This is a genomic window from Marinibacterium sp. SX1, from assembly GCF_050389775.1.
In the GTDB taxonomy this organism is placed as follows: Bacteria; Pseudomonadota; Alphaproteobacteria; order Rhodobacterales; family Rhodobacteraceae; genus Marinibacterium.
In genome coordinates, this window is sequence record NZ_CP177144.1 from 4,501,680 (window position 1) to 4,557,195 (window position 55,516).

General features: G+C 69.0%; 53 protein-coding genes and 1 pseudogene (1 of these 54 running past the window's edge). 20 read left to right on the forward strand and 34 right to left on the reverse strand.

The features are described from left to right. Nucleotides 1–8: 8 nt before the first annotated feature. Nucleotides 9–1,397: a dihydrolipoyl dehydrogenase gene (lpdA, locus tag ACK3BB_RS20325; RefSeq protein ID WP_428926463.1), complete on the forward strand. Its 1,389-nt coding sequence runs from the start codon at nt 9–11 to the stop codon at nt 1,395–1,397. A gap of 384 nt (nt 1,398–1,781) precedes the next feature. Here the strand turns inward: lpdA and ACK3BB_RS20330 are convergent, their stop codons facing one another. From ACK3BB_RS20330 to ACK3BB_RS20350, 5 genes are all read right to left on the reverse strand, one after another. Then, a complete protein-coding gene (locus tag ACK3BB_RS20330) occupies nt 1,782–2,969 on the reverse strand; it encodes an oxidoreductase (protein WP_428926464.1) in 1,188 nt (395 codons plus the stop codon). Between the two features lie 153 nt (nt 2,970–3,122). Then, the gene (locus ACK3BB_RS20335; RefSeq protein WP_428926465.1) at nt 3,123–3,728 is read right to left on the reverse strand and encodes a pyridoxamine 5'-phosphate oxidase family protein; all 606 of its coding nucleotides are present in this window, start codon (nt 3,726–3,728) and stop codon (nt 3,123–3,125) included. A gap of 141 nt (nt 3,729–3,869) precedes the next feature. After that, complete coding sequence (locus ACK3BB_RS20340) at nt 3,870–4,601, reverse strand: lysophospholipid acyltransferase family protein (protein ID WP_428926466.1); 732 nt, start codon at nt 4,599–4,601, stop codon at nt 3,870–3,872. Beyond that, complete coding sequence (locus tag ACK3BB_RS20345) at nt 4,598–5,506, reverse strand: cell division protein FtsX (RefSeq protein WP_428926467.1); 909 nt, start codon at nt 5,504–5,506, stop codon at nt 4,598–4,600. The genes ACK3BB_RS20340 and ACK3BB_RS20345 overlap by 4 nt, the downstream gene beginning before the upstream one ends. Then, the gene (locus tag ACK3BB_RS20350; protein WP_428926468.1) at nt 5,503–6,180 is read right to left on the reverse strand and encodes a cell division ATP-binding protein FtsE; all 678 of its coding nucleotides are present in this window, start codon (nt 6,178–6,180) and stop codon (nt 5,503–5,505) included. Before ACK3BB_RS20350 ends, ACK3BB_RS20345 begins: the two co-directional genes overlap by 4 nt. 186 nt (nt 6,181–6,366) lie before the next feature. On the opposite strand from ACK3BB_RS20350, the gene ACK3BB_RS20355 reads away from it, so the two are divergent. After that, nucleotides 6,367–7,179: a zinc-ribbon domain-containing protein gene (locus ACK3BB_RS20355; RefSeq protein WP_428926469.1), complete on the forward strand. Its 813-nt coding sequence runs from the start codon at nt 6,367–6,369 to the stop codon at nt 7,177–7,179. A 328-nt stretch (nt 7,180–7,507) separates the two neighbouring features. On the opposite strand, the gene ACK3BB_RS20360 is transcribed toward ACK3BB_RS20355, so the two are convergent. From ACK3BB_RS20360 to argH, 6 genes are all read right to left on the reverse strand, one after another. Next, on the reverse strand, nt 7,508–10,081 hold the full coding sequence (locus tag ACK3BB_RS20360) for a TIGR02302 family protein (RefSeq protein ID WP_428926470.1): 2,574 nt from the start codon (nt 10,079–10,081) through the stop codon (nt 7,508–7,510). A 33-nt stretch (nt 10,082–10,114) separates the two neighbouring features. After that, a complete protein-coding gene (gene lysA / locus ACK3BB_RS20365) occupies nt 10,115–11,380 on the reverse strand; it encodes a diaminopimelate decarboxylase (RefSeq protein ID WP_428926471.1) in 1,266 nt (421 codons plus the stop codon). Nucleotides 11,381–11,775: 395 nt separating this feature from the next. Further along, entirely contained in the window at nt 11,776–12,975 is a 1,200-nt protein-coding gene (locus ACK3BB_RS20370) for a sugar-transfer associated ATP-grasp domain-containing protein (RefSeq protein ID WP_428926472.1), read from the reverse strand. A gap of 162 nt (nt 12,976–13,137) precedes the next feature. Beyond that, nucleotides 13,138–13,455: a DUF2834 domain-containing protein gene (locus ACK3BB_RS20375; RefSeq protein ID WP_428926473.1), complete on the reverse strand. Its 318-nt coding sequence runs from the start codon at nt 13,453–13,455 to the stop codon at nt 13,138–13,140. 1 nt (nt 13,456) lies between these two features. Next, nucleotides 13,457–13,681 (reverse strand): argininosuccinate lyase, encoded by a 225-nt coding sequence (locus tag ACK3BB_RS20380; RefSeq protein ID WP_428926474.1) that lies wholly within the window; start codon nt 13,679–13,681, stop codon nt 13,457–13,459. After that, the gene (argH, locus tag ACK3BB_RS20385) at nt 13,678–15,069 is read right to left on the reverse strand and encodes an argininosuccinate lyase (RefSeq protein ID WP_428926475.1); all 1,392 of its coding nucleotides are present in this window, start codon (nt 15,067–15,069) and stop codon (nt 13,678–13,680) included. Before argH ends, ACK3BB_RS20380 begins: the two co-directional genes overlap by 4 nt. Nucleotides 15,070–15,091: 22 nt before the next feature. On the opposite strand from argH, the gene ACK3BB_RS20390 reads away from it, so the two are divergent. From ACK3BB_RS20390 to phbB, 5 genes are all read left to right on the forward strand, one after another. Further along, nucleotides 15,092–15,658, forward strand: coding sequence for a TlpA disulfide reductase family protein (locus ACK3BB_RS20390; RefSeq protein ID WP_428926476.1), 567 nt, complete (start codon nt 15,092–15,094; stop codon nt 15,656–15,658). A gap of 156 nt (nt 15,659–15,814) precedes the next feature. Further along, a complete protein-coding gene (locus ACK3BB_RS20395) occupies nt 15,815–16,237 on the forward strand; it encodes a hypothetical protein (RefSeq protein WP_428926477.1) in 423 nt (140 codons plus the stop codon). 112 nt (nt 16,238–16,349) lie between these two features. Further along, complete coding sequence (locus ACK3BB_RS20400; protein ID WP_428926478.1) at nt 16,350–17,198, forward strand: EAL domain-containing protein; 849 nt, start codon at nt 16,350–16,352, stop codon at nt 17,196–17,198. A 183-nt stretch (nt 17,199–17,381) separates the two neighbouring features. Then, nucleotides 17,382–18,557, forward strand: coding sequence for an acetyl-CoA C-acetyltransferase (locus ACK3BB_RS20405; RefSeq protein WP_428926479.1), 1,176 nt, complete (start codon nt 17,382–17,384; stop codon nt 18,555–18,557). Nucleotides 18,558–18,652: 95 nt separating this feature from the next. Next, on the forward strand, nt 18,653–19,375 hold the full coding sequence (gene phbB / locus ACK3BB_RS20410; protein ID WP_428926480.1) for an acetoacetyl-CoA reductase: 723 nt from the start codon (nt 18,653–18,655) through the stop codon (nt 19,373–19,375). 60 nt (nt 19,376–19,435) lie between these two features. On the opposite strand, the gene ACK3BB_RS20415 is transcribed toward phbB, so the two are convergent. Continuing rightward, nucleotides 19,436–19,597, reverse strand: coding sequence for a hypothetical protein (locus tag ACK3BB_RS20415; RefSeq protein ID WP_428926481.1), 162 nt, complete (start codon nt 19,595–19,597; stop codon nt 19,436–19,438). 113 nt (nt 19,598–19,710) lie between these two features. Between ACK3BB_RS20415 and gcvA the strand changes: the two genes are divergently transcribed. Further along, complete coding sequence (gcvA, locus tag ACK3BB_RS20420) at nt 19,711–20,658, forward strand: transcriptional regulator GcvA (RefSeq protein ID WP_428926482.1); 948 nt, start codon at nt 19,711–19,713, stop codon at nt 20,656–20,658. Between the two features lie 4 nt (nt 20,659–20,662). Beyond that, nucleotides 20,663–21,538 (forward strand): aromatic amino acid exporter YddG, encoded by an 876-nt coding sequence (gene yddG, locus ACK3BB_RS20425; protein WP_428926483.1) that lies wholly within the window; start codon nt 20,663–20,665, stop codon nt 21,536–21,538. On the opposite strand, the gene ACK3BB_RS20430 is transcribed toward yddG, so the two are convergent. The 3 genes from ACK3BB_RS20430 to ACK3BB_RS20440 all read right to left on the reverse strand — a co-directional run bounded on the left by ACK3BB_RS20430 (nt 21,535) and on the right by ACK3BB_RS20440 (nt 22,841). Next, nucleotides 21,535–21,699 (reverse strand): YdcH family protein, encoded by a 165-nt coding sequence (locus ACK3BB_RS20430; RefSeq protein WP_428926484.1) that lies wholly within the window; start codon nt 21,697–21,699, stop codon nt 21,535–21,537. The genes yddG and ACK3BB_RS20430 overlap by 4 nt on opposite strands. A 107-nt stretch (nt 21,700–21,806) precedes the next feature. Beyond that, entirely contained in the window at nt 21,807–22,574 is a 768-nt protein-coding gene (locus ACK3BB_RS20435; protein WP_428926485.1) for a tRNA1(Val) (adenine(37)-N6)-methyltransferase, read from the reverse strand. Between the two features lie 48 nt (nt 22,575–22,622). After that, nucleotides 22,623–22,841: a DUF2007 domain-containing protein gene (locus ACK3BB_RS20440; RefSeq protein WP_428926486.1), complete on the reverse strand. Its 219-nt coding sequence runs from the start codon at nt 22,839–22,841 to the stop codon at nt 22,623–22,625. Between the two features lie 56 nt (nt 22,842–22,897). Between ACK3BB_RS20440 and ACK3BB_RS20445 the strand changes: the two genes are divergently transcribed. Continuing rightward, complete coding sequence (locus tag ACK3BB_RS20445) at nt 22,898–23,896, forward strand: polyprenyl synthetase family protein (protein ID WP_428926487.1); 999 nt, start codon at nt 22,898–22,900, stop codon at nt 23,894–23,896. A 206-nt stretch (nt 23,897–24,102) separates the two neighbouring features. Here ACK3BB_RS20445 and ACK3BB_RS20450 read toward each other — a convergent pair whose 3' ends face one another. The 3 genes from ACK3BB_RS20450 to ACK3BB_RS20460 all read right to left on the reverse strand — a co-directional run bounded on the left by ACK3BB_RS20450 (nt 24,103) and on the right by ACK3BB_RS20460 (nt 28,657). Beyond that, nucleotides 24,103–24,975 carry a 4-(cytidine 5'-diphospho)-2-C-methyl-D-erythritol kinase gene (locus ACK3BB_RS20450; protein WP_428926488.1) on the reverse strand — a complete coding sequence of 291 codons (873 nt, stop codon included), beginning with the start codon at nt 24,973–24,975 and terminating at the stop codon, nt 24,103–24,105. Between the two features lie 100 nt (nt 24,976–25,075). Beyond that, nucleotides 25,076–26,791: a tetratricopeptide repeat protein gene (locus tag ACK3BB_RS20455; RefSeq protein ID WP_428928775.1), complete on the reverse strand. Its 1,716-nt coding sequence runs from the start codon at nt 26,789–26,791 to the stop codon at nt 25,076–25,078. 213 nt (nt 26,792–27,004) lie between these two features. Then, a complete protein-coding gene (locus ACK3BB_RS20460; RefSeq protein ID WP_428926489.1) occupies nt 27,005–28,657 on the reverse strand; it encodes an electron transfer flavoprotein-ubiquinone oxidoreductase in 1,653 nt (550 codons plus the stop codon). A gap of 340 nt (nt 28,658–28,997) precedes the next feature. Between ACK3BB_RS20460 and greA the strand changes: the two genes are divergently transcribed. Beyond that, the gene (gene greA / locus ACK3BB_RS20465) at nt 28,998–29,468 is read left to right on the forward strand and encodes a transcription elongation factor GreA (protein ID WP_428926490.1); all 471 of its coding nucleotides are present in this window, start codon (nt 28,998–29,000) and stop codon (nt 29,466–29,468) included. 52 nt (nt 29,469–29,520) lie between these two features. Then, nucleotides 29,521–30,564, forward strand: a complete 1,044-nt coding sequence (locus tag ACK3BB_RS20470) for a hypothetical protein (RefSeq protein WP_428926491.1) — start codon at nt 29,521–29,523, stop codon at nt 30,562–30,564. 295 nt (nt 30,565–30,859) lie between these two features. Here ACK3BB_RS20470 and ACK3BB_RS20475 read toward each other — a convergent pair whose 3' ends face one another. The 5 genes and pseudogenes from ACK3BB_RS20475 to ACK3BB_RS20495 all read right to left on the reverse strand — a co-directional run. Then, nucleotides 30,860–32,938, reverse strand: coding sequence for a molybdopterin-binding protein (locus tag ACK3BB_RS20475; protein ID WP_428928776.1), 2,079 nt, complete (start codon nt 32,936–32,938; stop codon nt 30,860–30,862). A 26-nt stretch (nt 32,939–32,964) separates the two neighbouring features. Further along, the gene (gene mobB, locus ACK3BB_RS20480) at nt 32,965–33,456 is read right to left on the reverse strand and encodes a molybdopterin-guanine dinucleotide biosynthesis protein B (RefSeq protein ID WP_428926492.1); all 492 of its coding nucleotides are present in this window, start codon (nt 33,454–33,456) and stop codon (nt 32,965–32,967) included. Continuing rightward, on the reverse strand, nt 33,453–34,073 hold the full coding sequence (gene mobA / locus ACK3BB_RS20485) for a molybdenum cofactor guanylyltransferase MobA (protein WP_428926493.1): 621 nt from the start codon (nt 34,071–34,073) through the stop codon (nt 33,453–33,455). Before mobA ends, mobB begins: the two co-directional genes overlap by 4 nt. Continuing rightward, on the reverse strand, nt 34,070–34,555 hold the full coding sequence (locus tag ACK3BB_RS20490) for a hypothetical protein (RefSeq protein WP_428926494.1): 486 nt from the start codon (nt 34,553–34,555) through the stop codon (nt 34,070–34,072). Before ACK3BB_RS20490 ends, mobA begins: the two co-directional genes overlap by 4 nt. Before the next feature lie 251 nt (nt 34,556–34,806). After that, a pseudogene (locus ACK3BB_RS20495) lies at nt 34,807–35,682 on the reverse strand (formate dehydrogenase accessory sulfurtransferase FdhD); the annotation flags it as partial. Nucleotides 35,683–35,737: 55 nt separating this feature from the next. Here ACK3BB_RS20495 and ACK3BB_RS20500 point away from each other — a divergent pair. Next, nucleotides 35,738–36,457 (forward strand): AzlC family ABC transporter permease, encoded by a 720-nt coding sequence (locus ACK3BB_RS20500; RefSeq protein WP_428926495.1) that lies wholly within the window; start codon nt 35,738–35,740, stop codon nt 36,455–36,457. Beyond that, nucleotides 36,454–36,792, forward strand: coding sequence for an AzlD domain-containing protein (locus ACK3BB_RS20505; protein ID WP_428926496.1), 339 nt, complete (start codon nt 36,454–36,456; stop codon nt 36,790–36,792). The genes ACK3BB_RS20500 and ACK3BB_RS20505 overlap by 4 nt, the downstream gene beginning before the upstream one ends. Here the strand turns inward: ACK3BB_RS20505 and ACK3BB_RS20510 are convergent. The 4 genes from ACK3BB_RS20510 to ACK3BB_RS20525 form a co-directional block, all read right to left on the reverse strand. Next, the gene (locus tag ACK3BB_RS20510) at nt 36,766–37,389 is read right to left on the reverse strand and encodes a hypothetical protein (RefSeq protein ID WP_428926497.1); all 624 of its coding nucleotides are present in this window, start codon (nt 37,387–37,389) and stop codon (nt 36,766–36,768) included. The genes ACK3BB_RS20505 and ACK3BB_RS20510 overlap by 27 nt on opposite strands. A gap of 14 nt (nt 37,390–37,403) precedes the next feature. Further along, entirely contained in the window at nt 37,404–37,538 is a 135-nt protein-coding gene (locus ACK3BB_RS20515) for an aa3-type cytochrome c oxidase subunit IV (RefSeq protein WP_428926498.1), read from the reverse strand. Nucleotides 37,539–37,987: 449 nt separating this feature from the next. After that, nucleotides 37,988–39,040: an MBL fold metallo-hydrolase gene (locus ACK3BB_RS20520; RefSeq protein ID WP_428926499.1), complete on the reverse strand. Its 1,053-nt coding sequence runs from the start codon at nt 39,038–39,040 to the stop codon at nt 37,988–37,990. A gap of 182 nt (nt 39,041–39,222) precedes the next feature. Continuing rightward, nucleotides 39,223–40,935, reverse strand: coding sequence for an acyl-CoA dehydrogenase (locus ACK3BB_RS20525; RefSeq protein WP_428926500.1), 1,713 nt, complete (start codon nt 40,933–40,935; stop codon nt 39,223–39,225). Nucleotides 40,936–41,055: 120 nt separating this feature from the next. Between ACK3BB_RS20525 and ACK3BB_RS20530 the strand changes: the two genes are divergently transcribed. After that, nucleotides 41,056–42,096 carry an L-threonylcarbamoyladenylate synthase gene (locus tag ACK3BB_RS20530; protein WP_428926501.1) on the forward strand — a complete coding sequence of 347 codons (1,041 nt, stop codon included), beginning with the start codon at nt 41,056–41,058 and terminating at the stop codon, nt 42,094–42,096. A gap of 248 nt (nt 42,097–42,344) precedes the next feature. On the opposite strand, the gene ACK3BB_RS20535 is transcribed toward ACK3BB_RS20530, so the two are convergent. Beyond that, complete coding sequence (locus ACK3BB_RS20535; protein WP_428926502.1) at nt 42,345–42,899, reverse strand: YqgE/AlgH family protein; 555 nt, start codon at nt 42,897–42,899, stop codon at nt 42,345–42,347. Between the two features lie 287 nt (nt 42,900–43,186). Here ACK3BB_RS20535 and ACK3BB_RS20540 point away from each other — a divergent pair, with 287 nt between their 5' ends. Continuing rightward, complete coding sequence (locus ACK3BB_RS20540; protein ID WP_428926503.1) at nt 43,187–44,053, forward strand: protein-disulfide reductase DsbD domain-containing protein; 867 nt, start codon at nt 43,187–43,189, stop codon at nt 44,051–44,053. A gap of 60 nt (nt 44,054–44,113) precedes the next feature. Then, nucleotides 44,114–44,578 carry an NUDIX hydrolase gene (locus ACK3BB_RS20545; protein WP_428926504.1) on the forward strand — a complete coding sequence of 155 codons (465 nt, stop codon included), beginning with the start codon at nt 44,114–44,116 and terminating at the stop codon, nt 44,576–44,578. A gap of 202 nt (nt 44,579–44,780) precedes the next feature. Here ACK3BB_RS20545 and ACK3BB_RS20550 read toward each other — a convergent pair whose 3' ends face one another. The 6 genes from ACK3BB_RS20550 to ACK3BB_RS20575 form a co-directional block, all read right to left on the reverse strand. Continuing rightward, nucleotides 44,781–48,176 carry an efflux RND transporter permease subunit gene (locus ACK3BB_RS20550; protein ID WP_428926505.1) on the reverse strand — a complete coding sequence of 1,132 codons (3,396 nt, stop codon included), beginning with the start codon at nt 48,174–48,176 and terminating at the stop codon, nt 44,781–44,783. Nucleotides 48,177–48,180: 4 nt separating this feature from the next. Beyond that, nucleotides 48,181–49,725 (reverse strand): efflux RND transporter periplasmic adaptor subunit, encoded by a 1,545-nt coding sequence (locus tag ACK3BB_RS20555; RefSeq protein ID WP_428926506.1) that lies wholly within the window; start codon nt 49,723–49,725, stop codon nt 48,181–48,183. Between the two features lie 139 nt (nt 49,726–49,864). Then, nucleotides 49,865–50,407 carry a molybdenum cofactor biosynthesis protein B gene (gene moaB / locus ACK3BB_RS20560; RefSeq protein WP_428926507.1) on the reverse strand — a complete coding sequence of 181 codons (543 nt, stop codon included), beginning with the start codon at nt 50,405–50,407 and terminating at the stop codon, nt 49,865–49,867. Beyond that, complete coding sequence (locus ACK3BB_RS20565) at nt 50,407–51,036, reverse strand: LysE family translocator (RefSeq protein WP_428926508.1); 630 nt, start codon at nt 51,034–51,036, stop codon at nt 50,407–50,409. The genes moaB and ACK3BB_RS20565 overlap by 1 nt, the downstream gene beginning before the upstream one ends. After that, nucleotides 51,033–51,647: a metallophosphoesterase family protein gene (locus ACK3BB_RS20570; protein ID WP_428928777.1), complete on the reverse strand. Its 615-nt coding sequence runs from the start codon at nt 51,645–51,647 to the stop codon at nt 51,033–51,035. The genes ACK3BB_RS20565 and ACK3BB_RS20570 overlap by 4 nt, the downstream gene beginning before the upstream one ends. Before the next feature lie 126 nt (nt 51,648–51,773). Then, nucleotides 51,774–52,544: a uracil-DNA glycosylase gene (locus tag ACK3BB_RS20575; protein ID WP_428926509.1), complete on the reverse strand. Its 771-nt coding sequence runs from the start codon at nt 52,542–52,544 to the stop codon at nt 51,774–51,776. Nucleotides 52,545–53,040: 496 nt separating this feature from the next. Here ACK3BB_RS20575 and ACK3BB_RS20580 point away from each other — a divergent pair, with 496 nt between their 5' ends. The 3 genes in view from ACK3BB_RS20580 to pyrC are tightly spaced (each overlapping or abutting the next) and all read left to right on the forward strand, a layout consistent with a single transcriptional unit that may run on beyond the window. Further along, entirely contained in the window at nt 53,041–53,979 is a 939-nt protein-coding gene (locus ACK3BB_RS20580; RefSeq protein ID WP_428926510.1) for an aspartate carbamoyltransferase catalytic subunit, read from the forward strand. Continuing rightward, nucleotides 53,976–54,506 (forward strand): hypothetical protein, encoded by a 531-nt coding sequence (locus tag ACK3BB_RS20585; RefSeq protein ID WP_428926511.1) that lies wholly within the window; start codon nt 53,976–53,978, stop codon nt 54,504–54,506. The genes ACK3BB_RS20580 and ACK3BB_RS20585 overlap by 4 nt, the downstream gene beginning before the upstream one ends. Then, nucleotides 54,506–55,516, forward strand: partial view of a dihydroorotase gene (gene pyrC / locus ACK3BB_RS20590; RefSeq protein WP_428926512.1) — the 5' portion only. Its footprint extends 270 nt past the window's final position; only the first 1,011 of its 1,281 coding nucleotides appear in the window; its start codon is at nt 54,506–54,508; its stop codon lies beyond the right edge, outside the window. The genes ACK3BB_RS20585 and pyrC overlap by 1 nt, the downstream gene beginning before the upstream one ends.

The window sequence follows — 55,516 nt, forward strand, 5'->3', positions numbered from 1 at the left end:
ACAAACACATGGCAGAATTCGACGTGATCGTCATCGGCGCCGGCCCCGGTGGCTATGTCTGCGCCATCCGCTGCGCCCAGCTGGGCCTGAAGACCGCCGTTGTCGAGGGCAGCGAAACCCTGGGCGGCACCTGCCTGAACGTCGGCTGCATCCCGTCCAAGGCGCTGCTGCACGCGACCCACGAGCTGCACGAGGCACAGCACAATTTCGGCACGATGGGCCTGAAAGTCGGCGAGCCCGAGGTCGATTGGGCACAGATGCAGGCTTACAAGCAGGACGTCGTCAACGGCAACACCGGCGGCATCGAATTCCTGTTCAAGAAGAACAAGATCACCTGGCTCAAGGGCTGGGGTTCGATCCCCGAGGCCGGCAAGGTCAAGGTGGGCGACGAGGTGCACGGGGCCAAGTCGATCATCATCGCCTCGGGCTCCGAACCGGCCAGCCTGCCGGGCGTCGAGGTCGATGAAGAGACCATCGTGACCTCGACCGGCGCGCTGTCGCTGAAGGATACGCCGAAATCCATGGTGGTGATCGGCGCGGGCGTGATCGGGCTCGAGCTTGGCTCGGTCTATGCGCGGCTGGGCGCAAAGGTGACGGTCGTCGAATTCCTCGACGTGGTGACCCCGGGCATGGATGGCGAGGTGCAGCGCCAGTTCCAGAAGATGCTCAAGAAACAGGGCCTCGATTTCATCATGGGCGCGGCCGTGCAGAAGGCCGAGGTCGTGGATGGCTCGGCCAAGGTGACCTACAAGCTGCGCAAGGACGACAGCGAGCACGAGCTGGCCGCCGATACCGTGCTGGTGGCCACCGGCCGCAAGCCCTTCACCGAGGGGCTGGGCCTGGACAATCTTGGCGTCAAGCTGTCGGCGCGCGGCCAGATCGAGGTCGACGGCCATTGGCAGACCTCGGTGCCGGGGATCTACGCCATCGGCGATTGCATCGCCGGGCCGATGCTGGCCCACAAGGCCGAGGATGAAGGCATGGCCGTGGCCGAAGTCTGCGCGGGCAAGCATGGCCACGTGAATTACGACGTGATCCCGGGCGTGATCTATACCCATCCCGAGGTGGCCAATGTCGGCGCGACCGAAGAGGCGCTCAAGGACGCCGGGCGCAAGTACAAGGTCGGCAAGTTTTCCTTCATGGGCAATGCCCGGGCCAAGGCGATCTTTGCCGCCGAGGGCTTCGTCAAGATCCTGGCCGATGCCGAGACCGACCGGATCCTGGGCGCGCATATCATCGGGCCGGCGGCCGGCGACCTGATCCACGAGGTCTGCGTGGCGATGGAATTCGGCGCCGCGGCCCAGGACCTGGCCCTGACCTGCCACGCCCACCCGACCTATTCGGAAGCGGTGCGCGAAGCGGCGCTGGCCTGTGGCGACGGGCCGATCCACAGCTGATCCGAGAGATCCGCAGGGAATGGGAAGAGCCGTCCGGGAGGGCGGCTCTTTTTTTCTTGGTCGGCGGGCGGTTTGGCGGAGCGTCGGCCGGATATTTAAGAGGAGAAAGAAGCAGGAGGGCAGGCGCTGTCCCGTGCATGGGGCATTGCGGGCAGGGCCATGGAGTGAAGCGTCGAAAGGCCGGCGGGGCGGGTCTGCCAATCGGTAATCGGTGACGGTGACGGTGACGGTGACGGTGACGGTGACGGTGACGGTGACGGTGACGGTGAGCTGTGGGCAAGGGCTTGGGCGCGGGCAAGCGGGGTGGGCCCGCGCTGAGCGGACCGCAAGTGTGCCGCCAGGGCGGGTGGGAGCTTGGCCGCGCGCAAGGCCGGGGGAGTAAGGTCAGTGTGGCCGGGCGGACCAGAGCGGACGCCGCGCGGCATCGCGGCGGGTATATTCGGCCAGCGCGGCATCGAGATCCTCAGGGGCAAGCGCCGCGTCACCGCGGGCCTGGCGCGTGATCTGCATCGTGTACCAGGCCGTGACCCCGCCTTCGGGTGGAGCATCGAACCGGGGAAACCGGGGCGCGGGGCGCTGGCCAGCCAGCCAAGAGGCGGGCAATTCGGGGTCGAGCACCAGTGCCCGGGCCAGCCCGACCATGTCGGCGGCCTTGCCGGCCACGGCGTCTTCGGCCTGGGCCAGGGTCTTGAACCCGCCGGTCACCATCAGGGGGATCGTCGTTCGGCCCCGGGCACGCGCGGCGAAATCGAGGAAATAGGGCCCGCCCCCGGCCCGGTCCGAAGACGAGGCCGCACCGGGGAAATAGGTGCCGCCGCTCAGATCGACCAGGTCGACCGCCCGTTCGTCGAGCGCCGCGATCACCTCCAGCGCCTCGTCTTCGGCCAGCCCCCCGTCGAGCTGATCGGTTGTGTTGATCTTGATCCCAACCGGGAATTGCGGCCCGACCGCCCGGCGCACGGCATCGATGCTCTCCATCAGCGGCCGCATGCGGTTGTGCAGCGCCCCGCCATAGGCATCGCTGCGCCGGTTGAAGAGCGGCGAGAGGAACTGGCTGAACAGGAATCCATGGGCCGCGTGGATTTCGACACCGCCAAAGCCCAGGCCCTGGGCCAGGCGGGCCGTACGGGCAAATTCGCCGGGCAGCGCCTCGATCTCGGCCGCCGTCAGCGCCTCGCAACGCAGGCCGGGCAGATCCAGCGCGCTTGGCCCCCGGGGCGTGCCGATCGCCGGATCGGCCATGGCCCCGGCATGGCCCAGCTGGGGCCAGAGCTGGGCGCCATCACCGGCGCCGACCCGGGCCAGGCGACCCAGCATCGCGCGATCCGAATGGCCGTCGATCACCAGGTTGCCGGGCTTTTCGGGATAATCCGGCCCGCCCTGCACCTCGCCGATGATCGACAGGGCCAGGCCGCCCCGTGCCCAGCGGTCATAGATCCGAACCTGGTCCTCTGTCGGATTGCCCGCGCCATCGCCAAGGGAATCGGACATGGCCGCCTTGGCGATCCGGTTCTTCAGCACGACACCGCAGCGCAGGGCGAGCGGCCGGGCAAGCGGGGAATGGGACGTCATGGGCAAGGGCGCGATCCTGGTTTTGACCGTGATACGCCGGGCCCGCCGCCCGGGCCAAGCCCGGCATCGGGCGCGAGGCCCGGCCGGGCGCAATCCTCCGCATCCTCGCGGAGGGTTGCCAATCGCTTCAGCAGGGGCGCCCCCTGCCCCCGGTCACCACATGCTCTTGGCTGCCCGCTCCGGCCAGGCCCGGTCATAGGCCGCGCCGCCTTCCTCGCCGGCGGTGGCCTCGGCCAGCAGGGCGCCGACACTGGGCAGATCGGCGCTTTCGTCGCCACTGGTCCAGGTGCGGGCGCGGATCAGGGCACGGGCGCATTGGCTGTAGATCTCGGCGATCTCGATGACGATGACCGTGGCCGGCTGGCGGCCCTGGCGGTCGAACCGCGCGCGCAAGCCGGCATCGGCGGTCAGCCGGGCCCGGCCGTTCACGCGCACGACATTGTTCGACCCGGGCACGAGGAACATCAGCGACACGCGCGGATCGCGGAGGATGTTGCGCAGGCTGTCCAGCCGGTTGTTGCCGCGCCAGTCCGGCAGGGCCAGGGTGCGCTCGTCCAGCTCCAGCGCCGCCGGGCCATCGTCGCCGCGCGGGCTGCAATCGGTGCCCTCGGGGCCGACGGTGGCCAGCATGCAAAGCCGCGAGGCCATGATCCAGCGCCGGTAGAGCGGGGTCAGCCGGTCGACCACCTTGCGCAGGGCCGGCTGGCCCGGGGTGCCGTAAAGCGCTTCGAGCGCGGCGATATCGTCGATGAAATCCATCTGTCACTTTCCGGGCGCCTGGCGCGCCCTGGCCGGTGGCCGTCACGGGAACATGCGGCCGGACGGCAGGGCCCGGCCCGCGAGCCCGGTGTAACGCGGGCCGGCGGGGCGATCAAACGGCGTGGTGACGCGGGCGGGCGATCAGCCCTGTGGGGGCAGCTGGAAACCGGCCTCGGCCATGAGCGCATCGCTGGCCGTTTCGATCCGCTCGGCCAGCTGGTCCATGAAGGCATGGTGCTCGACGCCCGGCGGAATGGTGTCGAGGATCTCGACAACCGCCAGGCCGGGATACTTGGCGATGCCCTTGCGCGGCCAGAACAGACCGACATTGGTGGCCGTCGGCACGCAGTCATGGCCGAACTGGGCATAAAGCGCGGCGGCGCCGGATTTGTAGCGGACATGGGCGCCGGGGGCGACGCGGGTGCCCTGGGGATAGATGACCAACTGGCCGGGATCGGCACGGCCGGCGGCTACATCGTCGATCATCTTGGCTATCGCCGCGCCCCGCTTGCCACGGTCGACGGGCACGCAGCCCAGGCGCTTGGCGTAGATGCCGATGATCGGGGTCCAGAGCAATTCGCGTTTCATGATGAACTTGGGCCGGGGCAAGGCATCGAACAGCATGAGGATGTCGAGGAAAGACTGGTGCTTGGCCGCGATCAGCACCTCGCCCTGGGGGACCTGGCCGCGGACCTCGGTGCGCAGGCCGATCATCCAGCGGGCCGACCAGAACACCCAGCGGCAATATAGCCCGCAGGCCGTGCGGGCGCCTTCGGGCGACACCAGGGCCCAGGGGGCAAAGACGATGCCCAGGACCAGCATGACGAAATAGATCTGGACGAGAAAGACGGCAGAGATCAGCCAGCGGATCATGCGAGCGACCTCAGCGTGCGGCGGGCGGCAAAGCCGGTGGCAAGAAAGGCCACGACGGCTGCCAGGACGGGAATGACAAGGGGCAGCAGCCAGCCCGGGCCGGTAAAGCCCAGGCCGGTGAGAAACCCGCCTTCGTCCGAGACCTGGGGCAGGAAGAGGATGCCCAGCAGGCCGCAACCCATGCCGACGGTGGCACCAAAGAGCCCGCGCAGGGTGAAGCGGCGGACAAAGGCTCCGGCGATATAGGCATCGCGGGCCCCGACAAGGCGCAGCACTTCGATGACCTGGCGGTTGGCGGCCAGGGCGGCATTGGCGGCCAGGGTGATCATGGCCGCCATGGCGCCGCCGATCAGCAGGATCGACACCCAGCCCAGCAGGCGCAGCCGGTCGGCGGCCACGACCAGCGGCCGGCGCCAGCGGGTATGGTCATCGAGCACGGCGCCGGGCACCTCGGCCTGCAGGCGCAGGCGCAGGCCGGTGGGGTCGAACCCGTCGGCCGTTTCGATGACCTCGATCAGCCGGGGCACGGGCAGGTCGTCGAGCGGCAGGTCGGGGCCGAACCAGGGCAGCAGCAGGGCGGCCTGTTCCTCGTCGGTAAAGGCCCGCACGCTGGCCACGCCCGGGGTCTGGCGCAACAGGCGCAGGGCGGCTTCGGTCTGGGCGGCCATCTGGTCGGCCGGGGCCGAGATGCGCACCGTGGCCGAACGGGCCAGCTCGTCGGCCCAGCGGGTGGCCAGCCGGCCCGAGGCCATCGACAGGGCCAGGGCAAAGACGGCGAGGAAGGCCATGGCCCCCGATGCAAAAAGCGTCAGCCGGGCGGTGAACCCCGTCGGCGGCACCACCCGGTCGGCCTGGGCATCACCCAGCAACAGGGTCCTGAGATCCTTGATGTCGCGCGTGCTCACAGGTCGGCCCCCGCTGTCTGCAACCGGCGGTTGGAAATGCGCAGCACACGGGTCTGCACCTGGGTCTTGGCCGCGCGGATCAGGGCCAGGTCATGGCTGGCCATTACGACGGTCTTGCCCATGCGGTTCAGCTCGACCAGCAGCTGCAACAGGCGCTGGGACATGTCCCAGTCGACATTGCCCGTGGGCTCGTCGGCGATGATGACATCGGGCGACATGATGATCGCCCGGGCCAGGGCCGCCCGCTGGCGTTCGCCGCCCGACAGTTCCGGCGGCAGGGCATCGGCCCGCGCCGACAGGCCGACCCAGGACATCAGCTCGCGCAGGTTGCCGGCCTCGGCGGTGGCATCGCGGCCCGACACGGTCAGCGGCAGGGCCAGGTTGTCGGCCAGCGGCAGGTGATCGAGGAACTGGCAATCCTGGTGCACGACGCCGATCCGCCGGCGCATCAGCGCCAGCCCGTCACGGTCCAGCCCGGCCAGGTCGGTGTCAAAGACCCGCACCCGCCCGGTGGTCGGCCGCAACGCGCCGTAGAGCAGGCGCAGAAGCGTGGTCTTGCCCGCGCCCGATGGCCCGGTCAGGAAGTGGAACGACCCCGGCGGCAATTGCAGCGAGACGTCGCCGAACAATTCGGCACCGCTGTAGGAATAGCCCACCTGCTCCAGCTCGATCACGTCTGCCCCCTTCGCTTTGGGAAACCTCATGCCCCAGCCGCAAAGCAGTTGCAATGGCGCGACTTTGGCGGACCGATGTGGGCAGGGCAATTGTCGGAGATTGCGAAATCGGCTACGGCCGGGACAGAATGACATGTCCCGGCGATGTACCGGGGCCGGCCAGAGGCGAGCGGAGACGGAGGCAGGATGCGGATCACATGCCCGAACTGCGGGGCTCAATACGAGGTTCCCGAAGAGGTCATCCCGCAGGACGGGCGTGACGTGCAATGTTCCAATTGCGGCGTGACCTGGTTCCAGGACCATCCCGATTTTCCGCAGGACGCGCCGGAAGCGCCGAGCGAAGCGGCGGATGGCCGCGCGGCGGACGACGATCCGGCCGGGGATATGTCGGACGAGGCGCCCGCAGGGCCCGAGGAGAACGACGACGACCGGACGGTCATCGCGCCGCCCCCCCGGCCTGCGCCCGCAGCCGCGCCGGAGGCGCCGGCGGACCGGCGCGAGATTGACCCGTCGGTGGCCGACATCCTGCGCGAAGAGGCCCAGCACGAAGCGCGCCTGCGCGCGACCGATGCGCCCGACCCGCTGGAAACCCAGCCCGAGCTGGGGCTGGAAACCTCGACCGTCGCCGCGCGGGCCCGCGACCGGGCCGAGCGCCTGCGCCGGGGAGCGGCCGAGGCCGAAGAGGTCCATTCGCGCCGCGACCTGCTGCCCGACATCGAGGAAATCAATTCGACCCTGCGCTCGGACGGCGGCAAGCAGCTGACCCGGCGGGCCGAGATGGACGAGCTGAACGAGGATGACGCGCCCACGGGCAACAGCTTTGCCCGGGGCTTCGCGACGATGGTCATCCTGGCCGTGCTGGTCGTGCTGCTCTATCTCAACGCGCCGATGCTGTCGCAGAAGGTGCCGGCGCTGGATGGCGCGCTGAACGGTCTGGTCAACCTCATCGACAAGGCCCGGTTCTGGCTGGATGCCCAGGTCAAGGGCCTGACCGGCTAGGCGACCGGTGGGCCAAAGGTCTGACCGGCCGAGCCACCCCACCGGTGGGCCAAGGCCCTGATCGATCAGGGCCGCCCCGACGGTGCGCCACGGGTCTGACTGGTTCGTGCCTCAAGGGTCTGACGGGCTCCTCAAGGGTCTGACGGGTAAGGGCCCAAGGCGGGCCAGGCGCCCGCCCGGACCGACATCCGTAGCCGCTGGCCCCGGGCCGTGGCCCCAAGTCGGCGCCCTTCAGCTTCCAAGCCGGTTTCCGGCTGCCTCCGGTCGGAGCCCTTCAGCCCCCACCCAGTCGGTTCCCGGAGATCCCTGCCCGGCGATCCCAGTCGGTTCAGAACCGTTCCAGCAGGCGGCGCAGGTAGTCCAGTTCGACATCCGGGCGTTCGCCCTCGCCCGAGCGGCGGCGGATCTCGTCCAGCAGTTCCTGCGCCCGGCGATAGACATCCTCGCCCTGCAACAGCGAATCGTCGGTGGCCAGCGAGCCGTTCGAGCCCTGGTCACGGCCCAGCGGGTCGCGGTTCTGGGCCTGGCGGTCGCCTTCGCTGTTGCCCTGACCCGGCTGGCCCTGCTGTTGCTGCTGGGCCATCTGGTCGCCCAGTTCGCGCATGCCCTCGCGCAGGGCATCCATGGCCTCGGCCTGGCGGTCGATCGCCCCGGCCAGGTCATCCTCGCGCAGCGCATCCTCGGCCTCGTCCATTGCCCGGCCGGCCCGGTCCAGCGACCGCTGCACGGCATCGCCTTCCGGCGTGCCGGCGCCCGGCAGGTTCTGCTGCTGGCGGCCCAGCTCGTCGCGCAGGGCCCGCTGGCGCTCGGCCAGCGCATCGGCATCGGGCTGGCCCTGGCCGGGCTGCTGGCCCTGCTGTCCCTGGCCCTGCCCCTGCTGGCCGTGGCGTTCGCCCTGCCCCTGGCCCTGGCCTTCGCTGCCCTGGTTCTGCTGGCTCTGGCCGGAATTGGCGCCCGGGTTGAATTGCTCCTGCAGGTCGCGGAAGGCCTCGTCGCTCAGGCCCTGCTGGTCGCGCAGGGTCTCGGCCAGCCCTTCCATGGCCTGCTGGCCCTCGGACTGCTGGCCCTGCCCCTGGCCCTGGGTCACGCGCATGTTTTCCATCATCTGCTGAAGCTCGCGCAGGGCCTGTTCGGCCTCGGCCATGCGGCCCTGTTCCATCAGCTCCTGGATGCGGTCCATCATGCGCTGCAGGTCGTCCTGCGACATCTGCATCGAATTCTCGGACATCTGCTGGCCCTGGTCGCCCTGCTGGCCATCCTGCTGGGCCTGGCGCGACAGCTGGCGCATGTAATCGTCGGTCGCCTCGCGCAGTTCCTGCATCAGCTCGGCGATCTCCTGGTCCGACGCGCCGTTCTTCATGGCCTCGGACAGGCGCTCCTGGGCCCGGCGCAGCCGTTCCAGCGCATCGCCCAGGTCGCCTTCTTCGAGGATGATGGCCAGGTCCCAGAGCGCCTGGGCGATCTCGGCCTGCTGGTCGTCGGTGATGCCGTATTCGTTGAACAATTCGAGCCGGCGCAGGATCACCCGCAGGCGCAGATAGGCCGTGTCCGACCGAAAGATCTCTTCGGGCCGGTAGGACACCGCGCGCAGGACCTGGGCGATGCGCGGGCCGTTGTCGCGGTTCCACAGCAGGTCGCGGCGCTGTTCGATGATCGCCCCGGCCAGCGGATCAAAGAACCGGCGGGCGGGCAGCACATGGGAAAAGGCCGCGGTTTCGCCGGTCTGGCCGGTCTCGTCCTCGACCATCAGGGTGAAGGTCACGGGCAGGTTGGCAAAGGGATGTTCGGAAAAGTCCTCGATCAGGCTTTCGGTGAACAGCCGGCGGTCGCCGGCGATGGGCATGGGCAGGGTGACCACGATCGGCTCGCGCGGTTCCGGGTCGATCTGCAGACCGTGGCGGCGTTCGATGGCCGGCAGATCCAGGGCGATGGTGGCCTGGCCGCCGATCACGCCGTAATCGTCGGAGGCCGTGAAGGGCAGGCTCATCTGGCCGGCGGCCTCGGCTTCGGGCGCGCCGGTGATGTCGACCTGGGGATCGGCGTCATCGACCAGGGCGACCTGCCAGGCCCGGCCGCCGGGGCCGTCGATGGCGATCCGGCCGGGCTGGGTAACGATGAAATCCTGGCTGGGAGCCGAGGCCGACGGCAGGTCTTCGGTGCGGCCCGACACGGTTTCCGACAGGGTCAGCGCGCCGACCTCGCCGTAGAACCGCAGGGTGATGCGCGCGCCTTCGGCAATGTCCAGCGTGTCGCCTTCGGTGTCAGCCAGGTAGATCGTCGGCAGGCCGGTATAGCGCGGCGGTTCGATCCAGCCTTCCCAGGACGGGCCGGCCGCGGCCTGGGCCGTGCCGCCCGGGGCCATGTCCGACACCGATTGCACGCGCAGGATCGAGCCGAAGATCAGGCCCATGGCCAGGGCCAGGGCGGCGACATAGCGCAGGGCAAAGGGATCGCGGGCGGCCAGGCGCAGGTCGGGCTGGGGCGCCCGGGCCTTTGACGCGCGGGCGGCCATGCGGGCCTGGTGGGCCTGCCAGACGGCAATCGAGGCCGGATCGTCATTGCCGATGGCCTGGTCGTCGATCAGCGCCTGGATCGGCCGGCCGGGCATGGTTTCATCCAGCCGGGCCAGGGCCTCGGCCCGGCTCGGCCAGCGGAACTGCATCGCCCCGCGGACCAGGGCCGCGCCCAGGCCCAGCACCGACAGCACCGCTGCGCCCCAGACGATCTCGACGGCCAGCAGGTCCTGCAGGCCCAGCATCAGCGCGGCCAGCACGACCATCAGCACCGACAGGACGGGCCAGAAGGCCCGCCAGAGCCGTTCGGCCACCAGACCCAGGCGGGTCAGGACCAGGGGACGGCGAAGATCACGCAGCGCTAGGGCGGAGCGGTCGGTTGATGGCATCGAGGTCTCCCGCTGCCCTGTCGCCGGATTGCGTCAGAGCCACCCGGGGATGCTATCGCGATTTATCATGTCGTCAAAGCTTGGCCTTGGGCGGATAACCGCGAATTGATCATCCTTAACCAGCACCTCGGGGATCATCAGCCGCGAATTGTACTCGCTGGACATCACCGCCCCATAGGCCCCGGCGCTGCGAAAGGCCACCAGGTCGCCGGCGGCCAGCGGGGGCATCATCCGCCCCTTGGCAAAGGTGTCGCCGCTTTCGCAGACCGGCCCGACGATGTCATAGGCCGCCTGTTCGACCCCCGGCGCGGGCTCGGCCACGGGGATGATGTCGTGGTGGGCGTCGTACATGGCCGGGCGGATCAGGTCGTTCATCGCCCCGTCCAGGATCAGGAAATCGCGGCCTTCGCCCGATTTCACATAGATCACCTTGCTGACCATGATCCCCGCGTTGCCGGCGATCAGCCGGCCCGGTTCGATCTCGATCTCGCAGCCCAGGTGGCCCAGCGTGTCCTTGATCAGCGCGCCGTATTCGACGGGCAGCGGCGGGGCCTCGTTGGACCGGGTATAGGGAATGCCCAGCCCCCCGCCCAGGTCGAGCCGGCGGATGTCATGGCCATCGGCGCGCAATTGCCCGGTCAGCTCGGCGACCTTTTTATAGGCAAGTCCGAAGGGCTCCAGCTCGGTCAGCTGGCTGCCGATATGCACGTCGATTCCCACGACCTGCAATCCCGGCAGGCTGGCGGCCAGGGCATAGACCTCGCGGGCCCGGGCGATCGGGATGCCGAACTTGTTCTCGGACTTGCCGGTGGCGATCTTGGCATGGGTCTTGGCATCCACGTCCGGGTTCACCCGGATGGTGATCGGCGCCACCTTGCCCAGCCGGCTGGCCACGCGGCTGATCACCGCCATCTCCGGCTCGCTCTCGACGTTGAACTGGCGGATGCCGCCTTCCAGCGCGCAGGTGATTTCCTCTTCGGTCTTGCCGACCCCGGAAAAGACGATCTTGTCGCCAGGCACGCCGGCAGCCTTTGCCCGCAGGTATTCACCCTGGCTGACCACGTCCATCCCGGCCCCGGCCCGGGCCAGGGTCGTCAGAATCGCCTGGTTCGATGCGGCCTTCATGGCATAGCAGACCAGGTGGTCCACCCCGTCGAGCGCCTCGTCGAACAGCCGGTAATGGCGCAGCAGCGTGGCCGTGGAATAGAGGTAGAACGGCGTGCCCACCGCGGCGGCAATCTCGGCCACGGGCACGTCCTCGGCGTAGAGCGCGCCGTCGCGATAGAGAAAATGATCCATGACGCGCGATTACGCAAAGCCGGCCCGCAAATCAACGCCCCTCGCCCTGCCTTTCGGCCCCCGGGCGCCCGGCCCGCCTGCTTCTTTCTCTTCCAAAATATCCGGCCCTGTCCCCGGCCAGGGGCGCCACCTTCAGTCAGGGGCTCCGCCTTCCGACAAAGACCCCGGCCACCCCGCCTGCCCTTCTCCGCCCTGCCCTCCGCTCACCGCATTCCACCCACTGCCCTCTGCTCCACCTTCCCCACCCCTCCGGCACGCATGGGCCGCGCCCGCCACCCAAACACGCCCGCCAAACACGCAACAGGCCGGGCACATGACCCGACCTGCTGCTTCTTTCTCTTCTCAAATATCCGGCCCTGCCCTCTCCGCCGCCGCGCGGCCCGGCAGGGGCGAGGTCAGTTCCGCTTGCGCTTGTCCTCGCGCCGCTTCCGCACTGCTTTCTTCTCGTCCATCATCACCTTGGACCGGGCGATTGTCCGCTCCAGGACCGGCCGCGTGTCGTCGTTCCAGATCCCCCGCCGGAACGCCATCTGGTAGAGCGTGTGGAACGGGTTGTCGTTGCATTCGATCAGCAAGGGCCCCTCTTCGGTAAAGGCCACGTCCCAGCCGATCACCCCGAATTCCGGGAACAACGCATGGGCCTCGGTCGCCATGCGCCGGGCCTCGTCCCAGAACGGCAGGGCAAAGCCCGCGAAGGCCCGCCCCGAGACCGGATGGCTGTCGATGCTGCGCGCGTCCAGCCCGGTGCCGATCCAGGCCTGCCCGACCTGGCCGGTCTCCATCTCGACCGGCGCGATCATCGAGCCGTCCTGCCAGAAATTGTCCGACATCGCCTTGGGCGACGGGATCTTCCACAGGGCGTAGAACGGCCGGGGCATCGCCCCGTCGCGGATGGTCACCAGCCGGATCGTGCCGATCGCCCGGCCGACCATCTCGGTCATCGCCCGGTTCTGCTCGATGGCGCTCTGCAACAGGTAGCCCTCGCCGTATTCGGCGATGATCTCGCGGCAGAAGGCATCCAGCCCCAGGCGCCGGTCATCGCCCAGCACGATCTCGTCGCCTTCCAGCCGGTCGATCAGGGCCGAGCCGAAGCTGCCCGAATAGTTCGACGGCTTGCCGAAAAGCGGGTAGCGCGCATCGTGGCGCAGGAAATGTTCGAGCGCCTCGGGCGTGTCCAGCGTCGGGATCGCGCCGAAGCGGCTGCGGGTCGAGACCACGGCCTGGGTCTCGGTGGTTCGAAAGCCCAGCCGGTCGATCAGCGAGGTGAACATGACCTTGTTGCCGACAAAGCCGCGCGCCCAGGGCAGGGTCTTGGGCGTCAGCTCCTTGTTGATCAGCCAGGAGCCCTTGATGCCGACATATTGCTTCTTTTCCTCCATCGGGATCGCCGGATCGTAGAGGCCGAAGTTGTAATACTCGTGGGTCGGGATGCGGGTCTTGCCCAGCCACAGCGCGGTCATCTCGCGCCATTGGCGCAGCGGGCTGACGCCGTATTGGCGCGCGACGGTGACAATCTTTTCGGCCTTGGGCGCGCCCTGGAACTTCGGCGGTTCGAGAAGCGCCTTGGTTTCGGTATTCGTCGCGGTCGCGGTCATGGTTCTGGTGCCCCTGCTGCTCTGTCGGGTTTGGGCACAATGTCGGCCGTGATAATGGCCAGAATGAGGCCGGATTGTTTCCAATTCACAGCAATCGGTGACAAATTCCGGGCAGCATCCCTTGCCGCTGCGGGCCGGGCCCTTGCGGCGCGGCGCCCACGCTCAGCGCAACGGGCGCGCGCGCAGGAACAGGTAGAGCGGCAGGCCGCAGCTGACGCCGATGCAGAAGGTCGCCGGAATGGCCCAAAGCGCGCCCCAGTTGCGGCGCACGGCGACCTCGGCCAGGACAAAGACGGTCAGGGCCACGGCGGCGATGGTCAGATCCCAGGTCAGCCCGGTGGTGGCCATGTTGGCATGCCAGGCATCGACCATGGCCCACAGGTCCCAGCCTTCGGTCCGGAACCAGGACACGAACCAGTACATCGGATGCACCGCGCCCCAGATGGCCAGGCCCAGGTAGATCAGCCGCAGCGGCGACATCTCAGAGGCCGAGGCCCACCGACACCGGCCCGCGGCTGACGCCCAGCCCGACCCGGGCCTGGCCGGACGAGCTGATCGAGACCGCGGCGCGGGTGGTGGTTTCGGGCAGGGGCGTGGGCATCGGCGCCGGCGGGGTTTCCGGCGCGCCATCGGCGCCGCATCCGGCCAGGACCACCCCCAGGCACAGCCCGGTCAGCAAGAGCACGGCGCGGCGCGGCGATGTCATCCCAGGATCTCCTTCCAGCGGGTGATCTGTGCCCGCACCTGGTCGGGCGCGGTCCCCCCGTAGGATGTACGCGAATTGACCGAATTGTCCACGCCGAGCACACCGAAGACATCCGCCGTGATGCCGTCATGGACCGTTTGCATGTCGTCCAGGGTCAGATCGGGCAGATCGCAGCCCCGCGCCTCGGCCATGGCCACCAGGCTGCCGGTGACATGGTGGGCATCGCGGAACGGCAGACCCAGGACCCGCACCAGCCAGTCGGCCAGGTCGGTCGCGGTGGAAAAGCCCGAGCCGGCGGCAGCGGCCAGGCTGTCGCGGTTGGCCGACATGTCCTTGACCATGCCTTCCATCGCGGCCAGGGCCAGCATCCAGTTGTCGGCCGCGTCGAAGACCTGTTCCTTGTCTTCCTGCATGTCCTTGGAATAGGCCAGCGGCAGGCCCTTCATCACGGTCATCAGGGCGACATTGGCGCCAAAGATCCGGCCGATCTTGGCGCGGATCAGCTCGGCCGCATCGGGGTTCTTCTTTTGCGGCATGATCGACGAGCCGGTCGAGAACCGGTCCGACAGGGTGACAAAGCGGAACTGGGCCGAGGACCAGATCACCAGCTCTTCGGCAAAGCGGCTCAGGTGCATGGCCGAGATCGAGGCCACCGACAGGAATTCCAGCGCGAAATCGCGGTCGGACACGGCATCGAGCGAATTGGCCGCCGGCCGGTCGAAACCAAGCGCCTCGGCCGTCATGTGGCGGTCGATCGGGAAGGACGTGCCAGCCAGCGCGGCGGCGCCCAGCGGGCTTTCGTTCATCCGGGCGCGGGCATCGCGCACGCGCGACAGGTCGCGGCCGAACATCTCGACATAGGCCATCATGTGGTGGCCCCAGGTCACCGGCTGGGCGGTCTGCAGATGGGTGAACCCGGGCATGACCCAATCGGCCCCGGCCTCGGCCTGGGCCAGCAGGGCGCGGATCAGGGCGGTCAGCCCGTCGGCCGCCGCATCCAGCTGGTCGCGGACCCAGAGCTTGAAATCGGTGGCCACCTGGTCGTTGCGCGACCGGCCCGTGTGCAGCCGGCCCGCCGGCTCGCCGATCAGGTCCTTCAGCCGGGCTTCGACATTCATGTGGATGTCTTCCAGCGCCGTCGAAAAGGCAAAGGTGCCGCCTTCGATCTCTGACAAGATCGTGAGCAGTCCTTCCCGGATGGCCTCGGCGTCTTTATCAGTCAGGATGCCGGTTGCCGCGAGCATCGCCGCATGGGCGCGAGAGCCGGCAATGTCCTGCGCCGCGAGACGTCGGTCGAACCCGATCGAGGCATTGATCGCCTCCATGATCGCGTCCGGGCCGGCAGCAAAGCGGCCGCCCCACATCTGGTTCGATTTCGTTTCGGTCATCGCGCTTTCCTTCGGAGGAAACATGAAAAAGGTCCTTGCCGCGCTCGTCTATACCGCCCTTGCGCTTGGTGCAAATACCGCTCTTGCGGCCGATGTGGCCACGCTGGAGGCGCTGCGGGCGGGTGACATGAAGAAGCTGAACTTTCACGGCGAGCCCAAGGCCGTGGGCAGCGCGGGCTTTGACCTCGAAGATGGCGGCCAGGGGCATCTTGCGGATTACGAAGGGAAATACATCCTGCTGAACTTCTGGGCGACCTGGTGTGCGCCCTGCCGCAAGGAAATGCCCCAGCTGTCGGCGCTGCAGGGGGAATTCGGCGGCGCGGATTTCGAAGTGGTCACCATTGCCACCGGGCGCAACTCGCCGGCCGGCATCCAGAAGTTCTTTGCCGAGGCCGGGGTCGACAACCTGCCCCGCCACCAGGACCCGAAACAGGCGCTGGCCCGGGAAATGGCCGTTCTGGGCCTGCCGATCACCGTGCTGATCGACCCCGAGGGCCGCGAGATCGCGCGGATGCAGGGCGATGCCGACTGGTATTCCGACAGCGCCCGGGCGATCATCGCCGGGCTGGTCGAGACGCCCGAGGGCTGAGCCCCGTCCGCCCGGTTGCGCGCCGTTCCCGCCACGTCAGGCCCGGGAGCGGCCCGGATCTCCAGAAAAGTGCAGACAAGTTTAACGATCCCTGATACCACTTGAGGTTGTGGCCCAGGCGGATGTTTCGCGGGCCTGCACTGCGGGGACATTGGGATGCCGTGCATTTACGAGTGGAACACCGACCTGGATCTGCTGGAAATCGCCTGCACGGGGCGGATCACCCGGGCCTGCATCCTTCAGGCCATCGACGCGCTCGAAGATTGCCCGAAAAAGATCGCCGACCGAAATGAATTCCGCGATCTCGGCGGCGTGCGCGAGGTGGCCATGGACAGCGACCAGATGTTCAACCTGGCCCAGCTGATGCGCATGAGCTACCTGCGCGCCGGGCATCGCAAGCGCGTGGCCTTCTATGCGCCGTCCGGCCCCGGGCGGGTCATCGCCGGCTACATGCGCGACGCGCTGGACAGCCTGAAACACGTGCGGGCCGAGATGTTCCAGAACCGCGAGGCAGCCATGACCTTTGTTGCCGGAGGCAATGCCGCCGACCGGCTGACCCGGCTGTTGCGGCTGGGCTGAGGCCCCCGGCGTCGATTGGCGAGAAACTGGAGCAAAATTGCGGTGAAATGGGCGTTTAAGCCTGCCTTTACCCCTGTCGGCCATTCTGCCTGCGATCACGGGACGGGCTGACATGACGCGGAACAGGAAACGCAGGGGCGACCTTGCCGACATCACCGACGGGGCGACCTCGCCGCTCGACGTGGCGACCACGGCGCGCGCCGGCCAGACGCTGGACATGGTGCGCGCGGCGGTGGAACGGGGCGACACGATGCTGGCCTTCCAGCCGGTGCTGGGCCTGCGCCCGCCCCATGGCACGGCCTTTTACGAAGGGCTGATCCGCGTGCTGGACCCGACCGGGCGGGTCATCCCGGCGCGCGATTTCATCACCGTGGTCGAACCGACCGAACTGGGCCGCGAGATCGATTGCGACAGCCTGGACAAGGCGCTCAAGACCCTGGCCCAGGTGCCCGAGATCCGACTGTCGGTCAACATGTCGGCCCGGTCGATCGGCTATCGCCGCTGGATGCGCACGCTGGACAAGGGGCTGAAACGCCATCCGACCGTGGCCGAACGGCTGATCCTGGAAATCTCGGAAAGCTCGGCCATCGCCCTGCCCGAACTGGTGGCCGATTTCATGATGGACCTGCAATTGAAGGGCATCGCCTTTGCGCTGGACGATTTCGGCGCCGGGCTGAGCGCGGTGGGCCAGTTCCGCAGCCTGCTGTTCGACATGGTCAAGATCCACGGCCAGTTCGTGCGCGGCGTGCATGCCAACCGCGACAACCAGGCGGTGACCACCGCCCTGGTCGGGCTGGCCCGCAGTTTCGACATGTACAGCATCGCCACCCGGGTCGAAGACGAGCGCGACGCGGCCTGGCTGGCCGACATCGGCGTCGATTGCATCCAGGGGCACCTTTACGGTGCGCCCAGCGTGCGTCCGCCCTGGATCGAGGCCATGAAAAAAGCCCGGCGGGCGTAGCAACGGCCCACCAGATCGGCACAACCCCGCGCGCGGGCCCGCCAGCGACCTTTTGCACCCCCGTGGCGACCTGCGGGCGGTTGCCGTAAGGGCGCAATTTCGATATTCCGCGAAAGACGGGCGGGGGTTGAACGATATGCGGTCTGCCATCGGCCTCCGTCGGCCTGGTAGAGGACTGATCTCATGACCAATGTTGTAATCGCATCGGCTGCACGCACCGGCGTCGGCAGCTTCCTTGGCACGTTCGCCAACACCCCGGCCCATGACCTGGGCGCCGCCGTGATCGAGGCGCTGGTCGCACGCGCCGGCGTGGCCAAGGAAGAGGTCTCGGAAACCATCCTGGGCCAGGTGCTGACCGCCGCCCAGGGCCAGAACCCCGCGCGCCAGGCGCATATCAACGCCGGCCTGCCCAAGGAAGCGGCAGCCTGGGGCATCAACCAGGTCTGCGGCTCGGGCCTGCGCGCCGTGGCACTGGCCGCACAGCATATCCAGCTGGGCGATGCGGGCATCGTCGTGGCCGGCGGCCAGGAAAACATGTCGATGAGCCCCCATGCCGCAACCCTGCGCCAGGGCCAGAAAATGGGCGACATGTCCTATATCGACACGATGATCCGCGACGGCCTGTGGGACGCGTTCAACGGCTATCACATGGGCCAGACGGCCGAGAACGTGGCCGAGCAATGGCAGATCAGCCGCGACATGCAGGACGAATTCGCCGTGGCCAGCCAGAACAAGGCCGAAGCCGCGCAGAAGGCCGGCAAGTTCGATGACGAGGTGATCCCCTTCACCATCAAGACCCGCAAGGGCGACATCGTCATGGACAAGGACGAATACATCCGCCACGGCGCGACGATCGACGCCATGGCCAAGCTGCGCCCGGCCTTCACCAAGGACGGCTCGGTCACTGCGGCCAATGCCAGCGGCATCAACGACGGCGCCGCCGGCGTGCTGCTGATGTCGGCCGATGACGCCGAAAAGCGTGGCATCGAGCCGCTGGCCCGGATCGCGTCTTATGCCACCGCGGGTCTCGACCCGTCGATCATGGGCGTCGGCCCGATCTATGCCTCGCGCAAGGCTCTGGACAAGGCCGGCTGGTCGGTGTCGGACCTCGACCTGGTCGAAGCCAACGAGGCCTTTGCCGCCCAGGCCTGCGCGGTGAACAAGGACATGGGTTGGGATCCGTCCATCGTGAACGTCAACGGCGGGGCCATCGCCATCGGCCACCCGATCGGCGCGTCCGGCGCCCGGGTGCTGAACACGCTGCTCTTCGAAATGAAGCGCCGCGGCGCCAAGAAGGGCCTGGCAACGTTGTGCATCGGCGGCGGCATGGGCGTGGCCATGTGCCTCGAACGTCCCTGATCGACCGAAAGCGAGCGCTGGCCACGCAACAATGTTGCGTGGCCTATTTTGCGCCTGTAAGAAGATTTCGCGAGAATAGTGGAGGGAGACCATAAATGTCGCGCATTGCTCTTGTCACCGGCGGATCCAGAGGGATCGGTGCCGCAATTTCCAAAGCCCTGAAGGACGCAGGCTATACCGTCGCCGCCAGCTATGCCGGCAATGACGACGCCGCCGCGAGCTTCACAGCCGAAACCGGCATCAAGACCTACAAGTGGGACGTGGGCAATTACGAGGCGTCCAAGGCGGGCATCGCCCAGGTCGAGGCCGACCTCGGCCCGATCGACGTGGTGGTGGCCAATGCGGGCATCACCCGCGACGCGCCGTTCCACAAGATGACGCCCGAGCAATGGCAGCAGGTGATCGACACCAACCTGACCGGCGTGTTCAACACCGTGCACCCGGTCTGGCCGGGCATGCGCGAGCGCGGCTTCGGCCGGGTCATCGTGATCTCGTCGATCAACGGTCAGAAGGGACAGTTCGGCCAGGTGAACTATGCCGCGACCAAGGCCGGCGACCTGGGCATCGTGAAATCCCTGGCCCAGGAAGGCGCGGCCAAGGGCATCACGGCCAATGCCATCTGCCCGGGCTACATCGCGACGGAAATGGTCATGGCCGTGCCGGAAAAGGTGCGCGAGAAGATCATCGGCCAGATCCCGGCCGGCCGGCTGGGCGAGCCCGAGGAAATCGCGCGCTGCGTGGCCTTCCTGGCCTCGGACGACGCCGGTTTCATCAACGGGTCGACCATCACGGCAAACGGCGGGCAGTTCTTCGTCTGAACCACCCGCCGCACCAAGCGCAAGCCGCCCGCTGGCGGCCTGCGTGAAACTGAAATGACCTCAGGTGGGCCGGTTCGCCAGGACCGGCCCTTTCTGCACCCAGTTGACCGGGTTCAGGGCGCGAAAGACCTTGCGGAAGCTGCCGGTGATGGCCCGGCTGCGTTCTGCATGTGCAACATCGATGTAGTGACGGATGGTCGGGTCGGTAGAGAAATTAAACATATCGAAAGCTCCTGTTCGGATCAGCCTCCCTTGACTGCCCTTAATATGATCCGCAGGCTTTCGGGGGACAAACGAGTAGTTCTCGACCTTCAGACAAGGCCAGCTTAACTGAAATGCCCGATCGCCTGCCCCCTCTGACCGCCCTGCGGGCCTTTGATGCCGCAGCGCGGCACATGTCCTTTGCCCGGGCGGCCGATGAAATCGGGGTGACGCCTGCCGCGCTGTCCTTCCAGATCAAGTCGCTTGAGGAACATCTGGGTCAGCCGCTGTTTCACCGGCTGAACCGGGCGGTCGAACTGACCGAGGCCGGGCGGGCGCTGGCCCCGGGCACGGCCGAGGGGTTCCGCGCGTTGCAGGTGGCCTGGCGCATGGCGCGGCGGGTCAAGAACGACCGGACGCTGACGGTGACCGCCGGGCCGGCCTTTACCGCGCGCTGGATGGCGCCGCGTTTCTATGAATTTGCCAAGGCCCATCCCGAGATCGAGCTGCGCTTTTCCGCCAGCCTGCGGGTGATGGATTTTCAGCGCGACGAGATCGACGTGGCGATCCGCTTTGGCTATGGCTCGGACGAGGGGCTGTACGCGGTTCCGCTGGCCTTTGAATGGGTCACGCCGGTGATGCTGCCCGAACTGGCCGAGCGATACCCGACCCCCGAGAGCCTGATCGGCGCGCCGCTGCTGGTCGACGATTCGCTGGATTTCGTCGAGCCGCCCTGCGACTGGGCCGCCTGGTTCCGGGCCGTGGGCCTGGCCCATGAACCCCAGCTGGCCACCCATTTCAGCCAGGCCGACCACGCGGTCGACGCCGCCCTGGCCGGGGCGGGCGTGGCGCTGGGACGGCGGGCGCTGGTGATCAAGGACCTGCACGAAGGCCGGCTGGTCGCGCCCTATGGTGTCGCGCTGAAACCCCAGGCCCATTTCCGCTTTCTCTGCCCGAAAGGCACCGAAGACCGCCCGGCCATCGCGGCCTTTCGCGACTGGATCCTGTCCGAGATTGACAAGACGGCGGGCGTGTCGGACAGGCTGACCATCATCCCGACCGAAGACGTACCCCCGGAATAACCCCATGACCTCTGCCCTTTCCCGCCGCCAGGCCACGCTGACCGGTTTCGTGGCCGTCTTGCTCTGGGCGCTGCTGGCCGTGCTGACCGTCGGGTCAGAACCGACCCCGCCGCTGCTGCTGAACGCCATCTGCTTTGCCATCGGCGGCACGCTGGGGCTGATCTGGACGGCGGCGTCGGGCGGGCTGGGCCAACTGGCCCGGGTGCCCCTGCGGGTCTATGTCTTTGGCACGATCGGGCTGTTTGGCTATCACGCGCTCTATTTCTCGGCGCTGCGCCTGGCGCCGGCAGCCGAGGCCGGGCTGATCGCCTATCTCTGGCCCCTGCTGATCGTGCTGTTTTCCGGCCTGCTGCCCGGCGAGACCCTGCGCCGGGGCCATATCCTGGGCGGACTCCTGGGCTTTGCCGGGGCGGCGATCCTGATTTCGGGCGGGGCCGGCGGGTTCGATGCGGCCTACCTGCCCGGCTACGGTCTGGCGCTGCTCTGCGCGCTGACCTGGTCGAGCTATTCGGTGCTGTCGCGCCGGGTGGGCGATGCGCCGACGGCCTCGGTCGCGGTGTTCTGCCTGGCCACGGCCGTGCTGTCGGCCGGGCTGCACCTGGCGCTCGAAGACACGGTCTGGCCCGGCACGCCCGGCGCCTGGGCGGCCACGGTTGCGCTGGGGCTCGGCCCGGTCGGGCTGGCGTTCTATGTCTGGGATATCGGGGTGAAGCGGGGGGATATCCAGCTTCTGGGGACCAGTTCCTACGCGGCGCCGTTGCTGTCGACCCTGATCCTGGTCCTGACCGGCGTGGCGGACCCGGGCTGGTCCCTGGCCATTGCGACCCTCCTGATCACCGGAGGCGCACTGACCGCAGCCCGAGCCAGCTTTGGAGGTTAACTCGAGAGACGCTCGATCTCTTCCTTCAGCTTCAGCTTCTGTTTCTTCAGACTAGCGATGTGAAGTCCGTCGACGCTCGGCGCGCGCTGCGCCTCTTCCACCTTGTCACTCAAGCTTTGATGCTTGCGCTTCAATTCGGAAATATGCGTGCTGAGGGTCATCCAGTATCTCCTTTTCTGTCTTGCGCATGTGTATCGGAGCACAATTCAGATCGTCTGTCACGCCTCAGACGAAACGAAATTATGACAGACACTAGACAAGGCAGGTTTCAGCCGGGCCAGGGCAAGATGTTGCCATGGCGCAGAACGGCGGCGATTTCGGTGCTGTAATCCTCACCATCCGCCAGGTGGCGGGCGCCCTGGTGCAGAATCAAGGGCGCATGCAACCGGAAGGGCGCGCGGCCGTCCTTGCGGGCGCGAAAGATGACATGTTCGGGCGCCCGACCGACCCGCGCGGCCAGGGGCAGCACCTCGACCGAGCCCAACCGGCCGGCGGCCGCGGCCAGCAGGTCGGGCAGGCGATCGGTGCGCTGTATGACATGCAGGTAACCGCGCGGGCGCAGGCGGCGGGCGGCGCAGTCGACCCAGGCCGACAGCGGAGCAACCTCGGCCAGGGCCCGTTCGCGACCGTCATCGGCGGCGCGGATGCGGGCGGACGGATCGAAATAGGGCGGGTTCGCGACAATGTGATGAAAGCTGAGCTGGCGCAGATCGGGCGGCGGGGCGGTCAGATCGCCGTCGATGATGCGGGCGTCGAGCCCGGCCCGCGCGGCATTGCGCCGCGCCAGGTCGGCATAGGCCGGCTGGACTTCGAGCCCGGCCAGGGTCAGCCCGGGCACGCGGGTGCCGAGGCAAAGCAGCGCCGCCCCTGCCCCGCAGCCCATGTCGAGCACGGTCTCACCGGCGCGGGCGGGCACCGAAGCGGCCAGCAGGACCGGGTCGACACCGGCGCGATAGCCCGATTTCGGCTGCAACAGGAACAGCTTGCCCCCCAGAAAGGCATCGAGGCTGAGCTGGTCGTCGGGAAAGCCGGTCACGGGATCATCCATCCATCGCGGGGGAAACCGGCCCCCGGGCCGGGACGATCAGCCCTGGCCGGTGTCGATTCCATTGTCGGTTATGACGCGCAGGGCGGCGTCGTAATCGTCCTCGTGCACCATCAGGCGCCGGGGGAAAACCCCGATCCCGCCTTCGAGGATGCTCATGTTTACGTCGATCTGAAAGCACTCTATATCCTCCCCATCAAGAAGGGCGGACGCAAAGGCCACGATCGTCGGGTCGGTGGTACGCAGAAGTTCTTTCATGGAATGGGATGTAAGGGCACGGACCCGGCTTTGTCGAGCCGTGCATCAGGGACGTCATGGACCAGGTCACAATATCGAAACCGCATGATCGTCTGGCAGAGACGCTGAACGAAGAAATGCGCGCGGTGGACGCGCTGATCCGGGCCCGGATGGTGTCGGATCACGCCCCGCGTATCCCCGAGATCACCGCCCACCTCGTCGAGGCCGGGGGCAAGCGGCTGCGGCCGATGCTGACGCTGGCCGCGGCCAGGCTGTGCGGCCACCAGGGCGACCTGGACGTCAAGCTGGCGGCGACGGTGGAATTCATCCACACGGCCACGCTGCTGCATGACGACGTGGTCGACGAAAGCGCCCAGCGGCGCGGGCGGCCGACGGCCAACCTGCTGTGGGACAACAAGTCTTCGGTGCTGGTCGGCGATTACCTGCTGGCGCGGTCGTTCCAGCTGATGACGGAAACCGGGTCGCTCAGGGTGCTGAACATCCTGTCGAACGCCTCGGCCACGATTTCCGAGGGCGAGGTCCTGCAGCTGTCCGCGGCGCAGGACCTGAAGACCGGCGAAGACATCTACCTGCAGGTGGTGCGGGGCAAGACGGCGGCGCTGTTTGCCGCGGCCTGCGAGGTTGGCGGGGTGATTTCCGATGCGCCCGAGGCGCAGATCGACGCGCTGCGGACCTATGGCGACGCGCTGGGGATTGCCTTTCAGATCGCCGATGACCTGCTGGATTACCAGGGTGACAGCGGCGCTACGGGCAAGAACGTGGGCGATGATTTCCGCGAGCGCAAGCTGACCCTGCCGGTGATCCGGGCAGTGGCGGCGGCGAGCGAGCAGGAACGGGCCTTTTGGGTGCGTTGCATCGAGAAGGGGCGCCAGGAAGAGGGAGACCTGGACACCGCGCTGGAGCTGTTGCGGGCCCATGGCACGCTGGAGAGCACGCGGCGCACGGCCCAGGATTGGGCGGCAAAGGCGCGCGAGGCGTTGCAGGTGCTGCCGGCCCATCCGCTGCGGGACTTGCTGAGCGACCTGGCAAGCTACGTGGTGTCGCGGCTGAACTGACGTTGGCCATGGCCTGAGATCTGCAGCGTTTGAGGCGGGCCGCCCGAAGAGCGAGCGGCGAACCTCACTGTCACGTGTTGCAGGGCGCCGGTAGAGCCGGCGCGGGGGGCCTTGCCCCCCATCGCCCCATGGGGCGATTCCCCCCGGTATTTTTACCAAGAAGAAGACAGGGCGGCGGTTAGAGACCCCCGGTCGGAGGATTGCGCTCAGAGGACGGCGGCCGCGGCGGACCACCAATCGGGGCGGGCGCGGCGCAGGCGGTCCAGGGCGGGCGCGGCGGCGCCCCGGGCGAAGAGGGCGAAACAGGTTGCGCCCGAGCCGGACATGCCGTGATGCAGGGGTGAAAGATCGGCCAGGGCCGCGAGGGTCTCGGAAATGACCGGGGCCTGGGCCAGGGCCGGCGGGGCGAGATCGTTCCGCTGGGCCGCCAGCCAGGGCAGCACGGCCGAGGGCGTGGCGGGCAGCGGGTCGAGGGGCGGGTTGTCCTTGCGCGGGAGGCCCTTGAAGATCGCGCCCGTGGGCACGCCGACGCGCGGGTTGACCAGCAGGATATCCAGGTCCGGCAGGGCGGGCAGCGGCGAGAGCTGATCGCCGATGCCCTGCATCCGGCAGGGCCGGCCGGCCAGGCAGACCGGGACATCGGCACCAAGGGCGGCGGTTGCGCCCGGAGCCGGCAGGGGCACGCTCCAGAGCGCCGACAGGGCGCGCAAGGTGGCCGCCGCATCGGCCGAGCCGCCGCCGATCCCCGAGGCCACGGGCAGACGCTTGGTCAGGCGGATGGCGGCGGTGCCGGCCGGATCGAGGAACCGGGCGGCGCGCAGGACAAGATTGTCGTCATCGGCGGCCAGGCCCTGCCCTTCGGGCCCGTCGATCGACAGGTCGAGCCGGTCGGACGGGGTGACGGTGACCTGATCGCCGGTACCGGCAAAGACCACCACGGAATCGAGCAGGTGATAGCCGTCGTCCCGCTGGCCGGTGACATGCAGGGCCAGGTTGACCTTGGCCGGGGCAAAGGCCGTGAACCCGCCACCGGGGACCGGGGACGGGACGATCAAGCCGTTGGAGGGGGTATCCTGCATCGGGGCGGTCACTTTACGGGATGGGAGAGCGCGCCCGCGAGGGGGAGCGATCCCCGGGCCGGCAGAGGCGCGGCCAGGGGTGTTGCAGGGCGTGTCGGGCTCAGCCTTCGTCGTTGGCAAAGGCCAGCGGCGGGGCGCCTTCCTCGGAGAGCACCGTATCGAGCCCGACCTCGAGCTTGCGCCGGATGCGGTCGGGATCGGCCTCGGCATCGCTGTCGGCCGGATCGATGAAGGACAGGGCCCGGCGCCATTGGAACTGGGCTTCCATCCGCCGGCCCACGGCCCAGTAGACATCGCCCAGGTGATCGTTGACCACGGCATCCACGGGCATCAGCTCGACCGCCGTTTCCATGTGGCCGACGGCCTCGTCATAGCGGCCCAGCCGGTAAAGCACCCAGCCCAGGCTGTCGACGATGTAACCGCTGTCGGGCCGCGAGGCGACGGCGCGCTTGATCATGTCGAGCGCCTCGTCCAGCTTTTCCTGCTTTTCGACCAGCGAATAGCCCAGGTAGTTCAGCACCTGGGGCTGTTCGGGATTGAGATCGAGCGCGGCGCGGAAATCGGCCTCGGCATCGGGCCATTCGTCCAGTCGTTCGTGGCTGATGCCCCGGGCATAGAGCAGGAACCAGCGGTTGCCGGCAGCCTCGGGGGTCAGGTCGAGCGCGCGGTCATAGGCCGCGGCGGCCGAGCCGTAATCCTCCTGCTGGCGGAACAGCCCCCCCAGGGCGGCCTGGACGGCGGCCTGGTCGGGATAGTCGATGGCCAGCCGTTCGAGAACCTCGATCGCCGCATCGGGCTTGCCTGCCCGGCGCAGGGCCTCGGCCCGGCCCAGCTCGGCGGCATGGAAATCGGGCGTGCCCTTGGGCACCTGCTTGTAGGTGGCCACGGCCAGGTCGTACTGGCCGACCTCGTCCAGCAACTCGGCGCCCAGCAGCAGGGCATCGATGTGATCGGGACGCAGGTAGCTGGCCATGCGTGCGTAGATCAGGGCGTAATCGGTGGCCGTTTCTCCGTTGAGCACGGCGGCGATGGAAAAGAAGATCTCGGCCATGCCGTCCCGGGCCGAGCGCACATGGGTGAACGGCAGGGTCTCGCCCGCGTCGAGCCGGCGGATCAGGTCGGTCACGCCCGGATCGGCACCCGGCCCGAAGGCATCGCGCAGCATGTCGGCCGCCGCGCCGTTGCGTTCCAGCTGAGAGAGGATCTCGGCATAGGCCAGGGCGCCACGGCGCGACATGATGGCCGAGCCGTCGGAGGTATCGGCAAAGATGGCCTCGGCGCCTTCGAAATCGCCGACCGAGGCCAGGGCCAGGGCCTTGTGATACATGGCAAAGCCGCGCAGGCCGTTGTCACCGGCCACCGCATCGAACTGTTCCAGGGCCTTCGAGACCGAACCCGCGCCCATGTGGGCCCAGCCCAGCATCAGCCCGTCGACCAGCGGGCTGACGCCCTGTTCCTCGCTCGCCCGGCCGAGCAGGCCGTCGAACTCGCCCTGGGCGATCATGTCGGCAATGACGACCATGTTGGCCATCTGGCTGGCCAGGCCCATGTCTTCCATCCGCCGGGCCACCGGCAGGGCGGCGTCGATCCGGCCGAGCGCCAGCTGGGCGGTGACGACATGCTCCATCAGCGTGGCATTGCCGGGGTCGCGCATCAACGCCTGGGCGTAGTAGGACGCGGCTTCGTCGAAATCGCTGTTGAACAGGGCGACACGGGCGGCAAGGTAGGCCCCGGCCGAGGTTTCTGCAGGGGCGATCTGGGGCGCCAGTGCCCCAAGGAAGAGCCCCGCGATCGCCGCGCGGGACAAGGTCAACACACTCACGATAGACTGCCTCGTCGTTTTGATGGCTGAGAGGCTATGGGAAAGGCCCGGGCCGCGCAATGGCCGCCGTGGCCCGGATGCATCACATCCGCGCTTTCCCGCCGTGAAACGGCATTTTCCGGGCGTAGGGCGGGGCTGGCCCCGCCGCGCGGGCAGGATGTGCGCCCGCCGGCCGGGCGGCGGGGCAAGCCCCGCCCTACCCTGACCTCACATGTTGGGATAGTTCGGCCCGTCGCCGCCCTGGGGCACCGTCCAGTTGATGTTCTGGCTGGGGTCCTTGATGTCGCAGGTCTTGCAATGCACGCAGTTCTGGAAGTTGATCACGAAACGCGGCTCCTTGCCCTCTTCCTCGACCACCTCGTAGACCCCCGCCGGACAATACCGCTGCGCCGGCTCGGCATAGGACCGCAGGTTGACCGCGATCGGCACGTGCTTGTCCTTCAGCTGCAGGTGGCAGGGCTGGCTTTCCTCGTGGTTGGTCATCGAGAAGCTGACATTGGTCAGCCGGTCGAAGCTGAGCGTGCCATCCGGCCGGGGATAATCGATCGGCTCAAAGCCCGACGCCTGCCGCGTGGCCGCCGCATCGCTTTCGCCGTGTTTCAGCGTGCCGAAGAGCGAGAAGCCGAACAGCTCGTTGGTCCACATGTCCAGCCCGCCCAGCGACAGCGAGGCCGGCAGGCCCCAGGTCGACCACAGCGGCTTGACGTTGCGCACCTTCTTGAGGTCCTCGCCGATGGCACCGCTGCGCACCTCGGTCTCGTAATCCGTCAGCTCGTCGCCCGACCGGCCGGCCTGCAGCGCGGCATGGGCGGCCTCGGCCGCGGCCTTGCCCGAGAGCATGGCATTGTGGTTGCCCTTGATCCTGGGCACGTTGACCATGCCCACCGAACAGCCCAGCAGCGCCACGCCCGGCGCGACCATCTTGGGCATCGACTGGTAGCCGCCCTCGGAAATCGCCCGCGCGCCATAGGCGATGCGCTTGCCGCCCTTCAGCAGCTCGGCCACCATCGGGTGATGCTTGAACCGCTGGAATTCCATGTAGGGATACAGGTAGGGGTTCTTGTAGTTCAGGTGCACCACGAAACCCACGTAGACCTGATTGTTTTCAAGGTGATAGATGAAAGACCCGCCCCCGGCATTCGAGCCCAGCGGCCAGCCCATCGTATGGGTGACCGAGCCTTCCTTGTGCTTGGCCGGGTCGATCTCCCAGATCTCCTTCATGCCCAGGCCGAATTTCTGCGGATCGTGGCCCTCGGACAGGTCGTATTTCTCGATGACTTCCTTGGCCAGCGAGCCGCGCACGCCTTCGGACAGGAAGACATACTTGCCGTGCAGCTCCATCCCCGGCTCATAGGCCGGGCCGGGCGTGCCATCGGGGTTCTTGCCGAATTCGCCGGCCACAACACCCTTCACGCCGCCGTTCTCGTCATAGACCAGCTCGGAACAGGCCATGCCGGGGAAGATCTCGACGCCCAGGGCCTCGGCCTGTTCGGCCATCCAGCGGCAGACATTGCCCATCGACACGATGTAATTGCCGTGGTTGTTCATCAGCTTGGGCATCGGCCAGTTGGGGATGCGCATCTTGCCCGCCTCGCCCAGCAGGTAGAAATTGTCATCCTTGACCGGCACGTTCAGCGGCGCGCCCTTGTCCTTCCAGTCGGGGATCAGCGCGTCCAGCCCGCACGGGTCCAGCACGGCGCCCGACAGGATATGCGCGCCGACCTCGGACCCTTTTTCCAGCACCACGACGGCCAGGTCTTCATCCAGCTGCTTCAGCCGGATCGCGGCCGACAGCCCGGCCGGGCCCGCCCCCACGATGACAACGTCGACTTCCATCGCTTCGCGTTCAATCTCGGCCATGCTGGCTGGTCTCCCGTGGCTGCTGGGCGCGGGAAGGTCCAACCCGCGACATATTATTGCTCAGGCGTCGTTCTGGCAGGCCCAATACGCAAAGGCAACATGCTGCGTTGCGTCGTAATGCATTGACGGGCCACTTTCACGGAGCGGAAAACGCCCGACGCGGCGGGCTGCTGCCGGGCTGGGCAGGCGGTGCGGCCCGAACCGGCCGGCGGCGCCCCGCCCGGCCCAAGGCCGATTGATCGCCGCTTGCGTTTCCGTTATCCCGTGGCAATGCTAATTCGCATTGGCTCGCAGCGGGGCGGGCCGCGGCCGACACATACGCTATCCAGGACAAGAGAAAATGGACAAGATCCCGATGACGCCCACGGGGCATGCTGCGCTCGAAACCGAGCTGAAACAGCTGAAATCCGTGGAACGTCCAGCCATCATCGCCGCCATCGCCGAGGCCCGCGAGCACGGCGATCTGAGCGAGAATGCCGAATACCATTCCGCCCGCGAGAAACAATCGTTCATCGAAGGCCGGATCAAGGAGCTCGAAGGCGTGCTCAGCCTGGCCGACGTGATCAACCCGGCCAAGCTGTCCGGCGCCATCAAGTTCGGCGCGACCGTGACGCTGGTGGACGAGGACACGGACGAGGAAAAGACCTGGCAGATCGTGGGTGAGCACGAGGCCAACATCGAAAAGGGCCTGCTCAACATCAAGTCGCCCATCGCCCGCGCCCTGATCGGCAAGGAAGAAGGCGACAGCGTCGAGGTGCGCACGCCCGGCGGCGAGAAAGCCTACGAGGTCCTGACCGTCGCCTATGTCTGAGCCTGCCCCGGCAGGCCGGACCGACCGGCAAGTGAGTGACAGAGGGCGTCCCATGAGCGGACCTAAGCCAGCCGAATCCGAAGCCGCGCGCTCGACCCCCCTTGGCCTGTACGATCAGCCCCGGCCGCCCAGCGTGACCGCCATCGAAATCGTGGCCGTGGCGCTGAGCATCCTGTGGCTGGGCGGGGCGCTGCTGTTCTTCATGCTGGTGCCGGGCGATGGCGACACGTCGGTCGACAGCCTGCGCTTCCTGATGACCATGCTGGCGATCTTCATGCCCGTGGGCATGATCTGGGTGGCGGCCACCGCCGCGCGGGCCAGCCGGGTCATGCGCGAGGAAAGCCACCGCCTGCAGGCGGCGATCGATGCCATCCGCCAGGCCTACCTGGCGCAGAACCAGCGCGGCGCGCTGTCGATGGAACCCTCGGTGCAAAAGAAGCTCGACGAGATCGTCGAGGCCACGCGCAAGGCCGAAACCGCCCTGGCGATCTTTTCCAGCGTGCGCGAGCGCGAGGCCGCCGCCGTGCCCCGCGCCATGGCCCCCGCCCCCTCGGCCCCGGCGCCGACCGGCGAGGATGGACAGACCTCGCTTGAACTGGGCACCCCGGCCGAGGCCCTGGTGCCGCCGCCGCCGGCCTCGGATTTCATCCGGGCGCTGAACTTCCCCGAGACGGCCGAGGACGAGGAAGGCTTTGCCGCCCTGCGCCGCGCCCTGCGCGACCGCAAGTCGGCCCAGCTGATCCAGGCCAGCCAGGACGTGCTGACCCTGCTCAGCCAGGATGGCATCTACATGGACGACTTGCGCCCCGACATGGCCCGGGCGGATGTCTGGCGGCAATTCGCCAAGGGCGTGCGCGGCCGGGCCGTGGCCCCGCTGGGCGGCGTGCGCGACCGGTCGTCGCTGGCCCTGACGGCCGCGCGGATGAAACAGGATCCGATCTTCCGTGACGCGGCGCATCACTTCCTGCGCAAGTTCGACCACATGTTCGCCGAGTTCGAGGCCGAGGCCAGCGATGCCGACATCCAGGCCCTGGGCGATACCCGCACGGCCCGGGCCTTCATGCTGCTGGGCCGGGTGGCCGGCACCTTCGACTGATCTGCGCGGGCTGGCCGGTTCGCACCCGCTTGCACCCCGCCGCGGCTGCCCAGGGCGGATCAGGTCACAGGGGTCGCGGCCCTGACATCACATCCCGCTGCCCTGCCGCACGGTCTCGCCCTGTAGTCCCGTCACTCGGTGACATTATTTCGTCGCGCGGACACAAAATCCCACCGCCCAGGCCCACAATCCCACCGCCCAGGCCCACAATCCCACCGCTCGGGCGCACAATCCCACCGCTCGGGCGCCGGACTTTTCGAAAAGTCCGGCCCGGAAAATTCGAATTTTCCGGGGTCTACAGCCCGAAAGCCGAGAACGGCAGGAAACGCACGGGATCGCCCGGCCGGATCTCGCGCCCGCCGTCCGCCAGCTCGACCAGACCCTCGGCCCAGCTCAGCCCGCTGATCCGCCCCGACCCTTCCGACTTGAAGACCTCGGCCCGCCCGTCGCGCAGCCGCGCCCGCAGGTATTCCCGCCGCCCCGGCTTCTTGCGCTTGGCGAAGGCGGCCGGCACCTCGATCGCCCAGGGCTCTTGCCAGCCGCGCCCGGCCAGCAGCCCCAGCGCGGGCCGCGCGAAGATCAGCGTGCAGACCATGGCCGCCACCGGGTTGCCCGGCAGGCCGAAGACCGGCACGCCCTGCCACAGGCCCAGGGCCAGCGGCCGGCCCGGTTTCAGCGCGATGCGCCATTCCTGCAGCGCCCCGGCCTCGCGCAGCAGCGCCGAGACGTGGTCCTCGTCACCGGCCGAGGCCCCGCCGCTGGTCAGCACGGCCTGCACCTCGCCTGCCGCGCCGTCGAGCCGCTCGCGCAGCGCGTCCCGGTCGTCGGGCACCCGGCCCAGGTCGACCGGCGCGACCCCGAACCGGGCCAGCATCGACAGCAGCATCACCCGGTTGGCATCAAAGATCTGCCCCGGCCCGGCCTCTGCCCCCGGCTCGACGATCTCGTCGCCGGTCGACAGCACGCCGACCTTGAGCGGCCGGCGCACCGCCACCTCGCCCAGTCCCACGGCGGCAATCAGCGCCAGGTCGGCCGGCGTCAGGACCCGGCCGGGCTGCAGGATGACCTCACCCTCGGCCACGTCCTCGCCGGCCCGGCGGGTGTTGGCCCCACGCTTGAGCGGCCCGTGAAAGGCCACCTGCCCGCGCCCGACCGACACGTCCTCGTCCAGCACGACGGTATCCACCCCCTCGGGCAGCGCCGCGCCGGTCAGCACCCTGAGCGCCTGTCCCGCAGGGACCACGCCCCCGAAGGGGGCGCCCGCCGCGGAGCGGCCCTCGCACAGCGGCAGGCGCACGGGGCCGTCAGGCGCCGGGCCGGCAAAGCCATAGCCGTCGACGGCCGTGTTGGGCTGGGGCGGGTTGGCGCGCAGCGCCGTGACGGGGGCGGCCAGCACCCGCCCCAGCGCCGCGCCCAGCGGAAGCGTTTCGGGCCCGGTGACCGGCGTCAGACGGTCGCGCAGCAGGGCCAACGCGGCGTCCACCGGGGTCCAGTCGACCCCGGCCGGCAGGGCAAAGCAATCGTTGCGCAGCGGCGGCGGGGCCAGCGGATCAGCCGCGGCCATCAACGCCGCCTCGTGGCCCAGCCCCAGGATCCAGCCTTCTTCCGGCGCCGTGACGTCCAGCATCCGGCCCAACGTGGCGGGCTCCAGCCGCGACAGCGCCCCGGCCACGGCGCTCACCTGCACGGCATCGCGGATATCCCCAGGCCCGGTCCGCGCCCGGACCACCGTATCGATCAGCGTGGGCCAGGTCTCGACCAGCACGACGGGCCGGTCCGCCGGTTCGAAGGGCCAGGCCGCCAGCTGGCCGGGAAAGCGCCCGCGCAGCCGGTGCAACAGGGCCAACCCGGTCATCACCTGGCCGCCCACGGCCCCCGCCCCGCCCATCTGCCAGCAGGTGAAGGTGCCACTGGCCTGCGCCTCGGCGGCCCGGCGCTCGGCAAAGGGATTGACCCGGCCATCCAGCCCGCGCGGCAGCCCGTCGATCTCGCGTTTGAGCCCGTTGAACCAGAACGGGCCGGGCCCATCCCCCAGGGTGCGGTTGATCTGCCCGGCCAGGTCGAACCGGTTGTTGCCCGCCGGGCTGTCCTCGAGATGCTCGGCCATCCAGGCCCAGACGGCCAGCGGATCGGCCCGCCCGGTCAGCGCCCGGGCAAAGCCTGCCGGATAGCCAAAGGGGAAATCGAAGCCCAGGCACAGCCGCCGCCCCGCCGCCAGCTCGTCGGCGATCAGCTCGGCCAGCCAGGTTTCGGCCAGGTCGCGGTTGCGCAGGTAGACCGGCGCCTCGGCCTCCCCCTCCCGGGCGACACAGGCCCAGATCGCATCCTTGCGCGGCGCGGACCCGGTGTCATTGCCCCCGGACCAGTCGACCATGGCAAAGCTGTCGAAACCCGCCGGGGTCAAAGCCCCACCTCGGCCAGGATGAAATCGGCAATCGCCGCGGTGTCGTCCAGGTCAAAGACCGGCCGGTCCAGCTGCAGGGGCACGTCCGAGGCCACCGCCCGGATCGTCGCATCGCCCGGCGCGATCAGCGCATTGCCGGTCACCGACCGGTGCGCCTCGACCTTGGGATGGTCGTCGCGCTTGTAGCCTTCGATCAGGATCAGGTCGACGGGCTTCAGCCGTGCCAGCAATTCGGCCAGCGGCGGCTCGGGCGCATCGCGCAGCTCCTGCATGATGGCCACCCGGTTGCGCGACGACAGCAGCACTTCCGACGCCCCGGCCGACCGGTGCCTGTGGCTGTCCTTGCCCGGGTGATCGACATCAAAGGTATGATGGGCATGCTTGACCGTCGACACGGTGATCCCCCGGCCGGTGATCTCGGTCACCAGCCGTTCCATCAGCCCGGTCTTGCCGGCGTTCTTCCAGCCGACCACCCCGAAAACCCTCATGTGGCACTCTCCATGAGCGCCCGGGCCATGGCGAGGTCCTCGGGCGTGTTGACGTTGAAGAACGGGTCGGGCGGGCCGTCGTCGAACCGGGCCAGCCGCCCGCCATGGGCATCGGTCCACAGCACGACCTTGCGCAGGCCGCCTTGCAGCGCCGCGCGCAGGTCGTCGCGCAGGGCCACGGGCCACAGGCCAAAGGTCGGGTGGCGGATCGTGCCCCGCTCGGGATCGGGCGTCGCGGCCAGCACCAGCGGCACCGTCTGCTCCGAGGCGGCCGCGCACAAGCGGGCGACGAGGTCGCGCGGGAAGAACGGCGTGTCGGCCGCGGCGGTGACGATGCAATCGGCCCCCTGCCCCGCGGCCCAGTCCAGCCCGGCCAGCACCCCGGCCAGAGGCCCGGCAAAGCCCTCGATCGTGTCGGCCACCACCGGCAGGCCCCATTCCCCGAACCGGCCGGCATCGCCATTGGCATTCAGCGCCAGCCCGGCGGTCTGCGGGCCCAGCCGGTCGATCACATGGCCCAGGATCGGCCGGCCGCCGAGCTCCAGCAGGCCCTTGTCGCCACCGCCCATCCGGCGGGACAGCCCGCCGGCCAGGATCACGCCCAATGGTGCGTTCATGCCCCGGCGGCCTCCCGTTGCTGGCCGGGCCAGAGCCGCCAGCGCCACAGCAGCGCCAGGTGCAACAGCCCCCAGCCCAGCAGCACGGCAAAGAACACCCGGCCCGCCCCCAGCAGCCCCGGTTCAAGCCGGGTCACCACGACGGTCAGCGCGCAGAGCAGCACGGTCAGGGCCAGCACCGCACGGCGGAACCGCCGGGCCAGGCGCAGGGCATCCTCCGGGCAGTCGCCGGGCAGGTCAAAGATGAACACCCGCGCCTGCAGGGCCATCGACCGGCTGCGCGGCAGGGTGGCCTCGGCGCCCTCGTCGAAGGGCGACAACACCGGCCAGCCGATCCGCCGCAGCACCGGGGCCGGGCAGCGCGACATGGCATCCACCAGGTATTGCCAGGACCGGAAGACCATCCAGAACAGCGCCAGCGAGCCGGCCCAGCACAGGAAGGCCAGGCCCAGCAGCAGGCCGAGAAGCAGCCCGACGCTCATGCGTGGCCGTCCCCGCCCCGGGTCCCGTCGCCATCGCTGTTCGCGATGTCTCCGGCGTTGCGATCCGGCCCGTTGCCGCCATTGCCGCTCAAGGCCTCGCCGCCGTTGCGATCTGACGGATCGCGGCCAACGCGGCCCGCCGCATCGCCGCCGTCGCTTACCGGGGCATCACCGCCATCACGGTCCGGGGCATCGCCACCCCTGGCATCGCCGCCGTCACGGCCGACGCGCGCGCCCGGCGCATCGTCGCCCGCGCTCTTGCGCCGGTGGCCGCGGCCTTCGTCGGGCACGCTGGCCGGATCGACATCGCGCAGCAGCCGGTCCTCGCCGGCCAGGCAAACAAACCGCTGGCCGCGCATTCGCCCGATCACCGTCAGCCCGACATCGCGGGCGATCTCGACGCCCCAGGCCGTGAAGCCCGAGCGCGAGGCCAGCACCGGAATGCCCATCATCGCCGTCTTGATCACCATTTCCGAGGTCAGCCGCCCGGTGGTGTACAGGATCTTGTCCTCGGCCCCGACCCCGTGTTTCAGCATCCAGCCGGCGATCTTGTCGACGGCATTGTGGCGGCCGACGTCTTCCATGTAGACCAGCGGGCGGTCCTCGCAGCACAGCACCGTGCCATGGATCGCCCCGGCCTCGAGGTAGAGCGAGGGCGTGCGGTTGATCCGGGCCGCCAGGGCATAAAGCCAGGACGTCCGCACCTGGACCGCCGGCAGGGTCACGCCTTCGAGCCCTTCCATCATGTCGCCAAAGACCGTGCCCACGGCGCAACCGCTGGTCCGGGTCTTCTTCTGCAGCTTGTCTTCATAGCCCGTCTGGCGCTCGGTCCGCACCACGACGGTTTCGATCTCGTCGTCGTAATCGACGCCCGTGATCACGTCATCGTCGCGCAGCATGCCCTGGTTCCTGAGAAAGCCCAGGGCCAGGTATTCGGGGTAATCGCCGATCGTCATGGCCGTCACGATCTCCTGGCGATTGAGGTAGATCGTCAGCGGCCGTTCCTCGACCACGGGGATCTCGACGGCCGCACCGGCCTGGTCGACCCCGCTGACCGCCCGGGTCAGGCCCGGCGCCCGCGGGTCCGGTGCGATCAGAAAATCGGAAATCTCGTCCTGCCTGCCCAATTGCAACCCCCCGGTTTCGTCGTTACCCCTGTCTGGCACAGTCTAGAGTTTCACCATGACATCCTCCACCACCAATCGCGCCTTGTGGCGAGGGACGCGCGACAGCCTGCCGTTCATCTTCGTCGCCGGGCCCTTCGGCCTGCTGTTCGGCGTCGTGGCCAGCGAGGCCGGCCTGCACCTGATCGAGACCTTCACCTTCTCGCTGTCGGTCTTTGCCGGTGCCGCCCAGTTCACCGCGATGACCCTGATGCAGGAACATGCGCCGACGCTGATCGTCCTGGTCTCGGCCCTGGCCGTGAACCTGCGCTGCGCGATGTATTCGGCCGCGCTGACACCCCACCTGGGCGGGGCGCCGATGTGGAAACGCGCGCTTGGCGCCTTCTTCATCGTCGACCAGTCCTATGCCCTGTCGATCGTCGAGTTCGAGAACCACCCCGAGCGGAGCCTGTCGGAGAAATGGGCCTATTTCTTCGGCACCAACGTGATCATCGCCCCGCTGTGGTGCGCGATGACGATCATCGGCGCCCTACTGGGCACGGCCATCCCCGAAAGCTGGTCGCTGGATTTCGCTATGCCCATCGCCTTTATCGCCATCACCGCGCCGATGCTGCGCACCCCGGCCCATATCGCGGCGGCCGGCGTGTCGGTGACCGTGGCCATCCTGGCCGCCGGCGTGCCGCACAACCTCGGCCTGATCATCGCGGGGATCGCCGGCATGTCGGCCGGCGCGCTGGTGGAAACCTGGATCGAGAAACGCACGGGGCAGACGATATGACCGGCACCCAGACCATGACCGACGCCGTGCTCTGGACGGTGATCATCGGGCTGGCCGTGGGCAGCTTTGGCCTGCGGTTCCTGTTCCTGGGATTCGTCGGAGACCGGCCCCTGCCGCGCTGGCTGCTGCGCCTGCTGCGCTACACGGCCGTGGCCATCCTGCCGGCGCTGGTCACGCCGCTGGTCATCTGGCCGAAGGCCAATGGCGGCGAGCCCGATCCGATGAAGCTGGCCGCCGCCGCGGTGACCTTTGCCGTGGGCTACCTCACCCGCCAGGTGCTGCCCGCCGTGCTGGCCGGTGCGCTGACCCTAATTGTTCCAGCGCTGCTGTTTTAGCTCGGCATCCAGCGCGTCGACGGCTTCCTCCAGCGACGCGCTGTCGCCCTCGGAATAGATTTCCTCGGTCACGCCGGGCAGACGGGCGACCTGTTCGGCCAGCTTGCGCGGATACCAGGTGCTCTGGATCGATTCGAGGCCGGGGATGGATTTCAGCACGCCCGACGTGGCCGAGGTGCAATGCGCCGCCGGCGAGGCGCCCCAGTTCACCGCCGCCTGGTAAGCCGCCGCGGCCTGGGCATCGGTCAGCGGGATGGTCTGGATCTGGATGTAGCGTTTCTCGCTGGCATGCGAGCTCTTGTAGGCTTGTTCGAACCGCGGCGAGATGCCGAACAGCACATCGTTGCGTTCGGGGATCAGCCCGTATTCGAACGACCCGGCCGGGTCAAAGATCACCCGTTGCGGCCCGTCGATCAGCAGGGCCGAATGGGCGCCCGAGCCCGAGCTGGAGTTGATCACGGTCATCAGCTTGACCGATTTCGGCCCGTCCCCGCGAAAGGCCACGGCGGCGATGTCCTCGTCGCTGGCATAGGGCGCAAGGGCCGTACAGGCGGTCAGCGCGGCAAGCATGGCCGCGCAGCACAGAAGGTTACGCACGGGCGGAAGACCTGTCAGATCAGGAAGATGGCCATCAGGACCAGCAGGACCAGGATGAAGATGACGGACTTGCTGACGAAGGTCATGAACCCGTCAAAGGTCTTTTCCTGGACGTCGATATCCATGCTTCCAAGCTTGTGTTCGGCCATGGGTCGGCTCTCCTCGCAATCGGTTCCATCTGCGATTAAAGGATAGAACGGCGCGTGTCACGATGGCAATTCTGCGCAAGTCGTATCCGCGCCCCTGCGTCGCATGGCTGCCGCAGGATCGGGCCTGCGGGGTGCCGGGGTGGTTTCGCCCCGACACATCGCGCCAGATGTGCCCCTGCCAACCGTGCCACATATGCTCCTGCCAACCGCGCCCGACATGCTCCGGGACAACCTGCCCGACACGCCCCCGCCTACCGCGTCGGATCCGCTCCGGCCAACCGTCCCCGACCCGCTTCGGCCAACGGCACCCGACATATTCCGACCAACCGGGCCCGACACGGCCCCGGCCAACGGCACCCGACCTGCCCCGGTCAACGGCGCCCGCCCCGCCCCGGCAAACCGCGCCCGGCCCGCCTCGGCACAGCGCAGCGCGCCTGACCCGCCCGGGCTCAGCCGGCGGCCTGGAACCGCCAGGCCCCGTCGGCATCCATCCGGCGGGTCGCCCGGCCTTCCTGGTAAAGATGGCTGACATGGGCCAGCGCCTCGACCAGGGCCAGGCCGTATTCGCCTTCACCGATCTCGCGCCGGAACAGCGGCAGGAAACATTCGGCCGCCGTGCGCGGCTCGTCCAGGTGGCCCATCAGCCGCTTGAGCGCGCCGTGGTGGTTGTTGATCAGCTGGCGCATGCGGGTTTCCAGCCCGGTGAACGGCAGCTTGTGGCCGCCCAGGACCAGGTGATCGCGCCGGGCCAGGGCCTGCAGCCGTTCGCAGGCCTCCAGCCAGTCGCCCACCGGATCGGCCATCGGCTCGGTCACGTAGACCCCGATGTTGGGGCTGATCGACGGCAGGATCTGGTCGCCGGCCAGCACGAGATTGTCGTCGCGACTCCAGAAGGTTGCATGTTCGGGCGCATGGCCGTTGCCGACATGGATGTCCCAGCGGCGCCCGCCCATGACCAGGCTGTCATCCTGGCGGATGCGCGTGTAGCCCAGCGGCAGCGGGGCGACGACATCGGCAAAGTTGAACGGTTTCTCGTGGCCGCGCTTTTCCAGCAGGTCGGCGCGCATGCCCGCCGCCCGGTAGAAGGCCAGGGTTTCGTCGGGCAGGGTCTGCTGTTCGTCCAGCGTCAGCATGCGGGCCATCAGGTAGGCCGTGCGCGTGGTCACGATCTGCGCGCCATGGTCGCGGGCCAGCCAGCCGGCCAGGCCGACGTGGTCGGGATGGTGATGGGTCAGGACGACGCGGTGGATCGGCCGGCCCCCCAGCGGCCCGGCCATCAGGGCCTGCCAGATCTCGCGCGAGAGGCCGGTGTCGAACCCGGTGTCGATCACCGTCCAGCCGTCCGGCCCGTCGTCCAGCGCGTAGACATTGACATGGTCCAGCTTCATCGGCAGCGGCAGGCGCATCCACAGCACGCCCTCGGCCACCTCGATCGCCGCGCCGCGTTCGGGCGGGTCGGGCCAGGGATAGGACAACAGGGCGGCCTCGGCGTGGCGGTTCATGTCAGGGCCTCCCTGCCTCTGCCCGGGCCATGGCCCGGCGTCTGTCCGGTGGGGCCTCGGCCGGTGATCCGGCCCGCGGCGGTCTTGGTGCAGCCACGGCCAGGTGCCCGGCCTGTGGGTGTCTCGATGGAGCCGCGGCCGGGGTCGCCCGGCCTGCGGCGGTCTTGCCGTGCATGGCGGGTTCAGGCCGCCAGGTCGTCGACACCCAGGGCAAAGAGCCCCTCGGCCCCGGCCCGAACATGGGCCAGCTGGCCGCCATGTTCGGGCAGCAGCCGGGCGATGTAGAACCGGGCCAGCGCCGCCCGCGGGCTGTCGGGCGCGGCCATGGCGGCGGCCAGGTGGTAATGGCCGCCCAGCACCCGGGCAAAGCCGCGCAGGTAGGGCACGGCCCCGGCGAAACGGTCGGTCATGTCGGATTGCTCGACCAGCCATTCCGTCGTTTCGCGCAGGGTCTCGGTGGCATCCCAGACCGGCTCGGCCAGTTCGGGCAGGGTCGCCCGGGCCTTTTCGGCCTGGGCCTGCATCTCGTCGATCAGCCGCATTGCCGCATCGCCGCCATCCATCATCTTGCGCGCGACAAGGTCCATGGCCTGGATGCCGTTGGTGCCTTCGTAGATCGCCGTCACCCGCACGTCGCGGGCATATTGCGCCGCCCCGGTTTCCTCGATCACGCCCATGCCGCCATGCACCTGCAGGCCCATCTGGCTGACCTCGTTGCCGATATCGGTGCCAAAGGCCTTGGCGATGGGCGTCAGCAGCGCCGCCCGGGATTTCCATTCGGCGTCATCGCTGGCATTGCCCATGTCGATGGCCACGGCACAGGCCAGGGCGATGGCCCGGGCGGTGAAGATCTCGGCCTTCATCGTCATGACCATCCGCCGGACGTCGGCATGTTCGATGATCGTGCCCGTCTCGGCCCCGGCGGTCTTGCCCTGCTTGCGCTCCAGCGCAAAGGCCAGGGCATGCTGATAGGCCCCTTCGGCCGCGCCGATCCCCTGGCAGCCCACGCCCAGCCGGGCGTTGTTCATCATCGTGAACATCGCCGCCATGCCGCCATGTTCCGGCCCGACCAGCCATCCCGTTGCCCCGTCGTACTGCATCACGCAGGTCGGCGAGCCGTGCAGGCCCAGCTTGTGTTCCAGGCTGACCACTTTCAGGCTGTTGGCCTTGCCCGGGTTGCCGGCCTCGTCGGGCAGGTATTTCGGCACCAGGAACAGCGAGATGCCCTTGGTCCCCGGCACGCCGTCGGGCAGCCGGGCGAGCACCAGGTGGCAGACATTGCCGGTGAAATCGTTGTCGCCCCAGGAGATGAAGATCTTCTGGCCGGTGATGGCATAGGTCCCGTCGCCATTGGGCTCGGCCTTCGACGCCAGCGCGCCGACATCCGACCCGGCCTGCGGTTCGGTCAGGTTCATCGTGCCGGTCCATTCGCCCGAGATCAGCTTGGGCAGGTAGAGCTCCTTGAGCGCATCCGAGGCATGGTGTTCCAGCGCCTCGATCTGGCCCTGGGTCATCAGCGGGGCCAGCTGCAGCGACAGGCAGGCCCCCGACATCATGTCGTTGACCGCCGCGGCCAGGGTCATCGGCAGGCCCATCCCGCCGTAATCCTGATCGCCCGACATGCCGACCCAGCCGCCCTCGGCAATGGCCGCCCAGCCTTCGGCAAAGCCCGGCGACGTGCGCACGACACCGTTTTCCAGCCGCGCCGGTTCAAGGTCGCCATTGCGTTGCAGCGGAGCCATGACCTCGTCGCAGAGCTTGCCGGCTTCGGTCAGGATGGCCGCGGCCACGTCGGCATCGGCCTCGGCAAAGCGCTCGGTGGCGGCAACCTGATCATAGCCTACGACGTGATCGAGCAGGAAACGGATATCGGAAACGGGGGCGCGATAGGTCATGGACTCCTCCGGGTGGCGGGCGCTTCGGCCGGGCTTGGCACCTTGTGTTTCAACAGGTATGGAGCGAAACCTCAGGTATTCCAAGTAGGGCCGGGCGAAGCGGCCGGCAAACGCGGCGTCATGGACAGATACGGCGACAGCGACGGGACCCCGCCCGGCAATGGCGGCAACGGCGGTGGCGAGGGTGGCAAGGACGCCCCCCGGCGCACCGAACGGCTGTCACCCGACGGCCCGGGCATCGCCCGTGCGGCCGAGCTGCTGGCCCGGGGCGACAGCGTGGCCTTCCCCACCGAAACGGTCTACGGGCTGGGCGCCGATGCCCGCCAGGCCGGGGCCGTGGCCGGGATCTATGCGGCCAAGGGCCGGCCGTCCTTCAACCCGCTGATCGTGCACGTGGCCGACATGGCCGCGGCCGAACGGCTGGTGACCTGGTCCGACCAGGCCCGGCGCCTGGCCGAGGCCTTCTGGCCCGGCCCGCTGACCCTGGTGCTGCCCCTGGCGCCCGGCCATGGCATTGCCTCGCTGGTCACCGCCGGCCTGCCCACCCTGGCCCTGCGCATGCCCGCCGGCGACGTGGCCCGCCGGCTGTTGCGGGCCTTTGACGGGCCGGTCGCCGCGCCGTCGGCCAATCCCTCGGGCCGGATCAGCCCGACCCGGGCCGACCACGTGCTGCAGGGGCTGGATGGCCGGATTGCCGGCGTGCTGGATGGCGGGGCCTGTGGCGTGGGCGTGGAATCGACGATCCTGGCCGAAGATGCCGAGGGCGCGCCGGTGCTGCTGCGCCCCGGCGGGCTGGCCGTCGAACCGGTCGAAGCCCTGCTGGGCCGGCCGGTGCTGCGCCCGCAGCCCGCCGCCGAAGACCCCGACCGCCCCAGCGCGCCGGGCCAGTTGCTGTCACATTACGCGCCGCGGGCGGCGGTCCGGCTGAATGCCACCGAGGCCCGGCCGGGCGAGATATTGCTGGGCTTCGGGCCGGTGGCCGGGGACCTGTCACTGTCGCCCTCGGGCGATCCCGTCGAGGCCGCGGCCCGGCTGTTCGACCACCTGCACCAGCTGGATGCCACCGGCCGGCCGATTGCCGTGGCGCCGATCCCGCAGACCGGCCTGGGCGCCGCGCTGAACGACCGGCTGCAACGGGCCGCAGCCCCGCGCGACGGCTGAGCCCGCCCCCGTCGCCACCGGGCGCCGGCACCCGCCGCGCCGCGCGGGCGGAACGGGACCAGAGGCGAGACACCGGCGCGCGGCCCTTGCCCGACCTTTCGGTCGGACGCGCGGCCGACGGGCATCTTCGTGACTGTCGTTTCGCCGGATCACCCCGCCCGGCCTCGCAAGATCCGCAAGATCCGCAAGATCCGCAAGATCCGCAAGATCGCACGCCCCAACGCCCGATCAACCCCGATCAGCCCGGTTCAGGCCCGCCCGGCGCTGGCCGACAGGCTGAGCGGATCGACCCCCAGCTGTTTCAGGCTGGCCGCCCATTTCTCGCCCTCGGGCAGGTCGAACACCAGCCCGGGCAGGGCCTCGGTGGTCAGCCAGCCGTTCATGGCAATCTCGCCTTCCAGCTGCCCCGGCCCCCAGCCGGCATACCCCAGCATCATCAGCGACCGGCCCGGCCCGGCGCCCCGGGCGATGTCTTCGAGCACGTCCAGCGTGGCCGTCATGGCAAAGCCCCCGACCACGTCCATCGTATGCAGCCGCGAGGTGTAATCGGGGGTGTGCAGCACGAAGCCCCGGGCGCTTTCGACCGGCCCGCCGTAGAACACCGGGGCGTCGACCTCATCCGAGGCCGGGGCGATGTCGAGCTGGCTGAACAGGTCCTTCAGCCGCACGTCGCGGGCCGGCTTGTTGATGATCAGGCCCATGGCCCCGTCGTCCCCGTGGCTGCACAGGAAGACGACCGAATGCTCGAAACGCGGATCTCCCATGCCGGGCATGGCGATCAGTAATTGGCCGGTAAGATCCATGACCTCCTTGCGGCCGTCTTCGTCCGGCCGATGTGGCGCGCCACGGACATCGCGGCGCCCGTTCCCAGAATGGCGACCGCCGCGCCCCGGCGCAACCCTGTCGCGCCGCGCCGGCCCCGATCCGCCCGACACCGCCCCGATCCGGCCCGAACAGCCCTGCACCGCCCGGAACATGGGCCCGAACACGGGCCCTCCACCGCCCCGTCATCGCCCCGTCATCGCCATGTCATCGCCCTTTACCGCTTCGTGACTTGGCAATTGCCCGCCAAGCGTCCACCTATGTCGGCATGATCACGCTTCGCCCCTTCCGCCGGACCGCCGGGCCGACCCGCCGTGGCGCGCTGGCCCTGGCCGCCGCCATGGCCCTTGGCCTCGCCCTGCCCCCGGCCCTGCTGCCCGGCCGGGCCGCGGCCGGCACGATCAACGATTACATCCGGCTGGACATCCTCGACGGCGGCACCACCGCCCGGGGCACCCAGCTGGCCGGCCTGCGCCTGACCATGGCCCCGGGCTGGAAGACCTACTGGCGCAGCCCCGGCGACGCGGGCATCCCCCCGGTCTTTGACTGGGGCGGGTCCGACAACCTGCAGGCCGTGGCCATCACCTGGCCCTCGCCCGTGGCCTTTGAACAATCGGGCATGCGCTCGATCGGCTACAAGGACAGCGTCGTGCTGCCGGTCGAGCTGACCCCCCGGGTGGCGGGCCAGCCGATCCGCCTGCGCGGGGTTGTCGACCTGGGCGTCTGCCACGATGTCTGCATTCCCCAACAGCTGGGCTTTGACCTGTTGCTCGACCCGGATGCCCCGCGCCATGCGGCGATCTCGGCGGCCCTGGCCAACCGGCCCTATTCGGCCGCCGAAGCCGGGGTGACCGCCGTGGCCTGCACCCTGGCGCCCACGCCCGACGGGTTGCGCCTGACCGCACGGATCACCATGCCCCCGGCCGGCGGGCGGGAGGTTGCCGTCATCGAACCGGGCAATCCGCGGATCTGGGCGTCAGAGGCCCAGACCAGCCGGTCGGGCAACGTGCTGACCGCGACCAGCGAGCTGATGCACAGCGAGGGCGGAGCCATGGCCATCGACCGCAAGGCCCTGCGCCTGACCGTGCTGGGCGAAAGCCATGCCGTCGACATCCGCGGATGCCAGGCGGGATGAGCGCGGCGTGAGCCCCGGGTTTCCCCCTGCCCCCGATGCCCCGCCCGCCCGGGGCCGGCCATGAGCGCCCCGCGCCCGCTGCTCGGGGCGATTGCCGTTGTGGTCCGGGATGGCCAGGTGCTGCTGGCCCGCCGGCGCAAGGCGCCCGATGCGGGGCTGTGGGGGTATCCCGGCGGCCATGTCGAGGCCGGTGAAACCGCGCTGATGGCCGCCGCCCGCGAGCTGCGCGAGGAAACCGGCGTGGTGGCCCGGCCGCTGGCCTACCTGACCAATATCGACGTCATCCTGCCCGGCCCGGACAGTCCGCCCGGAGCCGTCGGGGCGGAGTTTTCCGGCGTGCACTTCCTGCTGGCCGCCGTGCTCTGCCGCTACGAGGCGGGCTTGCCAGAGCCCGACGACGATGTTTCGGAGTGCGGCTGGATCGACCAGGAGCTAGTGCTGTCGGGCGGGCTGCCCATGAGCGACCAGGTCGACACCGTCCTGCGCCTGGCCCTGGCCCATCCGGCCCTGACCGATCGAGGCTGAGCACTTGGGAAGAGCGCCCGAATGGGGCTGAGTTCCTCGCACACACGGAATAACGCCGAGCGACCCAAGACCGACTGACAGGGCCGGACCAGCCAAGGCCAACGGCCGAGGCCGGACCGACGGCACTGCCCACACCGGTACCTGACCAGCACGTGGGCCCTCCTACCTCATCACGTCCCGCCCCGGACATCTGCCCCGGGTATCAGCCGCCCTGGCGGGCCTGGCGATGGGCGACCAGCGTGGCCACGACATTGGCCGCGAAGGTGATCACCGCCGTGCCGGCCACGAAGAGGACCAGCGCGGCCGACAGTGGCCGGGCCTGGGCCAGGCGGGGCATCCACTCGGCCAGCGGGCCGGGCAGCCCGCCGGTCAGCGTGGTCACCCCGATGGTCACTGCCAGCCAGCCCAGCACGATGGCACAGGTCAGCATCATCGCCCCGGCGATCGGCCGGGGCGCCCGCAGGATCCGCCGCAGCGCCGCAAAGGGCCGGGCCACGTCGCGCTGGATGGCGATCAGCGCGGGCACCACCAGCAGCACCAGCCCCATGCCGAAGCCCAGCCCGTAACACAGGGTGATCACCGTGGGCTTGAGGAACTGGGCCTGGACGGAGGTTTCATAGAGCAGCGGCGCCAGGCCAAGGACGGTCGTCAGCGTGGTCAGCAGCACCGGGCGCAGCCGGTCGGCAGTGCCGTCGATGATCGAGGGCAGCAACCCGCGCTCCTCGGCATATTCGTCGATCGTCGTTACCAGCACGATAGAATCGTTGATGATGATCCCGGTCATGCCCAGCAGGCCCACGACGGTGAACATCGACAGCGGCACCTGCCAGATGTAATGGCCCCAGATCGTGCCGACCAGGCCGAAGGGAATGATCGCCATGACCACGAAGGGCCGGGTCCAGCTGGAAAAGACCCAGGCCAGCGACAGGTAGATGCCGGTCAGCGACAGGATCAGCCCGACCCGCGCATTGGCCAGGAATTCCCGTTCCTGTTCGCGCAGGCCCGAGACCCGCCATTCGACCTGCCGCTCTTCGGCGATGCGCGGCAGGATCTCCTGTTCCAGCGCGGTCGAGATCTCTTCGGCCCGGGCCGGGTCGTCTTCGGATATGTCGCCGGTCACCGAGATCAGCCGCAGCCCGTTCTCGCGGCGCACGGTCGAAAAGCCGGATTTCGAGGTCACGCTGACGATATCGGCCAGGGGCACGTAATTGCCCGCCGGCGTGCGCATCTGGGTGCGTTCGAGGAAATCGGCCGTCAGCTCGCCTTCGGGCAGTTCGACCCGGATCGCCGCCGAGCGCGGCCCGTCGGGATAGGTCGCCGCCTCGATGCCGTTCAGCTTGGCCCGCAGCGCCCGGCCCAGCGTGTCGATGGTAAAGCCCAGGGCTTCGCCCTGGGCGGTCAGGTCGAGGATCAGCTCTTCCTTGTCATAGGCCAGGTTGTCCTGCACGGCCGAGACCTCGGGATAGCGGCTGACGGCCGATTTGAGATCCTCGGCCGCGGCCTTGAGCGTGTCGACATCGGCGCCATAGATCTGCACGTCGAGCGAATCGCCGCCCGGGCCGGACCGCCAGCCGCGGAACGACACGGTTTCGGCATTGGGCAGGTTGACCACCTCGTCCTGCAGGTCGGCCACGAAGGCAAAGCTGGAATAGGGCCGGCGGTCGGGGTCGATCAATTCGATCGAAATGGCGCCCAGCAGGTCTTCGTCCTTGCTGTCGGCGCCGGAGAGCCCTCGTCCGGCGTTCCCGCCGATCTCGGCGATGACGTAGTCGATCGGGTTGGTGCCGTGCTCGTCCTCGTACCGCGCGGCCACGGCATCGGTCGCCCGTTGCAATTCGCGCATCATGGCCAGGGTGTCATCGCGGCTGGCGCCTTCGACCATGGCGAAATTGCCGGTGATCGAGCCCTGTTCAGGGGCGTTGAAGAACCGCCATTGCACGTCGCCGCTGAAGAACATGGCCACCTGGCTGGCCAGCAGGGCCACCGTGGCGGCCAGCACGACGTAGCGCGCCCAGATCACCCAGGCCATCAGCGGGCGGAACAGCCGCTCACGGATCCAGGTGAAGCCCCGGTTCACCATGCGGTTGGGCCAGTCGTACCAATGTTCCCTGGCGGTATGGGCCACGGCATGGGACATGTGGTGGGGCAGGATGAGGAAACATTCGACCAGCGAAGCCGTCAGCACGACGATCACGGTGAAGGGGATGTCCTGGATCAGGTCGCCGAACCGCCCGCCGATGGCCGTGAGCCCGAAGAAGGCGATGACCGTGGTCATCGTCGCCGAGAAGACCGGCATCGACATCTTCTGTGCTGCCCGTTCGGCGGCGACCACCGGATGTTCGCCCAGGGTCCGCGCCCGGTAATCGGTATGTTCGCCCACGACGATGGCATCGTCGACGACAATGCCCAGGGTGATGATCAGCCCGAAGAGCGAGATCATGTTGATCGTCAGGCCAAAGGCGAACATCAGCGCGATGGCCGCGAACATGGCCGCCGGAATCCCCGCGGCCACCCAGAAGGCAATCCGCGCGTTCAGGAAGAGGAACAGCAGCACGACGACCATCAGCAGCCCGACGGTGCCATTGTCGACCAGGATGTCCAGCCGCTCCGAGATCGCCTCGGCCTGGGTGCGGATCAGGTCCAGGGTCACGCCCTGGGGCAGCGTGGCCTGCATCTCGGCCACGACATCCTCGACCACGTGCTGCACCTCGATGGCATCGCCGGTGTCGGCCCGGTCGATGCGCACCGACACGGCCGGATGTTCGCCGACGAAATAGGTCCGCGCCCGGTCGGCGCCCTCGACGCGGATCGTGGCCACGTCGCCGATGCGCAGCTTGGAATTGTCGGCATTCGACCGCAGCACGATGGATTCAAGCTGGTCGGCGCTGCGTTTCTCGGTGCCCGTGCGCACCCGGGCATTGGCCCCGGTCACGTCGCCGGCCGGGTTGGCATTGACCTCGGCGGCAATGGCCGTGGCGATTTCCTCCATCGTCACGTCATGGGCGATCAGCTTGGCCGAGGGCACCTCGACCACGGTTTCCGGCGCGGCCACGCCGCGGATCGTCGTGCGCGTGACGCCGACGGCAAACAGCCGGGTGATCAGCTCGTCGGCAAACAGGCCCAGCTGGCGCGGTTCGACCGGCCCGGTGATCACCACGTCGGTCACCCGGTCGCGCCAGGCCCCGCGCCGGACGACCGGATCGTCGGCCTCTTCGGGCAGGGTGGTGATGGCATCCACCGCGGTCTGGGTGTCATCGGCCGCCCGCGACATGTTCCAGTCGGGCTCGAATTCCAGGACGATGCTGGCCGTGCCCTCGCGCGAGGTCGAGGTCGTGCTTTCCACCCCCTCGACCGCCAGAAGCGACGGCTCCAGCACCTGCACGATGGCCCCGTCGACATCCTCCGGCCCGGCGCCTTCCCAGGTCACCGTGACGGTCACCGTGTCGATGATCACGTCGGGAAAGAACTGCGCCCGCATGTTGGGAATCGCCGCCGTGCCCAGCACCAGCAGCACCATCAGCAGCAGGTTGGCCGCCGTCCGGTGACGGGTGAAATAGGACAGGATGCCGCCGGCCGCCGGAGGAAGGTTGCGGACCATCGGGTCAGCCCCCCATCCGCGATTCAAGCCGCTGGACGACCTGCTCGGGCACTTCTTCCTGTTCCAGCGCGCCCAGCAGCCGGGCCTTGACGTCCTCGGGCATGCGCTTGTTCTCGGTCACGAAGGTCTTAAGCCGCGCCCGGCGTTCCGGCGTGAGCTTGAGCATCGACGGATCGGCGGCCAATTCGTTGGCCCCGGGCCGCGGTGCGGCGCCCTCGTCGCCCGGCGCGTCGGACAGGTCGGCCGGGGCCGCGGCATCCGGCCCCTCGGGCGCGGCTGGCACGGGACGGATCGGGCGCACCCGGATGCCCGGGCCCAGCAGCGGCGTGCGGCCGATGACAACCTCCTGCCCGGCCAGACCGTCGCCGCGCAGCAGCACCGTGTCGCCCTGGCGGCGCACCAGCGTCACCGGCAGCGAGCGCAGCCGGTCGTCGGGACCCAGCACCAGCACCGTGCCCCCGGCATCCAGCACCGAGGCCGGCAGCCGCGCCACATCGGCCAGCTCGGGCTCGTCGACATGGACCGTCACGAAATCGCCGGGCTTGAACCCGGGTGCCGCGTCCAGCCGGGCAAAGAGCTGGCGGCCCGACAGGCCCTCGCCCACCGCCGCGCTGTCCCGGCTGATGCGGCCCCGGGCCATCAGGTCGATCCCGGCGATGTTCAGCGACACCGTGACCGGCGCCTCGATCAGCCCGCCCGCGTCGTCCAGCAGCCGGACATATTGCGCCGTCGACACCCGGAAGGCCACTTCGAGCAGGTCGGGATCGACCAGGCTGGCGATCTTTTCGTTCAGCTGCACCAGCCGGCCTTCGACCAGGGTCACATCGCTGAGCACACCGTCGAAAGGCGCGGTCAGCCGGGTGTCGGCCAGGTCGCGTTCGGCCGTGCGCAGGGCGATTTCCGTGCGGTTCAGCGTGGTCCGGGCCTGGTCGACCCGGGCCTCGGCCTGGGCCACCGACATGCGGCTGGCCAGCACCGATTGCCGGGCCTGGGCCGCCGACAGCTCGGCCGTCTCGACCGCCGCCGCCGTGCCCACGCCCCGGTCGTTCAGGTCGACCTGCCGCTGATAGGCCTTTTCGCGCAGGTCGGCCTGTTCCCGGGCGGCTTTCAGCTCGTCGCGGGCCAGCACCAGCCCGCGGTCGGCATCGCGCACCTCGGCCTGGGCATCCAGCAGGTCGCTGCCCGCCCGGTCCAGCGCACCCTCGGCATCGGCCGGGTCGATCTCGACCAGCAGGTCGCCGGCGGTCACCGTGCCGCCCTCGACGAAACTGTCGTCCAGGTGCACCACCCGCCCCTGCGCCGCCGCGCGCAACTCCAGCGTGCGCCGGCTCTCGACCTCGCCGAAGGCTTCGAGGACGGGCACGACCGTTTCGAACACGGCCGGGCGGACATTGACGGCAAAGACCCGTTCGCGGGCCTGGGGCGTGTGCACCTCGGCGTTCATCCGTTCGCGCACGGCGCCGACGATCTGCTGGGCGGCAAAGATCAGCAGGGCCAGCGTCACGGCGGCCAGGAACACGCCGACCAGGCTCTGTCGCAGGAATTTCATCTCAAACCACCTTCGGCACGGCGCTCCGCCCCTGTTCGTCGGCCCAATGGAACGGTCCGCGTCCATGCCGGGCGCCTCCCGGGCCGGCACGACGGGGCCTCATAAACACAATACATTCAGGTTATAACGCGAACGGAATTCATTTCCGTCGCAAATGTTCATCCAGCCGGGGAAGAATCTCGACAAAATTGCAGGGCCGGTGGCGAAAATCCAGCTGGCGGCCCAGAATTTCATCCCAGGCATCCTTGCAGGCGCCCGGGCTGCCCGGCAGGGCAAAGAGATAGGTGCCCCCGGCCACGCCCCCGGTCGCCCGGCTCTGAACGGCACTGGTGCCGATCTTCTGCATCGACACGATGGTGAACACCGTGCCGAAGGCGTCGATTTCCTTTTCATAGACATCGCGATGCGCCTCGACCGTCACGTCGCGCCCGGTCAGCCCGGTGCCCCCGGTCGAGATCACCACGTCGACGGCCGGATCGGCGATCCAGCGGCGCAGGCGGTCGGCGATCAGCGCCCGTTCGTCGGGCAGGATGTCGCGATCGGCCAGCTCGTGCCCGGCAGCGGCGATGCGCTCGACCAGCACCTGGCCCGACCGGTCCTCGTCCAGCGAGCGGCTGTCGGACACGGTCAGCACGGCGATGCGCACGGGGATGAACTCTCGGTTCTCGTCGATACGCGACATCAGGCACGCTCCTGCAGGATCAGTTTCAGGGCCAGCCCGGTGAAGACCAGGGCCGAGATGCGCCCGGGCAGCCGGGCCAGACGGCCGCCGACCCGGCCCATCGCCGCGCCGGCCAGCGCCCCGGCCAGGCCGTTGATGACCAGCCCGCCCAGCGACAGGATGGCCGCGAAGACCAGGAATTGCGGCAGCACCGGGCGCGACGGATCGGCGAATTGCGGCACGAAGGCCAGCACGAAGAGGATGACCTTGGGGTTCGACAGGTTGACCAGCATCCCGTCGCGGAACGGCCGGGCGCTGCGCGGGGCGCGGCCGGGATCCAGCCGCGCGGCCTGGCGCCATGTCACCCAGGCCAGGCGCAGCAGGTAGGCCACGCCGACCCAGCGGATGACCTCGAAGAGCACCGGGTTGGCCGCGATCAGCGCGGCCAGGCCCAGCCCGGCGGCCAGCCCGTGGACCATGCCGCCAAGCGCCACCCCGGCCGAAGCCAGCCAGCCGGCGCGTGGCCCGTCGTTCAGCCCCTGCGCGGCGCAGAACATCATGTCGGCCCCCGGCGTCAGGTTCAGCGCCAGCGCCGCCGGCAGGAAGGCCAGCAGGGTCACCGGATCGATCAGCCCGGCCAGCCCGCTCATGGCGTCACCTCGAAGACATGGCCCGCCGGGCCGAGGTTGACCACCTCGGTCGTCCCGATCATGCCCCGTTCGCCCCAGCTGTCGTGGATATGCCCGCAGAAGGCATAACGCGGGGCGATGCGGGCGATGGCCGCGCGGATCGCCGTCGAGCCCACCGATTGCCCGGCCGATGTCCGGTCGGCCAGGCCCTTGGGCGGGGAATGCAGCACCAGGATGTCGGCCGCCGCACAGCCCGCCAGGGCGGTGTCGGCCTGGGCTTCGGTCATGTCGCAGGACCAGGCACCGAAGGGCGTGACCGGAATGCCGTAGCCCAGCCCGAAGAGCCGCAGCCCGGCGACCTCGCAGCCGGTGCCGTGCAGCACGGTGATGCCCGCGCCGCCCTCGACACCGGCGGCCGCCGCGCGCAGCTCGTCGGCGCTTTCGGCATTGCCCGGCACGGCAACCAGCGGCGCGTGCAGCCCGGCCAGCAGGGCCATCGCCTCGTCCAGGCCCTGGCGCATGTTGCAGAAATCGCCGGCGCCGATGACAAGGTCCGTCCCGGCGCTGCGCGCGACCAGCGCCCGGGCCGCGCTGACCGACCCGTGCAGGTCGGAAAAGGCCAGGATCCTGATTGCTTTGGTCATCTTCGTTCCGTTCCCCGTTTTGCCCGCCGTGGCCTTCATCCGGTCTACCGTCCGGCCTTGCGTCCGGCCTGCCGGCGGGTCCAAATCCCGTTGTCCTTTGCCCTGTCCCGCCCGTCAGGCCGGCCCCAGCCGGGACCGCAGTTCGAGCATGTCGGCCCAGGCCTCGCGCTTGGCCTGCGGATTGCGCAGCAGGTAGGCCGGGTGGAACATCGGCAGGGCCGGCTTGTCCCAGGCCTGGTCCCAGCGCCCGCGCAGCCGGGTGATGCCCTTCTTGCCCAGCAGGGCCTGGCAGGAAATATTGCCCATCACCACCAGGATCTCGGGGGCGGCCAGCCGCACATGGGCCTCGAGGAAAGGCTTCATCATGGCGATCTCGTCGGGCCGCGGGTCGCGGTTCTGTGGCGGCCGCCAGGGCAGCACGTTGGTGATATAGACCGAGGCCTCGCGGCTCAGCCCGATCGGCGCCAGCATGCGGTCGAGCAATTGTCCCGCCCGCCCGACAAAGGGCCGGCCCTCGCGATCCTCGTCGCGGCCAGGCGCCTCGCCGATGATCATCACCCGGGCGCCGGGCACGCCGTCGCTGAACACCGTGGTGCGGGCGCCTTTCTTGAGGTCGCAGCCTTCGAAGGATTCGAGCGCCGCGCGCAGCCCGTCGAGGTCACGCACAGCCCGGGCGGCCTGGCGGGCCTCGTCGACCGGATCGGGTTCGGCCAAGGGCACCGGCGCGCCGGGATTCGCCGGGGCCTGGGGCGCGGAGGGGCCGGCATCGGGCCGGGCCATGCGCGGGGCCAGGGCATAACGGTCCACGGGCGCGTCACAGATTGCCTCTGTCGCGCCCAGTTCCACCTGCCAGGCCAGAAGCGCCTGCGCGGTATGCCTATCCATGTCCGGCCCCATGGCGCCGAAGCTATGCCGCCACGCCGGCAAGGTAAATGGCCCCCGGTCATTGCCCCCCCGCTTCCGCCCCTGCCCCGGCATCGCCCGGGACATGCAGATGCCCCTTTGCACCCGTCGCCAGCGGTGTCGCATGCGCTGGCCCGGCCGGTTCGCGCTTCGGCCGTGTCGTTCAGTGGCCCGCGTCGAGTCGGTGCGTATCGCCGGCACCGACCCAATCCACCCCGCATCCGGGCGTCCGGCCCGTCGATGGCTTGCATCGCTCGGTCCCGCCCGCCCCGGCCTCGGTCCTGCCCCGGGCCTACCACCCCCGCATCCGGCCGCCCGCGCAACGGCCCCGTCACCCGATTCCCCACCGCGCCCGGTCGCCGTGCACCCCGCGAAGCCGCCATCGGCCGGTATCGTCCCAGATCTTCCACAGGCTTCACATGGGCTTGTCGGTTTCCCCCGCCCTTCCTATAACCGGCCCGAACCGGAGAAGGGGCCCATGAGTTTCACCGCAAAGCACCTGCTCGGCATCGAGCCGCTCCGCCCCGAGGCCATCACCGCGATTCTCGACCTGGCCGACACCTATGTCGAGGTCAATCGCAGCGACGCCAAACATGGCGACGCCCTGGCCGGGCTGACCCAGATCAACATGTTCTTCGAGAACTCGACCCGCACCCAGGCCAGTTTCGAACTGGCCGGCAAGCGGCTGGGCGCCGATGTCATGAACATGGCCATGCAGACATCGTCGGTGAAGAAGGGCGAGACCCTGATCGACACCGCCCTGACCCTGAACGCCATGCACCCCGACCTGCTGGTCGTGCGCCATCCGCAATCGGGCGCCGTCGACCTGCTGGCGCAAAAGGTCAATTGCGCCGTGCTCAACGCCGGCGACGGCCGCCACGAACACCCCACCCAGGCCCTGCTGGACGCCCTGACCATCCGCCGCGCCCGCGGCCGGCTGCACCGGCTCAACGTGGCCATTTGCGGCGACATCGCCCATTCGCGGGTCGCCCGGTCCAACATCCTGCTGCTGGGCAAGATGGAAAACCGCGTGCGCCTGATCGGCCCGCCGACCCTGATGCCCTCGGGCATTTCCGAGTTCGGCGTCGAGGTCTACGAGGACATGGAAGAGGGCCTGAAGGACGTCGACGTCGTGATGATGCTGCGCCTTCAGAAGGAACGGATGGACGGCGGGTTCATTCCCTCGGAACGCGAATATTACCACCGGTACGGGCTGGATGCGGCCAAGCTGGCCCTGGCCAAGGATGACGCCATCGTCATGCATCCCGGCCCGATGAACCGGGGCGTCGAGATCGACGGCGAGATCGCCGACGACATCAACCGCTCGGTCATCCAGGACCAGGTCGAAATGGGCGTGGCCGTGCGCATGGCCGCGATGGACCTGCTGGCCCGGAACCTGCGCGCGGAGGCCGCATGACCGGACTGCAGGAGATCGAGCTGCCCCCCGGCGAGCGCGGCCGCATCCGCGTCTTCTCGCTGTCGATGTCCGAGGACGAGGCCCGCCACCTGGAACTGGGCCGGGCGCTTGGCAAGTATCCCGACGATCCCTCGCGGGTCGAGGTCTTTCCGGTCAGCAATCTCGACGGGCTGGGCCTGGCCGGCTATCTCGTCGAGGGCTGCGGCGTGCCCGAGGCCCAGGTCGCGCCCGACCGGGCCCGGCTGGATGCCCTGGGCGGCCATGTCCTGCTGTTGTTCAGCCGGGCCTATGCCGAGGGCGGCGTGACGCTGGAACCCGAACCGGCCCTGACCCTGATCGGCACCTATGACGAGGACCGCCCCGCGGCCCGCCCCGGCCCGCTGATCGAAACCGAAAGCGCCAAGCCCTTTACCGGCAAGCCGCGCCTGTCGCCGCGTGACAACCGGGCGGCCTCGCGCCGGGCCGGGGCCATCTTCTTCGGCCTTGTCATGCTTCTTCTGCTTGTCGTCGTGATCCTGGTGCTCTGATGTCTTCCACGCTCTTCGCAAATGCCCGCCTGATCGATCCCGAAACGCTGCAGGACGGCCCCGGCGGCCTGCTGGTGCGCGACGGGCGCATTGCCGGCCGGCTGGATCCCGGAGCGACGACCCCGGCCGACCAGGTCATCGATTGCGCCGGCGCCTGCCTGGCCCCCGGGCTGATCGACCTGGGCGTCAAGATCGGCGAGCCGGGCGAGCGCCACAAGGAAAGCTTTCGCACTGCCGGCCGGGCCGCCGCCCGGGGCGGGGTGACCACGATGATCACCCGGCCCGACACCGTGCCGGCCATAGACAATCCCGAAACGCTGGAATTCGTCCTGCGCCGGGCCCAGGCCGACACGCCGGTCAACGTGCTGCCCATGGGCACCCTGACCAAGGGCCGCGAGGGCCGCGAGATGACCGAGATCGGCTTCCTGATGGATGCCGGGGCGGTGGCCTTTTCCGACGGCGACCGGGTGGTCGAGAATGCCAAGGTCTTTTCGCGCGCGCTGACCTATGCCCGCAGCCTGGGCGCCCTGGTCATCGCCCATCCGCAGGACCCCGACCTGTCGCGCGGGGCTTCGGCCACCTCGGGCAAGTTCGCCTCGCTGCGCGGGCTGGCCGGGGTGTCGCCCATGGCCGAGCGCATGGGCCTGGATCGCGACATCGCCCTGGTCGAGATGACCGGCGCGCGCTACCACGCCGACCAGATCACCACCGCCCGGGCCCTGCCCGCGCTGGACCGGGCCAAGCAGAACGGGTTCGACGTGACCGCCGGGGTGTCGATCCACCATCTCACGCTCAACGAGCTGGACGTGGCCGATTACCGGACCTTCTTCAAGCTCAAGCCGCCGCTGCGCTCGGAAGACGACCGCCAGGCCGTGATCGAGGCCGTGGGCAGCGGGCTGATCGACATCATCTGTTCGATGCACACGCCCCAGGATGCCGAATCCAAGCGCCTGCCCTTCGAAGAGGCGGCCTCGGGCGCGGTGGGGCTGGAAACCCTGCTGCCGGCGGCG

Coding starts and splice junctions, on each gene's coding strand:
- ACK3BB_RS20565 (WP_428926508.1), bottom strand. CDS start 51,036: ATGAGCGGGCTGGCCGGGCTGATCGATCCGGTGACCCTGCTGGCCTTC.
- ACK3BB_RS20450 (WP_428926488.1), bottom strand. CDS start 24,975: ATGCAGGATACCCCCTCCAACGGCTTGATCGTCCCGTCCCCGGTCCCC.
- ACK3BB_RS20430 (WP_428926484.1), bottom strand. CDS start 21,699: ATGACCCTCAGCACGCATATTTCCGAATTGAAGCGCAAGCATCAAAGC.
- gcvA (WP_428926482.1), top strand. CDS start 19,711: ATGCCCGATCGCCTGCCCCCTCTGACCGCCCTGCGGGCCTTTGATGCC.
- ACK3BB_RS20575 (WP_428926509.1), bottom strand. CDS start 52,544: ATGGATAGGCATACCGCGCAGGCGCTTCTGGCCTGGCAGGTGGAACTG.
- ACK3BB_RS20440 (WP_428926486.1), bottom strand. CDS start 22,841: ATGAAAGAACTTCTGCGTACCACCGACCCGACGATCGTGGCCTTTGCG.
- ACK3BB_RS20550 (WP_428926505.1), bottom strand. CDS start 48,176: ATGGTCCGCAACCTTCCTCCGGCGGCCGGCGGCATCCTGTCCTATTTC.
- ACK3BB_RS20505 (WP_428926496.1), top strand. CDS start 36,454: ATGACCGGCACCCAGACCATGACCGACGCCGTGCTCTGGACGGTGATC.
- ACK3BB_RS20500 (WP_428926495.1), top strand. CDS start 35,738: ATGACATCCTCCACCACCAATCGCGCCTTGTGGCGAGGGACGCGCGAC.
- ACK3BB_RS20380 (WP_428926474.1), bottom strand. CDS start 13,681: ATGACATCGCCGCGCCGCGCCGTGCTCTTGCTGACCGGGCTGTGCCTG.
- ACK3BB_RS20415 (WP_428926481.1), bottom strand. CDS start 19,597: ATGTTTAATTTCTCTACCGACCCGACCATCCGTCACTACATCGATGTT.
- ACK3BB_RS20525 (WP_428926500.1), bottom strand. CDS start 40,935: ATGACCTATCGCGCCCCCGTTTCCGATATCCGTTTCCTGCTCGATCAC.
- ACK3BB_RS20360 (WP_428926470.1), bottom strand. CDS start 10,081: ATGCCATCAACCGACCGCTCCGCCCTAGCGCTGCGTGATCTTCGCCGT.
- ACK3BB_RS20375 (WP_428926473.1), bottom strand. CDS start 13,455: ATGTCGCCGCTGCGGCTGATCTACCTGGGCCTGGCCATCTGGGGCGCG.
- ACK3BB_RS20535 (WP_428926502.1), bottom strand. CDS start 42,899: ATGGATCTTACCGGCCAATTACTGATCGCCATGCCCGGCATGGGAGAT.
- ACK3BB_RS20395 (WP_428926477.1), top strand. CDS start 15,815: ATGCCGTGCATTTACGAGTGGAACACCGACCTGGATCTGCTGGAAATC.
- ACK3BB_RS20540 (WP_428926503.1), top strand. CDS start 43,187: ATGATCACGCTTCGCCCCTTCCGCCGGACCGCCGGGCCGACCCGCCGT.
- ACK3BB_RS20400 (WP_428926478.1), top strand. CDS start 16,350: ATGACGCGGAACAGGAAACGCAGGGGCGACCTTGCCGACATCACCGAC.
- ACK3BB_RS20580 (WP_428926510.1), top strand. CDS start 53,041: ATGAGTTTCACCGCAAAGCACCTGCTCGGCATCGAGCCGCTCCGCCCC.
- ACK3BB_RS20490 (WP_428926494.1), bottom strand. CDS start 34,555: ATGAGCGTCGGGCTGCTTCTCGGCCTGCTGCTGGGCCTGGCCTTCCTG.
- greA (WP_428926490.1), top strand. CDS start 28,998: ATGGACAAGATCCCGATGACGCCCACGGGGCATGCTGCGCTCGAAACC.
- ACK3BB_RS20470 (WP_428926491.1), top strand. CDS start 29,521: ATGAGCGGACCTAAGCCAGCCGAATCCGAAGCCGCGCGCTCGACCCCC.
- phbB (WP_428926480.1), top strand. CDS start 18,653: ATGTCGCGCATTGCTCTTGTCACCGGCGGATCCAGAGGGATCGGTGCC.
- moaB (WP_428926507.1), bottom strand. CDS start 50,407: ATGTCGCGTATCGACGAGAACCGAGAGTTCATCCCCGTGCGCATCGCC.
- mobB (WP_428926492.1), bottom strand. CDS start 33,456: ATGAGGGTTTTCGGGGTGGTCGGCTGGAAGAACGCCGGCAAGACCGGG.
- yddG (WP_428926483.1), top strand. CDS start 20,663: ATGACCTCTGCCCTTTCCCGCCGCCAGGCCACGCTGACCGGTTTCGTG.
- ACK3BB_RS20585 (WP_428926511.1), top strand. CDS start 53,976: ATGACCGGACTGCAGGAGATCGAGCTGCCCCCCGGCGAGCGCGGCCGC.
- ACK3BB_RS20340 (WP_428926466.1), bottom strand. CDS start 4,601: ATGATCCGCTGGCTGATCTCTGCCGTCTTTCTCGTCCAGATCTATTTC.
- ACK3BB_RS20530 (WP_428926501.1), top strand. CDS start 41,056: ATGGACAGATACGGCGACAGCGACGGGACCCCGCCCGGCAATGGCGGC.
- ACK3BB_RS20515 (WP_428926498.1), bottom strand. CDS start 37,538: ATGGCCGAACACAAGCTTGGAAGCATGGATATCGACGTCCAGGAAAAG.
- lysA (WP_428926471.1), bottom strand. CDS start 11,380: ATGGATCATTTTCTCTATCGCGACGGCGCGCTCTACGCCGAGGACGTG.
- ACK3BB_RS20475 (WP_428928776.1), bottom strand. CDS start 32,938: ATGGTCGACTGGTCCGGGGGCAATGACACCGGGTCCGCGCCGCGCAAG.
- ACK3BB_RS20355 (WP_428926469.1), top strand. CDS start 6,367: ATGCGGATCACATGCCCGAACTGCGGGGCTCAATACGAGGTTCCCGAA.
- ACK3BB_RS20330 (WP_428926464.1), bottom strand. CDS start 2,969: ATGACGTCCCATTCCCCGCTTGCCCGGCCGCTCGCCCTGCGCTGCGGT.
- mobA (WP_428926493.1), bottom strand. CDS start 34,073: ATGAACGCACCATTGGGCGTGATCCTGGCCGGCGGGCTGTCCCGCCGG.
- ACK3BB_RS20555 (WP_428926506.1), bottom strand. CDS start 49,725: ATGAAATTCCTGCGACAGAGCCTGGTCGGCGTGTTCCTGGCCGCCGTG.
- ACK3BB_RS20445 (WP_428926487.1), top strand. CDS start 22,898: ATGGACCAGGTCACAATATCGAAACCGCATGATCGTCTGGCAGAGACG.
- lpdA (WP_428926463.1), top strand. CDS start 9: ATGGCAGAATTCGACGTGATCGTCATCGGCGCCGGCCCCGGTGGCTAT.
- ACK3BB_RS20335 (WP_428926465.1), bottom strand. CDS start 3,728: ATGGATTTCATCGACGATATCGCCGCGCTCGAAGCGCTTTACGGCACC.
- ACK3BB_RS20520 (WP_428926499.1), bottom strand. CDS start 39,040: ATGAACCGCCACGCCGAGGCCGCCCTGTTGTCCTATCCCTGGCCCGAC.
- ACK3BB_RS20405 (WP_428926479.1), top strand. CDS start 17,382: ATGACCAATGTTGTAATCGCATCGGCTGCACGCACCGGCGTCGGCAGC.
- argH (WP_428926475.1), bottom strand. CDS start 15,069: ATGACCGAAACGAAATCGAACCAGATGTGGGGCGGCCGCTTTGCTGCC.
- ACK3BB_RS20545 (WP_428926504.1), top strand. CDS start 44,114: ATGAGCGCCCCGCGCCCGCTGCTCGGGGCGATTGCCGTTGTGGTCCGG.
- ACK3BB_RS20370 (WP_428926472.1), bottom strand. CDS start 12,975: ATGACCGCGACCGCGACGAATACCGAAACCAAGGCGCTTCTCGAACCG.
- ACK3BB_RS20390 (WP_428926476.1), top strand. CDS start 15,092: ATGAAAAAGGTCCTTGCCGCGCTCGTCTATACCGCCCTTGCGCTTGGT.
- ACK3BB_RS20460 (WP_428926489.1), bottom strand. CDS start 28,657: ATGGCCGAGATTGAACGCGAAGCGATGGAAGTCGACGTTGTCATCGTG.